Raw genomic sequence first — 55,408 nt, 5'->3', positions numbered from 1 at the left:
CACCATTTCCTCGGGTGCGTTCCTGGCCGATGACACCATGGTTGCTTCCTATGAGCTCGGTGGCGGCTGGATGCACATTGCCCCGGTTCGCGTGGGCAAGAAGGCCTTCCTGGGCAACTCCGGCATCCTGCATGCCGGGCGCCGGGTGCCCAAGCGCTCGCTGATCGCGGTGCTGTCGGCCACGCCGAAGAAGATGAAGGCCGGCACCTCGTGGATCGGCTCGCCCCCGCACAAGCTGCGCCGCACCAGCGTGGAAGGCGAATCGGATCTGACCTACCGCCCAACCCTGAAGCTCAAGGCGATGCGGGCGGGGTGGGAGCTGACCCGTGGCCTCGCGGTGTTCACCACTGTCGGAATTGCCGGCGGCGTGCTTTGGGCGCTGTCCGCCTTGACCACCTACTTCAACCCGCTGGTCGCGATCCTGCTTTCCGGCGCGGTGCTGGTCCTGGCCGGAGCAGTCGCCGCCTTGGTGGCGGTCGCCGCCAAGTGGCTGGTGGTTGGCGTGATTCGCCCGGGCGAGCACGCATTGTGGAGTTCCTTCATATGGCGCACCGAAATGGTGGATTCCTTCACCGAGCTGGTCTGCGCCCAATGGTTCGCCCGTTTGGCTTCGGGCACCCCGGCCTTGGTCTGGTTCCTGCGCGCGCAGGGGGCAAAGATCGGCCATGGCGTGTGGTGCGAGAGCTACTGGTTCCCGGAAGCGGACCTGGTGACATTGGAAGACCACGCCACGGTGAACCGCGGCAGTGTCCTGCAAACCCACCTGTTCCACGACCGGATCATGTCCATCGACGCGGTGTCCCTGGGCGCCGGGGCAACGCTCGGCCCGCACAGCGTCATCCTGCCCGCCGCGCGGATCTCCGAAGGCACCACCACCGGGCCAGCCAGCCTGGTGCTGCGCGGCGAGGTGCTTCCGGCAAATACCTACTGGCGCGGTAATCCGGCGGTACGCTGGAACATCGAACCCGAGACCAAAGCCGAGCAACCGGCTGACCAACAAGCCTGAGGATTCCCCGCCGATGCCCCACCGCATACTCGATGAGTACACCAAGCACCATGGGTCCCCGACGTACACGGTGGAGCACTATGACCTGTCGTTGGTCATCAAGCTCGCCAGCAACCTGCTTGATGGCCGGGCCATGCTGCGCATCCGCGCCTTGGAGGATATCAATGAGGTCGCGTTGAACCTCAGCGGATTGAAGATCGTCAAGGCCACCTGCCAGGGGCGCAAGGTGCCGGTGGCCAAGAAGCACCACCGGATGGTCGTTTCCCTGCCAGCAATGGTGAAAGCCGGCGAGCGGGTGGAGCTGAACCTGCGCTATGCCGGCAGCCCGCAGGCAGAAAACGGGCTGTGGGGCGAGCTTGGCTGGGAAGAGCTCACCGATGGCATCCTGGTCTCCGGCCAGCCAGTAGGCGCCTCGACTTGGTACCCGTGCAACGACCACCCCAGCCACAAGTCCAGCTACCGCTTCGAGATCTCGGCGGATGCCGGCTACCGCGTCGTGGCCAATGGCCAGCTGGTGGACCATCGCCGTTCGGCCAGCCGCGAGACGTGGGTCTACGAGCAGCGTGAGCCGATGGCCAGCTACCTCGCCACCGTGCAGATCGGCCGTTATAGCCAGATTCCTTTCGATGAAGGCGGCCACCTGGTGGCCTACTCGGTTCCGGGAACCGAGGTGCCGGTGCGCGGCGCGTTCGCGAAGCAGACGGCGATGGCTGAGCTGTTCGAGCGGAAATTCGGCCCGTACCCGTTCGAGAGCTACAAGATCGTCGTGGTCGATGACGAACTGGAGATCCCGCTCGAAGCCCAGGGCCTGAGCATCTTCGGCAAGAACCACTTGTCGCTGCAGTGGGAAGCCCAGCGCCTGATCGCCCACGAGTTCGCGCACCAGTGGTTCGGCAACTCCCTGACTCCGGGGCGCTGGAAGGATATCTGGCTCAACGAGGGTTTCGCTTGCTTCAGCGAATGGGTGTACTCCGAAAAAGCCCAGGTGATGGCGTTGGACGAGCGTGCCCGCCACGCGTGGGCCATGCTCGAAGGCTTGCCGCAGGACATCATGGTCGGGGACCCCGGGCCCCACGACATGTTCGATGACCGGGTGTACAAGCGCGGAGCGCTGGCCCTGTATGCTCTGATGCGGCGGCTGGGCGAAACGGACTTCTACACGATGCTTCGCCAATGGACCGCCACGCATCAGCATTCGACGGTGAGCACGCAGGAATTCGCTGACCTATTGGGCCACTACGCACCGGCGGAAGAGATCCAGGACATCCTGGACGCATGGCTGTTTTCCGAGGCGCTTCCGCCCTTCCCTGCCTGATCGGCGCACGGTGCCATGATGTTCCGGCCATGTCCGCAGGGCTGTTGTCCTTCATCACAAACAACCCTCTGGCTTGGTCTTGTTCAGCATTTGTTCACAAGCTGTTCACCGGATGGCTCTACGGTCATTGCATGACTGTAGAGATCCCCCTGCTCGATGAAGCCTTCCAGGGCTATTCCGTCCTCGATAACGACGATGACGATCCGGTGCTCGTCCGCGCCGATGGAAGCATCGTCGATACCTGGCGGGAGAACTACCCGTATTTCCAGAAACTGGATCGCGCCACCTACGAGGCTGAAAAGCGGGCACTGCAGATCGAGCTGCTGAAACTGCAGAAATGGGCGAAAGCCCATGGCCGCCGGATCATGATCGTTTTCGAAGGCCGCGATGCTGCCGGCAAAGGCGGCACGATCAAGCGTTTCACCGAACACCTGAACCCGCGTGGCGCCCGCGTGGTGGCCTTGGAAAAGCCGAGCGAGCGCGAGTCCACCCAGTGGTACTACCAGCGCTATGTGCAGCATTTCCCCTCGGCGGGCGAGATCGTGCTCTTCGACCGCTCCTGGTACAACCGTGCCGGCGTCGAACGCGTGATGGGATTTTGCACCGAAACCCAGGTGGACCACTTCCTGGAGCAGACTCCCGCCTTCGAGAAGATGGTCGTCGACGAGGGCATCGACCTGGTGAAGTTCTGGTTCTCGGTGTCCGCCAGCGAGCAGCTGACCCGATTCACCATCCGCCGCATCGATCCGGTGCGCCAGTGGAAGCTCTCGCCCATGGATCTCGAGTCCCTGGATAAGTGGGAAAAGTACACCCAAGCCAAAAAGGAAATGTTCCTCAAGACCGATACGGAGCATGCACCGTGGACCGTGGTGAAGTCCAACGACAAGAAGCGCGCCCGGTTGCAGGCGATGCGCCACGTGCTGAACCTTTTCGAGTACAAGGGCAAGGACCACCACCTGGTAGGCTCCCCCGATCCGAAAATCGTGGGCCGCGCGGCCAAGGTGATTACCCACGGCGAAGAATTCTAGATCCGTTCCCGGTGCACCGCTGCTAGGGAACGATGACGCAGGTCCCCAGCAGCCCTTGGCCGCGCGGTCCTTCGGCGATCCAGCGACCGCTCATCGATGCGAGAGCATGCTGCGCGGCAACCGGTCCCGTAGCCCGGATTCCGGCGTGGAAACGGTGGGACTGCGCATCGACGCGAATCTCGCATTCCAGGAAATCCAGCCACTGCCTGGTCAGTGGGAACCACGCCTTGAAGATGCTTTCCTTGGCGCTGAAAATCAGCCGGTCCCAGGCGATGCCCGGATGGTGCGCCGATAGCTCGGCGGCCATCACCTGCTCTTCGGGAAGCAAGATGATGTCGAGGATTTCTGCCGGCAGCGGAGCATGCAGTTCGGCGTCGATGCCAAGGCCGCGAATATCGCTGGTGGAGGCTACTGCCGCTGCACGGAAGCCAGCGCAATGGGTCATGCTCCCCACCACGCCAGCTGGCCAGATCGGTGCCCGTTTTTGATCTGGAACCAAGGCAACGCCCGCATAGCCCAGTTGTGCCAGCGCTCGGCGAGCGCAGACACGGACAGTACGGAATTCCTGCTGCCGCTCAGGCACCGCCTCGGCGATGTACCGTTCTTCTTCCCCGTAGGATCGGCCGTCTTCCAGCTCGGTACGCGACTGGACCACATGTACCGAAGACGGCAGCAGCTCTGCGAAGATATCGTTGCCTTCCATCAGAAGCGCGAAGATCCGCCAGCGCCGGAGAAGCTTCCGCCACCAGAGTATCCGCCGGAGACTCCGCCCGACGAGCTCGCTGCTTCACGCGACTCAGCCACTGCGCTGACGCCCGCGGAATATCCGTGGTGGTAGCCACCCACGCGCCAATACATCGATGCGGGATTCAAAACGTCCAGGATGGTGCCGGAACGGCCGTCATATGCCCCGGATTCGTAGCGGGATTTCTTCAATGCCGATTGCATGTCGGCCTTCTCTTCGGCACTTTCCGCATACACTTCGATTTGAGCTTGGGCGAAGACATCCAGCTTTTCGGTCAATTCGGCACGCAACTCCGATAATCCATCGAGCGCTTGATCCACCGTGATCGATTCTTTCTTCAGCTGCACTGACAATTCGCCGAGCTGCGTGGTTGCCATTTCCCGGTAGGAAGCCAAGGCGGCCGCGCTGCCCATCAGTTCCGGCTCTACGTCGTTGAGCAACTCCCTGATCTCGTCGAGGTCCTCTTCTAGCGGCTCGGTCTGTGCATGCCACGCCTCTTCCCAGGATGCTGAACGGGTATAAAGCGCCGCCGCGGCAATGATGGCGTCATCGGTCAGGTCCAGGGACTGCGCTGTTTCGCGGAATTCCTTGGCGAAGCGAACGCCTTCGGAGCCGGACCGCTCCTTCTTGCCCGAGTCTTCCAGTGCCTGCTGCGCTGCAAAACAAGCACGGTATTTGGCCATGAACTTGGTGAAGCGCTGCTCCAGCTCGGCTGCATGCCCTGAAGCCGACGGCAGCGTACGAGCCGCCAATTCGGTTTCTTCCAGATCCATCGTGACGTTGGTCAGGTGCAAGGTCCCCTGATGCAGTTCTTCCGCGAAAGTTTTCCGACGCGTTGACCGAGTGTGCAGTGCGACGCCGCCGATAATGGCAGCCACGAGGCCTACGACGCCCGTGGATATCCACAAGGCCGGGTGCTGGTACCAGGGCCGATTCATGATCACGGCCGCCTGATCGGCTACCGCAATGACGCCGTCGGTCCACCGGGATAGATTGAAGTCGTCGTAGCCGGCTTCGTGGATGCTCTCCATGGAGCTCTCTGAGACCTTGCGGTCTTCGCCGAAGTACGTGCCGATCTGTCCATCTCCTTCTCCTTCGATGGACAAGGTGATGATGAACAGGCCGTCGGCCCAGTAGTCGCCATAGTCTTCGGGCTTCCCTGATATCCATTCCGGATGGGATGACTTGGCGTATTCCAGCGTCTTGGTGTTGATGTCATCGGAGTATTCTCCGTTGCGGGCGTAGATTGCCACGTCCGTGGGCTCGTTGAAATCGAGCTCGTCCAGTGCATCACGCAGCCGCTGCTCATTGAGCTTGCCGGTGGAATCCTCGATGGTGACCGATTCCAGGTTCTGCCCGGCAACGACCTGCACACCGGTGGCAGCTTGCGCGGCAGGCAGGGCGCCAGCCAGCCCCAAGGAAAGTGCCGCTGCGGTACCGGCTATTCGAATGCTCCGGGTTCGTGGGCCCACGATGCGTCTCCTTCTTTCGAGTTTCAGGTTATCTCCGGCTGATGGCCTTTCTCCTATCCTAGCGAGCCGGGGTGTGGCATCGATCATCCTTAAGACGGCTTTCGGCGCATTGGGGCCGCAACGCGCTTGTTCCAACCGGGATTCGCCGAAAAGTGATGGATTCCTCAAGCAGGTGCATTGCATGCCTATTCATGCCTAATCAACGGATGGGAATCCTCCGGGCATGGGAGGAAAAAATGATCGATTGGTTTGAACTGGACAGCACCGCACCAAATTCGGGGCTAAAATTGCAGAATGACTAGCATTGACGATTCCGGGGCATCCGTCCTTTCAGAACCAGAGCGCGAGATCCTCACTTGGGACACCTTCGGTGAAGCTTCCCGCGAACTGGCACAGACCATTGTCGACGACGGCTTCGAGCCGGACATCGTTCTGGCAGTAGCACGAGGCGGCCTGCTGCTGGCCGGCTCGATTTCCTACGCTCTGGGCGTCAAGGCCTGCGGTGCGCTGAACGTGGAGTTCTACACCGGCATCGGCACCGTCCTGCCGGAGCCAGTGGTTCTTCCTCCAATGCTGGACGATGGCCACCTGCGCGACAAGAAGATCCTGATCGTTGACGATGTCTCCGACTCCGGCCGCACCCTTGAAAAGGTTGTCGATCTGGTGTCCGCCTGGGGCGCCGAGGTCAAGACCGTCTGCCTGTACACCAAGCCACGCACCATCATGGTCCCGGATTACGAATGGCGCCGCACCGACAAGTGGATTACCTTCCCATGGTCGGATCTGCCACCAGTTACCGCTGGCGCAGCCAAGTAAAGTATTTGAATTTCAGCAGGGAACGGCGAGCTTTCGCCGTTCCCTGCTTTTGTTTTGAAGCTACTGCCGCGGGCGCAAGTCCAGGCTGAATCCGGGGCATTGCGGAAAGTCCCCGGTGAAGTCGGCTTCCATCCCGAAGGACTCGTAGAAGAACTACGGCCAATGAAACAAGTTTGCGCGCGCTTCGTTCCCGCATAGGCTGAACCCATGGGTCCTTCACTGCTGCTAACGCCAATGACCGAGGCGGATGCAGATTTCGTTGCGCGCCTGGCTGCAGACGAACGCGTCATGGCCCATGTCGGCGACGGAAGCACCTGGAGCCCGGAGCACACCGCGCAACGCGTGGAACATGCCCTGAGCAGTCCGGAGATCTCCTGGTTTATCGCGCGCCGCCAGAATTCTCCGGTTGGACTTTTCACCGCTACCGAACGCAGGCATGCCACCGAAATCGGCTATTGGATCGCCCCGGAATGCTGGGGCCAAGGCTTGGCGAAGGCAATAGTCAGCGAGGGGCTCGCGCAATTGCAGGAAACCGGTCGAAGCGCATTTATCGCTCGTGCCGATGCCTCGAATATCGCCTCGCTGAAAGTGCTTGCCCGTTACGGGTTCATCGCGCAGGCGAAGGAAGGCCCTGGGCTCATAACGCTGACACGGGTTCTTCCCACTGTACCGGTGCCGCCAGCCAGCTAGGGCGTGTAGGTTTCCGATGGGCGGAACCTATCGGGTGCTTCTTCCTCGACCGTAGCGCTCGGGGTCGCCGGTTCTTCGAGGTGGGTTCCGGCGCCACGCTGGATAAACAGCACCGCTGCCCAGCCTGCCGCGATGAGGACGGCAACGGCCAGGATCCCGAGGAAGAACACCAGCAGCACAGCACCGCATGAACGCAATCCCTTCACTTCAAGCCTCTTCCCTCATCTAGTCGCATTGTCGGGATATCCAGATCAAGTGTAGTCCTCAACCTGTCCAACCCGGGCATGGCGACAAAGCAAAATGCCCTGCCGCTTCCCGATCATCAGGAGAGCAGCAGGGCATCTGGCAGGCCAAAAGCCTAGCGCTGGGAAGCGCCGAACTTCTCGATAGCCGCAGCCACCGCGGCGGCACGAGCCTCGGACGCCTCGTCGGCGGTCAGGGTGCGGTCGGCGGCACGGAACCTCAGGCCGAAGGCCAACGACTTCTTGCCGTCTTCGATGCCCTGGCCCTGGTACACGTCGAACAGCGCGATGTCTTCGAGCAGTTCACCGGCGCCTTCGCGAAGGGCGGCAAGCACATCTCCAGCCACGACGTCCTGGTCGACAACCAAGGCCACGTCCTGGGTAGCCAGCGGCTGGGCGGACAGGTGCTGCTGGGCAACAACCACTGCAGGTGCAGCAGCCATCAGTGCGGCAGCATTCAGTTCCATGGCCACGGTACGTGCTGGCAGGTCCTGGTCCTTGAGCAGCTGCGGGTGCAGTTCACCGGCGTAGCCAACGACCTGCCCGGAAACCTTCAGTACTGCAACACGGCCCGGGTGGAAGGCCTGGTGGCTGCCCTGGGCAACCTCAAGCTCAACGCCGAGGACATCTGCCGCGCAGTGCGCCGCATCCAGCGCGTCGGCCCAGTCCCAGGCACGCGGTGCGAAGCCGGCCGCAGCCGATGCTTCGCGGCCGGTGAGAACCGCGGCCAGGTGCCATGGCTGGTCAGGGACGCCGTTGAACAGTTCGGCCAGGACCTCATCGCTCGGCTTTTCACCTAGCGGAGGCAGAACCGAGGAGCCCAGCTGCGTACCTGGCAGGAAGACGAGGCCGCCTTCATACAGCGCCAGGTCGCGGAAGCCACGGCCGATGTTGCGGCGAGCGGTTTCCAGCAGGCCCGGCAGCAGCGAGGTGCGCAGGAAGCGGAATTCCTTGGAAATCGGGTTGGCCAGCGAAATGGCCTTGACCTCGGTACCGGCTTGCGCAGCACCAAAGGTGCTGTTCTGCGCTTCGGAAACGAACGGGTAGTTCAAGACCTCGGTCAGCCCTGCATCTGCCAAGCCCTGAAGCAGGCGGCGGCGCTGGGACTGGGCGCGGGTCAGGCCACGGCCCGGAGGGGCCACTGGCAAGGTCGCCGGGATCTTGTCATAGCCGACTACGCGGGCTACTTCCTCGACCAGGTCTTCCTTGATGTCCAAATCCGGGCGCCAGCTTGGTGCGGTGACCAGGAAGCCCTCGGCGTTCTGCTCAACGCTCGCGCCGATGCCTTCCAGCGCGGTGATGGTCTGCTCATCGGTGTAGTCCACGCCGATCAGGGCTCCAGCGAAACCTGCCAGCAGCTGGATCTGGGTGTCGGAAGGAATCTGGCCCGCGTCGGTGGCCTTGGCGGTTTCGGTGCCGCCGGCCAGCTGCACCAGCAGGTCCACGGCACGCTGGGCCGCGATCTGCATGATGCGTGGGTCCACGCCGCGCTCGAAGCGCTTGGAGGCTTCGGAAGGCAGCTTGTGGCGACGGCGCGAACGGCCGATGGACACGGTGTCGAAGTGCGCGGCTTCGATCAGCACGCGGCTGGTCGAATCCGAGACCTCGGTGGCCGCGCCGCCCATGACGCCGGCAATGCCAATGGCGCCGGACTCATCGGTGATCAGCAGGTCCTCGACCGACAGCTCGCGTTCCTTGGCATCCAAGGTCACCAGCTTTTCGCCGGCGTTGGCGCGGCGCACGGTAATCGCACCGGCCAGCTTGTCAGCATCGTAGAAGTGCAGTGGAGCGCCGAGTTCCAGCATGACGTAGTTGGAGATATCGACTACCAGCGAGATCGAGCGCATGCCGGCCAGCTGCAGGCGCGAAGCCATCCAGCGCGGGGTCGGGAGGCTCGGGTTGATGCCGGTGACCTCGCGGGTCACGAAGCGGGTGCAGCCCGGTACGCCGTAGATCGGCGCTTCGTCGCGGAGAACTACTTCATGGCCGGCTTCGGTGGTTTCCGAAACGGTCACGATCGATGCGGGATCGGTGAAGGAGGTGCCGGTGGCCAGCGCGTATTCGCGCGCTACGCCGCGGATCGAGAAGCAGTAGCCGCGGTCCGGGGTCACGTTGATCTCCGCCGCCTGGTCATCCAGGCCGAAGAGCTCGAAGACGTCGGTGCCCAGTTCCGGGTCCAGGCCCAGCTTGGACAGGACCATGATGCCGTCGTGGTCTTCGCCGATGCCCAGCTCGCGGGAGGAAGCGATCATGCCCGCCGAGGTGTGGCCGTAGGTCTTGCGCGGCGAGATCTTGAAGTCCCCTGGCAGCACGGCGCCGGGCAGGGTGACAACGACCTTGTCGCCTTCCACGAAGTTGTGCGCACCGCACACGATCCCCTGCACGCCCGAGGGGTCGATGCCCTTGCCGGTCAGGGTCTGCTCGGCGCCTTCTGGAACCACGCGAACCTGGCACCAGTTGATGGTCTTGCCATTGGAGGCAACTTCCTTTTCCAGGGAAATCACCTGGCCGACCACGATGGGGCCCGAGAGCTCATCGCTTGGACGGTGGACATCTTCTTCTTCGAGGCCGACCTTGACCAGGTCTGCCATGACGTCTTCAGCCGATGCGTCGGCTGGTACCTGCGCGTACTCGCGCAGCCAAGATAGTGGAATACGCATTGCTTAGATCTCCATCCCGAAGTGCTGGCTGAAACGGATGTCGCCCTCGATCATGTCGTGCATGTCTGGGACATCGTTGCGGAACATGAGCGTGCGCTCGATGCCCATGCCGAAGGCGAAGCCGGAGTACTCTTCGGGATCAATGCCAGCTGCGCGCAGCACGTTCGGGTTGATCATGCCGCAGCCGCCCCACTCGATCCAGCGCGGTCCGCCCTTGGCACCTGGGTGCCAGATGTCCAGCTCTGCCGATGGCTCGGTGAACGGGAAGTAGGCAGGGCGCAGGCGGATCTGCGCTTCGGCGCCGAACATCTGCCGGGCGAAGTGCTCCAGGGTGCCGCGCAGGTCGGCCATGGTCAGGCCCTTGTCCACGGCCAGGCCTTCGAACTGGTGGAAAACCGGGGTGTGGGTGGCATCGAGCTCATCGGTGCGGAAGGTGCGCCCAGGGCACAGCACGTAGACCGGCACATCGCGCTCGAGCATCGAGCGGACCTGCACCGGGGAGGTGTGGGTACGCAGCACCAGGTGCGCGTCGGCAGGCTCCACGAAGAAGGTGTCCTGCATTTCGCGGGCAGGATGGTCCGGCTTGAAGTTCAGCGCGTCGAAGTTGAACCATTCGGATTCGACTTCCGGGCCCTCGGCGATTTCCCAGCCCATGCCGACGAAGATGTCGGATACACGGTCCTGCAGGACCGAGAGCGGGTGGCGGGCGCCAACGCTGCGGCGGCGGGCGGCCGCGGTGACATCCACGGTTTCTTCGACCAGGATGCGGGCGGCTTCGGCTTCTTCGAGCACGGTGGTGCGGGCAGCCAGGGCCTTGTTGACCCGTCCGCGGGCACCGCCGACGAGCTTGCCGGCAACGGCCTTCTGGGTCTTGTCCAGCTTGCCGATCTGGCGGTTGGCCAGGGACAGCGCGGACTTCTCGCCGGTGTGGGCCAGACGCGCTTCCTTCAGCTCGTTCAGGTCGCCAGCGGCCTGGATGGCTGCCAGGGCGGCGTCGACCGCGCCCTGGATGCCGGCTTCATCGGTTGGGTGCGGAACATTGGACTCCCCGACAGGAGCTTGTTCAGTTGTCTGATCAGACATGGGATCGATCGATCCTTACTCTTATCTTGTACTTACGCGTAGAACACTTTGCTTCCATTCTATGGCTAAGGGCCCGTGATCGTTTCACCGATGACGGGCCCTTGGCGTGAAGCTTCTTACCTTGAAGCAGGATTGCTGCTCATTAATGCGATTCCTTGGCACCCTTTGGCGCGAAAGCGGCAACGAAGACGAAGGTCAAAACCAGCAGCGCCCCGCCGAATACTGCGGAGTAGAACATGGTGTGGTCAACCTTGGCGGTAGCCTGGTAGGCGGCGGCGCCCTTGATCATGTCGAAGGTGACGGTGTGGTGCTCGACGGTACCCGGGGTGTGCGAGGTGACTGCGCCGGGGAAGGTGACGTGCAGGTTCGCTTCGGTGAAGGAAGAATCCACGGTGGCTTTGTCGCCCGGCATCGAGAAGGAGTATTCCTTCCCGTCATCGCCCAGGTTGATTTCGAAGCCGAAGACGCGGAATGCGTCAGCCAGCTGGACGTAGGTCATCGGGCTGGTGGTTTCAAAGCGCAGGCCGACGTTTTCGCCATCATCGATGTTGCTGTAGCTCCACTGGTCCCCCAGCTGCTGTTCCATCATTTCGATGTCGATCTGGCTCTCGAGGACTTCTTCAAAGCTGACGCCATTGAGCGTCGACTTGTGCAGGGTCAACTGCATGGCCCCGGCGACCTTGTCTTTGCCCAAGACGTTGACTTCTGCGTTCATGTTGACGCAACCAGAAAGTGCTAGGACGGCGGCGAAGGCCAGAGCGATAACGCTCATAAATCGCTTCACGAAAAGTGCTCCTCAAAATATCGGCTATAGGCACAGTGCCAGAAGTTGGCGCGGTAATAAGCTTACGGGTGTTTAGTGCTGCGCCCCGGCACGTGCCTGGGCCAGGCATGCCGCCACGATCGGCGCATCGGCTGGAATCCACGGGACGACGGCGGACAGCGAGTCATCGAGTTCCAGCCAGGCCAGCTGGTCATGCCCGTCCAGGGTCGCTGGCTCGCCCGCGGTGATCTGGGCGAACCACATGCGCATGGCGGCCTTCTCGTTCAGCTGCCACCCTTGGGGATGCGGGCCTGGGATGGGCGCGCCAAGACGCATCTGCACCCCGAGTTCCTCGCGCAGCTCGCGGTGCACGGCCTGGACTTCGCTCTCGCCGGGTTCGACTTTTCCACCGGGGAATTCCCAGAGCCCGGCAAGGGCTTGAGGGCGGTTGCGGCGCGCGGCAAGCAGCCTGGTGGGCCGGGCCAGGTCATCGACGATGGCCACGGCAACAATTTGCTTGAGTTCAGCTGCCATGGGAGTCCAGTGCGCTCCGATTCGCTGAGCGCTGGGCGCGGGCCGAAGCGTACAGGCAGACGGTGGATGCGGTACCCACGTTCAGGGATTCGGCAACACCGTAGAGCGGCACGGCCACGCGGTAGTCGGCGGCGTCCTTCTCGTGCTCCTCCAGCCCCTGGCCTTCATTGCCGAACAGCCACAGGGTTGGCGCTTCCAGCACCGGCTGTGCTTCTGGCGCTTCGGTGCCTGGCTGGCTTGCACGCAGCACGGCGGCATCCTGCAGGGTGTCCAGGTTGTGGGCAGCATAGCCGTCGGCGGCCAGGATCTGGCTTCCGGTGGTCTTCGCGGCGGCGACCAGGTGGTCGAATTCGATGTTGTTCAGCACCGGTACGTGGAACAGCGAGCCGGCGGTGGAGCGCACGGCCTTCGGGTTGTAGATATCCACGCTGCCCTTGGTCAGGATCACCGCATCGGCTCCGGCGGCATCGGCGGCACGCAGGATGGTGCCGGCATTGCCCGGGTCCTGGATGCGGCAGAGCACGGCGATCAGCTTCGGCTTGGTGTCCAGCACCTCGCTCAGCTGCGGCTGGGACATGGCGACCACGGCAAGAATGCCCTGCGGGGTCTGGGTGTCAGCCATGGCGTGCAGCACTTCGCCGGTGACGATGCGGGTTGGAACCTTGGCGCTATCGAGCAGCTGCACGAATTCTTCGTGGCTCTCCAGAAAGCCGCCGACAACATAGACGCCCTGGACCAGGTTGTCGTCCTCCAGATGGGCCTTGAGTGCTTCGCGTACCGCCTGCGGGCCCTCAACGAGGTATTCGCCGGTGGCTTCGCGCCCCTTGCTCTTGGCCAGACGCGCGATGGCCTTGACTCGTTCGGCGCGTGGATTGGACATCACTTCTGGTGGAAAACTGCTCATGTCTCGAGAATACCGGTAGAAACACGCAAAGGGCGGGTCCGCGCTGTGCGCGGGACCCACCCTTCGGTGTGATCTGTCCTACCTGAGCCTCAGCTCAAAGGGAGAAGAGATTTACTTCATCTGCTGACGGGATTCGCCGCCAGCTGGTTCGAAGCCTGCAGCCTTGGCAGCTTCGATGGAGTTGAACCAGAACTCGGCTTCGGTCTGGTCGTACCAGGTCGAGCCTGGAACGTGGTACTTGTTCGAGCCGGCGTTGCCCTTGATGATGAAGCCCTCAGGTGCGTCTTCGCCTTCAACGGCCTTGACTACGCCTTCGCCCTCGACGGACTTGGCAGCAGCCTTTGGAGCCTTGGCAGCCTTAGGTGCAGCAACCTCAGCAGCGGCAGCCTTTGGGGCGTTGACGTCAGCTGGAAGTGCATCCTTGGCAAGCTTTACCAGGGTAGCGAAAGCGTTCGAGTCCGAAACAGCCAGCTCTGCGAGCATACGACGGTCAACCTCGATCTGAGCAGCCTTCAGGCCCTGGATCAGACGGTTGTAGGTCATGCCGTTGGCGCGGGATGCAGCGTTGATGCGCTGGATCCACAGGCGGCGGAAGTCGCCCTTGCGCTTACGGCGGTCGTTGAAGCTGTAAACGAACGAGTGGAGCAGCTGCTCCTTGGCCTTACGGTACAGGCGCGAACGCTGACCGCGGTAACCCTTTGCGCGTTCCAGAACGACGCGACGCTTCTTGTGGGCGTTTACTGCCCGCTTCACACGTGCCACGTGTGTACTCCTTCAAGTCAGTTCCCCAGTGCCCGCGATTTTGCGGGATGGGTGAAATCTATGGGTGGTGGGGTATTGCTTCCCCGTATTGCGAAAGGGAGAGCTTAGAGGCCCAGCATCCGCTTGATGGTCTTTACATCGGCCTTAGCGACGATCTGGTCAGAAGCCAGGCGACGGGTAACGCGCGAGGACTTGTGCTCCAGGTAGTGGCGACGGTTGGCCTGCTGGCGAGCGAGCTTACCGCTACCGGTGAGCTTGAAGCGCTTCTTGGCGCCACTGTGAGTCTTGAACTTCGGCATAGCTGCCGTTCTCCTTACGTGCTCCACCCGGTAAAGCACCGGGTGGGGATCATCCGAAGCGGGCCCCGATAAAGGTGACCGCTGTTGTTCTCTTGTAGTTGGACCTTCCCGGAAGAAGATCCTTCACCGTGAACGGTGACGGGCTCGAAAGCCCAACAGGCTTGGCTAGGCGTCGCCTTCAGCTGCCTGACGTGCCTGCTCCAACTTGGCGCGGGCTTCATCATCCATGGAAGCTGCGACATTCTGGCCCTCGGTCTCAGCCGGCGCGTCGGTGCGGATCTTGCGCTTGGCCGCGCTGCGGCCACCCGACTTCTGCTGCTGTTCGCGGCGAGCCTCTGCCTTGTTCTTCAGCGGACCAACAACCATGACCATGTTTCGGCCATCGATGCGCGGGCTGGATTCAATGATTCCAACTTCGGCGACGTCTGCTGCAAACTTTTCAAGCAAGCGAATGCCCATCTCTGGACGCTGCTGCTCACGACCACGGAACTGGATCATGGCCTTGACCTTGTCGCCGGCGCCCAGGAAGCGCAGTGCGTGGCCGACCTTGGTCTCGTAGTCGTGGGTGTCGATCTTCAGGCGGAAGCGGACTTCCTTCAAGACCGTGTTGGTCTGGTTCTTACGAGCTTCGCGAGCCTTGACAGCGGCTTCGTACTTGTACTTGCCGAAATCCATCAATTTGCACACTGGAGGCTTGGCGCTGGGTGCCACCTCGACCAAGTCCAGATCGGACTCGAGAGCAAGACGAAGCGCGTCCTCGATACGGACGATGCCTACCTGCTCGCCATTAGGGCCGACGAGACGTACCTCTGGCACGCGAATGCGCTCATTAATGCGTGGATCGCTGATGTGTCACTCCTGAAATTCGTAATCCATGACCGCAAACAAAGAAGGCCCCCGTCTGCGATTGCAGGCGAAGGCCAAAAAGAACGACAAAGCCGAACACGGGATTGCTCCTGCGTAAGCGCTTGGGGAATGCATTGCTGCAATCCTGCCGAAATACCCGGAAGCCTGGAAACGGCGACAGCGGGTGGGAGTTGGCCTCCACTTGCATGGCTCAATACTAGTACGAATCCCTCATCCAGTGCTAGCTGGAGAACTGCGAGAAGTACCGGCATCGAGTCGGTCTGTGACAAGCTTAGCAGTATGACTAACGAAGACACCAACTCGCACCAGCACGCTGTCGACCAGCAGGTGCGCGATATCGCAGAAGTTGCAGCCGTTGAAATCATCACCACGGCCGCCGTCCACCTGATGAGTGCAGCAGCAGTCAAGTGCGGACTTGCAGAGGGCGAAGATGCCAATGAGCTGAAGGATCTCGATGAGGCCCGCAAGCTGATCACCGCACTGGCAGGCCTAGTCACCGCCGGTGCGCCCGAGATCGGCTCGCAGCACGCAGCGCCTTTGCGTGACGGCCTGCGCAGCCTGCAGCTGGCCTTCCGCGAAGCTTCAATCATCCCGGATGCACCAGGCAAGGGCCCGGGCGAGAAGTTCACCGGACCGGTCAACTAGGTAATATTGGCTGAATTTTAAGAGATTAACATCATGGACTCGTTTCCCCAGGGAAACGGGTCCATTTGTTGTTTGGATCACCAAGCTAGGTTGGAATCATGCAGATGCTCGAACAACCAGTGATCGACGCCGGTGCTTTCCGGCTCCGCCCCTTCCAGCCCAGCGACATTCCTGCCGTGAGGCAGGCCTCCACGGACCCCTACATTACGCAAATCACCACGGTCCCGGCGCAAGGAACTGAAGCCGGCTATGCGGCATTCATCGAGCGCCAGCACCGCCGGGTGGCCGAGGGCAGCGGGTATTCATTTGCCATAGCCGAAACGGCCACGGATCGTGCCGTTGGGCAAATCGGCTTGTGGCTGCGCAATGCCGACCACGGCAGGGCCAGCATCGGGTACTGGATCGCACCGGAGCACCGCAGGCGCGGCATTGCCAAGCACGCGTTGGCAGCGCTCGGCGCCTGGGCATTGGAGCATCCGGGAATCGACCGGATCGAGCTCTACGTGGAGCCGTGGAACGAGGGGTCGTGGCGGGCCGCTGAAGCGTGCGGCTTCCAGCGTGAAGGCTTGCTGCGCAGCTGGGAACAGGTGGGCACCGCACGCAGGGACATGTACATGTACTCGCGGCTCAGGGCAGCTCCAAGAGCCTAGGCGATCGTTTCCAGGCGACGGCGGCGGGCGCGGCGAACGCGGCGGCGGATCTGCTGCGCAATCAAGGCAATCACCACGACCACTGCAGCCATGGCGCCGATGCCAAGGAAGGCCGGGGCGGGTCCGAGGTTGTCGACGAATATGCCGGTGATCGGCGATCCCAACGCGGTGCCAGCGGTCATCGCGGAGCCATACCAGCCCATGGCTTCGCCGCGACGCTTTTCGGCCACCAAGTCGGTGAGCCACTCAGAGGCCGCCGACAGCGTCGGCGCGCACAGGAAGCCGGGGAGTGCGGAGAACAGCGCCAATGACCAGGTATCCCACGCGAAGTACATGGGGATCGTCAGCACGGCCATGCTCAGCAGCAGCACCAGTGGAGAAATAACCCGCTTCATCGACCCGTAGATCAGGCCGCCGACCAGCGAAGCTCCGCACCAGAAGAAGAACACCAGACCCAGCTGGTGGCTCTGCGCCGACGCGTCCAATTCGGCCACGATGGCCACTTCTGTGCCGGTGAGCAGCATGCCTGCTCCGGCCGCGGCAATGAATACTGCCAGGACCGAAGCGCTGACCCAGTTGAAACGGTTCTTGAAGTTGCGGCCACGCTGCTTGATGCGGGCGCGGGCAGACTTCATGCCGGCTGCGATCAGCTCGCCCTCGACTTCGGGTACACCCATCGGCGCGGCCGCAATGAAGCTGGCCTCCGCCCCCAAGCGTTCCTCGTGCACGTTGGCCCGCGAGGCGATCGCCTTGGGATCATCGCTGCGCGTTGGCGGATTCAGGATCATCAGCGCCAACCCGGCAACCGTCGAGGTCACGCCGATGACGCTCAATCCAATGACGCTGCTGATCTGGGTGGCGACAATGCCGGCGCTTGCAGGTCCGACGATGAACACCAGTTCGGTGGCGGTGGCATCCAAGGCGAAGGCGGTACGGCGTTGTTCGCCGGTGGTCATGATGCCCAGCGCGGTACGCACCACTGAGAAGACCGGTAGCGCGAAGAGTCCGCCGATGAAGGCCAGCGGGTACACCCAGACCAGTGGAACATGCGGCACCGTGCACCAGACGAGTGTTTCGACGATCACCGATGGGATCATCGCGCGGCGCAATCCCCAGACATCTACGCGGGCACCGCGCCACGGGGCGCCAATGGCGATGCCCAAGGTCATGACGGCCGTGACCAGACCGGCCGAAACCCAGGATTGGCCGAGGTTGTTCACCAGATGCAGGAGCAGCAGCATGCTCAATGCGGAGTGCGGAAGTCGGGCAATCATGCCAATCAGCAACAAAAGTGAGATCTGCGGTTGACGCAAAATCTGCCAATAGCTTTTCATGCCCGGAAAGTTCCTTGTCTGGTCGAAAAGAGCCCGCCGGTTTAGTTCGGCGCGCTGTGCAAACTGAGTTCGAGGGAATCCACTGCTTCAGCGAATTCGGTGTTTTGGGACAAACGTCCGTGGATTGCGCGAGTCGTCTCGCGAGCGTCGTTCTCGCTCGTTCCGGGAGCAAAAACAAACTGCAAGTTCAGTTCCGGTCCGGGACCTCCGCCAAGGACCACTTGCCCGTCCTTGCTGCGTGAGCCGACTCCCCTGCCCGGGGCAACCTTGACGGTCTGCAACTGGCCAAAGCCTTCGGTTGCATCCTGCACCAGGTTGGCGATCTGCTGGTTCTGATAACTCGGAATCCAGTCGATCTGCTTGGCCAGGTTCCAGACCCCCGGTCGTCGAAGCACGAAGGTGAATTCGCTTCCGGGATCGAGTACCAGCAGCTGGCATTCCTCGCTGACTGCCGAGAGGGCCGCCCGCGGGGCGTAAACCGCCACTGGTCGAGCTTCCTTGTGCCAAGCCTGCAATCGTTCGACGGTCGTGAAGATCGGCAGGGCCATGCGGCCATCTGGAGCCTTGATTTTCACCAGCGCCATATCGGCTTCCTTGTCGGATGCGAAGCCGTGTTCCGTCATGGCTTCTTCGCCGAGCTGGGCTACCACCGCAACGAAAACGCGTGCCTCGGACAAGGATTTATGCACCTCGCCCTCCCCTGCGCTGCCATCGCGCAAGGCCGCCAGTGCGGCAACGACGTTGGCGTCGGCCTTGCCGTCGTCCTTGTCGAAATTATGCAGGGGGTTGCCTTCACCGCTCAGGTCCCGGCCTTCCCAGTCCTGACCGGCAGAGTCGGTGCTAGAGCCTGCCTGCGCCAGTGCAGCGACAATATGTCCCGGCAGGTGGCGTTTGGGTGCAGATTCAGGTTGCTCGGTACTCATAGCTCCATGCTATCGGTGGTTTCGGGGTTGTTGGAGGGAAGTTTCAAAACTGCAGTCATGAGCTTGGACACCCCTATCCGATGATTTCAGATTTCTTTCCCAGCACCTGCGCGCAGTCGCGGGCCCGAGGAGGGAAAGACCGGGATCCGCTTTCACGAATAAAAAAAGACGATTCAAAAGCGCGAGCTTCTGAATCGTCTTTCCCTGCTGCAGCATGGGGCCTAGCGGCGACCTGCTACATCGAGCGCTTCTTGCAAGGTGAATTGGCCCGAGTACAGCGCCTTGCCCATGATGGCTCCTTCGATGCCTTCTGGAACCAGCTCGCGCAAGACCCGGAGGTCTTCGAGCGAGGAGATGCCGCCCGAGGCGACAATCGGCTTGCTGGTCTTGGCAGCGATTTCGCGCAATAATTCAACGTTCGGTCCGCGCAGGGTGCCGTCCTTGGTCACGTCGGTGACGACGTAACGGGCGCATCCGGCATCTTCGAGGCGGGCCAGAACATCCCACAGGTCGCCTCCGTCCTTGGTCCAGCCGTGGCCGGACAAGGTGGTTCCGCGCACGTCCATGCCCACGGCGATCTTGTCACCGTGGCGGACAATGGCCTGCTTGGTCCATTCCGGGTTCTCCAGCGCGGCGGTTCCGAGGTTGACGCGGGTAGCACCGAATTCCAGGGCCCGGTCAAGTGAAGCGTCATCGCGGATACCGCCGGAGAGCTCGACCTTGATATCCAGTTCCTTGGCAATGCGCTGGACAATCTCAACATTGCTGCCACGGTCAAAGGCTGCGTCCAGGTCGACCAGGTGCAGCCATTCAGCGCCGGCATTCTGCCAGGAGAGCGCAGCTTCCAGCGGGTCGCCGTATCCGGTCTCGGAACCGGCTTCGCCCTGGACCAGGCGCACTGCCTGTCCGCCAGCGATATCTACTGCAGGCAAAAGTTCGAGGATTGGTTGCTCGCTCATGACGTCCTTAGTGAAGAAGTAATGTGATTAGTAGGTCAAGGACCAGGCTGCGATCAGGCTCAGGCCTGCAAGTACCCACAGCGCGATGATCCATGAGATATGGGCCTTCTGGCTCTTCATCGAAATGGCTCCGCCAATCAGGAAGGCCCCGACAACGCCCAGAATAAGGGTCCACATGCCTAGAGCGTCCCCAACCAATTGCGAAGCAGCTGCGCGCCAGCGTCCCCGGACTTCTCCGGGTGGAACTGCACTGCCGATAGCGGGCCGTTCTCGACGGCGGCCACGAAGGGCGTTCCGTGCGTCGACCAGGTCACCTGTGGCGGGGTCATCGCTGGCTGCGTTACGTCGAATTCCCACTTCTGAACAGCGTAGGAGTGCACGAAGTAGAATCGTTCACCCTCGATGCCGGCGAACAGCTTGGATCCCTCCGGCGGGCGTACCGTGTTCCAGCCCATGTGCGGGATGACATCTGACTGCAGGCGTTCAACCTTGCCCGGCCATTCGCCAATGCCTTCGGTTTTCACACCGTGTTCCACGCCTTCTTCAAAGAAGACCTGGTGTCCCACGCAGATACCCAAAACCGGCAGGCCCCCGGCAATGCGGCGACCGATCCAGCGCAGGGAACCGGTTTTGGCCAGCTGCTCCATGACCGAGGCGTAGGCGCCAACACCGGGGACTACCAGGCCGTCGGCGGCCACGATCTTCTTCGGATCTGCGGTCAGTTCCACTTCGGCGCCGGCGGCTTCCAAAGCGCGCACAGCGGAGCGGACGTTGCCGGAACCATAATCCAGGACAACTACTGTTTTCTTTTCCACTTACAGTGCACCCTTCGTGGATGGGATCTTGTCGCCCATGCGCTCATCGCGCTCTACCGCTTCGCGCAATGCGCGCGCGAAGGACTTGAACTGCGCTTCAACGATGTGGTGCGGGTCGCGACCCGAGAGCACCTCGATGTGAGCACAGATCTGTGCGTGGAAAGTGATGGCTTCGAAGACGTGACGGGTCATCGAACCGGTGAAGTGACCACCGATCAGGTGGTATTCCTGGCCCGCAGGCTCGCCGGAGTGCACGAGGTATGGCCGGCCCGACACATCGACTACCGAACGGGACAGGGCTTCGTCCAGTGGAGCGTAGGAGGTGCCGAAGCGGCGGATGCCGGCCTTGTTGCCCAGTGCCACGCGCAGTACTTCGCCAATGGTGATCGCGGTGTCCTCGACGGTGTGGTGAACGTCGATGTGGGTATCGCCGGTGGCACGCACGGTGAGATCGATGAGCGAATGCTTGGATAGCGCAGTCAGCATGTGGTCGTAGAACGGCACCGAGGTGCTGATCTCAGAGACACCGGTGCCATCGAGGTCCAGTTCAACGAATACGGACGATTCGCTGGTCACGCGTTCCATGCGGGCGCGACGTGCGCCAATCAATTCGGCAGACATGTCTTCCTTCGCTTGTCTTTGATTACTTCTGCGAGCCGAGCAGTTCGGCAAGTCGTTCCAAGAAGGCTGTGGTTTCCGATTCGGTTCCTGCCGTAACACGCAAGGTTCCCGGGATTCCATTGTCGCGGATGATGATGCCGGCTTCCAACAGGCCTTCCCAAATCTTGTGGGGGTCTTCGACGCCACCGAAGAAGACGAAGTTGGAGTCGGAGACCGATGGCTTGAGGCCAAGTTCCTTCAGGCGCGCGACGATGCGGTCCCGCTGGGACTTGATGTCCTCGACCTGGGCCAACAGCAACTCGATGTTCTTCAAGGCCGCGATGGCGGTTGCCTGGGTCACTGCCGACAGGTGGTACGGCAGTCGCACCAAGCGGATGGCATCGGTGACTTCTGGCGCAGCGGCCAGGTAGCCTACGCGCGCACCGGCCAGGCCGAAAGCCTTGGACATGGTGCGCGAGACAATCAGCCGCTGGCGGCCTTCGAGCAGGCTCAGCCCCGAGGTGGTGCTGGCCAAGGAGAACTCGGCGTACGCCTCATCCACGATCACCATGCCGTTATGCTCGCTCATGGCTTCATATACCGCGGTGATGACGTCCAGGCCAAGGGCCGTGCCGGTGGGGTTATTCGGAGAGCAGAGGAAAACGATGTTCGGCTTGTGCTCGCGAACCTGTGCGGCTGCGGAATCGGCGGACAACGTGAAATCTGCGGCGCGTTCACCGGCGATATATTTCGTGTCAGTACCACTGGCAAGCAGCGGGTACATGGAGTAGGTTGGGCCGAAGCTCATCACGGCACGGCCGGGGCCGCCAAAGGCTTGCAGGATTTGCTGCAGGATTTCATTGGAACCGTTAGCGGCCCAGATATTGTCCTTGGTGAGCGAGTGGCCGAGGTAATCGGCTAGGAGTTCGCGAAGCTCGGTGAACTCGCGGTCCGGATACCGGTTCAACATTGCCGCCGCCTTGGCCACCTCTTGTGCAATGGCATCGACGACTGTCGGTGGCAACGGATGGGTGTTCTCGTTGACGTTCAGCTGGATGGGCACGTCAATTTGTGGTGCGCCATAAGGGGATAGCCCGCGGAGATTCTCACGCAAGGGCAGCTGACTCAAAAGTTCACTGCGGTCATTCACGCATCAAGTCTACGTGCGCAGCGCGCCTGCCGGTGAATCCGCTACGGCCACAGGTAACAAACTCTAAGCAGGCTGGGGAAGCTAGCCGGCAAGGACCGGAATCGACAAGGTTTCGCCAACCTGGATTTCGCTGCCGGTCAGGGCATTGAGTTCGGCGATGTGGCCCACTGCCGAGGTCACGTCGTAACCGGTGGCGTAATCCCGGGCCAGGCTCCACAGCGTATCCCCTGGAATAACGGTGACATCAACGGTTCCGACTCCAACAGGAGTATCGGCTGCGGCATGCGCGTCAGAGGCAAACATGGAGATGAAGAAAGCTGCGGCGATGGTGAGTGCGAAAATGGGCATACCCACAAGCACGGCCCATCCGCGACGGTTGATGCGGATCTTCAGTGGTGCCTGGGTCTGATTTGAGTCAAGTGCGACGGTTGCCATGACTTTGTCTCCTCAAGAAATTCAAGTGATGCGAATTTGTATTCGAAAGCGTAGATTCGAAAACTTGTTCGAACCTCGTATATCTGTTCTAACAGAGGTTTGCGGAACTTGTCCAGAAGTTTTCGAACAAATCTTTGAAAGAAGCTCGCTTATCTACTAAGATTTCGAAGTAGACGAGCAATGAAAACATCTCACCATCTAGCGCCGACAGTTTGGACTTACGAACTTTCGAATGATTGCTAGGGAAGGCAAAATCTCATGTCAGCTTCACAACGCACTCCCCGATCGAATGCACGTTCGCTGACGATTCGCCAAAAGAAGATCCTGGAGACGATCCAGCGGTCAATCGGCAAGAACGGTTATCCACCATCGATGCGTGAGATTGGTGACGCAGTAGGGCTCAAGAGCCTTTCGAGCGTCACCCACCAGCTGAGCCAGCTGGAAAAGCTCGGCTATATCCGTCGAGATCCACGCCGTCCGCGCGCAATGGAAATCCTGCTGCCTCTGCAGCTGGCCGAAGACGCCGAGAAGGCCGAAGTTTCGAAGCCGGTCGAGCCAGATGCCAGCGAAGACGCCAAGATCATTGAATTGAGCACTTCCGCTGACACCACCATGGTTCCCCTGGTTGGCCGTATCGCTGCCGGCGGTCCGATCCTTGCCGAACAGTCCGTCGAAGATGTTTTCTCGTTGCCTCGTCAGCTCGTAGGCCACGGCGAACTGTTCATGCTCAAGGTTTCCGGCGATTCAATGGTTGACGCTGCGATTTGCGATGGCGACTGGGTAGTTGTCCGCCGCCAGCAGACGGCGGACAACGGCGACATCGTAGCTGCCCTGCTCGATGAAGAAGCCACGGTAAAGACTTTCCGGCAGCGTGACGGGCATACCTGGCTGCTTCCGCAGAACTCGCGCTACGAACCAATTTTGGGTGATGCCGCAACGATCATGGGACGCGTCGTCTCGGTGATGCGCTCGCTCTAGAATACGTACGGTCATTGCGCTGGTGCTTGGCACCAGCGCAATTCTCGTTTAACCCGCTATTGGCCGGCGTTCAACTCGAATTGAGCGGCCGCCGAGAAGATCATCCAGCGTTGGATTGCCGCCGAAAGCCGGCGTGGTTCCTGGTCAGCCAGATGGCGCGCCGTTGCCATGACCAGCCTCCTGGCCTGCTCCCGGCTCCGGGCTTCCAAGCGGACATCATTACCGGCGAGGGCCAGATATCGGCAGAGTATCCCCGCGAACAGGTTGCCGTCTCCCCCGCTGTTGAACGAGAGGACCCCGGCAGCAGTTGACAGCGATTTCGTGGTGGCATCGATCAGTACTTTAGCGTGAGCCAGATCAGCAGGCTCGCCAAGCTCAAGCAATGCCCCGAGCACCAGGCCCTGGTTATAGGTGTAGACCGATGGTTCCACGGCGTGTCCCTGCGTGGTCAACCGAAGTCCGTCCAGATACAGTCCTCGCTCCACGCTGAACAGATTCTTTTCCAGCCACTGGAGAAGCTCTCGCGCGGTCTCTTTCTCCCCGGTACGGGCAAAGAACAGTGCCGCCGGCGCGTTGGCTGGCGTGTTCTTGAAATCCCGCTTTCTGGACCAGTACAGGCCGCCGTCCAGCACCCCATCCATGCCGGCATGGAGCTGCCGTCCCAGCGTCCGAACTGCCGCCTCGGCAGGACGGCTCCTGTGTCCCGTCGCCAGCTGCGTGAACTCTGACAGGCGGCCGCTGGCCAGGGCAAGCCAAGCCATGTCGTCGAAGAAGTAGTTGGGCAAGATCCCGAAGTTTCGAATTCGAATGCCGCGCAATAGGCCGTTGGCCCGGGCAAGCGCTTCGCGCGCCCGGTGTTCGTTGCCTTCGTCCCAGTACGATCGGCCCTCATCGATGATGGCATCCAGATAGTGCGCCTGCCACCAATAGTTCCACTCCGCAAGCGGGTGCGCGAAACCATTGAGATTGCTGAGCATGCTTCCGTCGCGCAACCGATGCGCTTTGCTGTAGCTCTGTCCAATCCACGTTCCGGGCAACCCCATGAGGCGATGCCCGAACCGCTGGTGGGTGTCGATCGCGGCTTGGTGCGCCAATTCCTGCATGGACTCCATGGTGCCTTCCGATTCGAGCTTCATCAGTTCTTGTCACAGACCTTAGTGCGTCTGGAAGCATCATGCTGGTACCGGTTAAAGAACTTGAGCTGTCCCGAAGGACAGCTCAAGTTCATATTCTGGCCGCGGCTATTTCCCGCCCGGGTTCAATCGCTTGAGAACACCAGTGATGACCTTCTTATCGACAGTCGGCCACATCGGCGGCAGGGTAGCTTTCAAGAAGCTGCCGTACCGCGCCGTGGCCATGCGCGAATCAAGGATCGCCACAACGCCCTTATCCCCGACCGAACGAATCAAGCGCCCAGCACCCTGGGCCAGGCGAATCGCCGCATGGGTGGCGGCAACCTGCATGAAGCCATTTCCGCCATGCTTGGCCACGTCCTCGGAACGGGCCTTGGAGATAGGATCATCCGGGCGCGGGAAAGGAATCTTGTCGATGATGACCAGCCGGCAAGAATCGCCTGGCACGTCCACGCCCTGCCACAAGGTCATAGTTCCAAACAGGCAGGTGTCGCGTTCGCTGCTGAACTGTTCGACCAGCGACTTCATGCTGGCTTCACCCTGGCACAAGATTTCCACGTCCAGGCGCTCGCGCAAGATGCTTGCCGCTTCCTCGGCGGAACGCTTGGAAGTGAACAGCGCCAAGGCGCCGCCACCGGAGGCCTTGATGAGATCTTCGATCTCATCCAGCGTCTCCGCCGCCAGTTGGCGTCCTGGCTTGGGCAGGTGCTTGGCCACGTAGAGGATGCCCTGCTTGGGGTAATCGAAAGGGCTGCCAACATCTACGCCGGTCCATGATGGAGCGCCGGCGCCCATCAGGCCCAAGGAGCCTGCTACCGAGTCGAACTGCGAGCCAATGGCCAAGGTGGCGCTGGTCAATACGACCGTGCGCCCGTCGAAGAGGCCCTCGCGCAACTTGCCGGCCACCGACAACGGTGCCACGTTCAAGGTTGCAGGCTGGCTCTCATCGGCCTCGACGTAGCCCCGGCCTTCGACAAACTCCCGCGGACGGGTGGTGTACAGGACCTCGCGGCGTTCTTCGGATTCGAGCATGCGAATCGCATCATCCATCACTGCCTGCAGCTGGGAGCGGGCAGTCTGGCGGCCGCCATCGGCCGGTGCATTGGCTTCGGGCTTGGACAGCGCCAGAGCCAGCCGGGCCTGCTCCACGATGTCGTTCAGGGCAATGCCCATGTCTTCGCGCAGACCATGTTCCAGCAAGCCTGTCGGCAACCCGGTCAACGACTTTTCCAGGCGGTTTGCGGCCTTGACCATCTCATCCGCATTGATACCGCAATGGCGCTTGGCACCGCCAGCGGCGGTAAGCACCATGCGCGAGGAGAGCGCGCCCGAAACCGAGCTGGTCACGCGATCTTGCAGTTCGTGGGCCTCATCGATGATCGCGACTTCGAAGTCCGGGAGAACCGAAAGCCCCTCGAAGGCCGAAACCGCCAGCAACGCATGGTTCGTAATGACCACGTCGGACTCGGCGGCACGTGCACGCGCCATTTCCGAGAAGCATTCGTCCGCCATCGGGCACTTCTGCGAGCCGAGGCACTCCATGGCCGAAACCGAGACCTGCTTCCAAGCCTTGTCACTAACCCCGGGCACCAGTTCATCGCGGTCACCCGTGTCGGTCTCTTCGGCCCATTCACGCAGTTTCATTACTTCGCTAGCCAGCGGCGAGTAAGTGGTGCCGGCAGGTATTGCCGGCTCGTCCATGGAAAAAAGAGTGCCTTCGTCATCCGGGTATCCGCCGCCGAGCTTGTACTGGCACAGGTAGTTCGAGCGCCCCTTGAGCAGCGCGACATCCATCGGGCGCGAGAGCTTGCCCTTGAGCGAGTCGAGTAATCGCGGTACGTCACGGCCGACAATCTGCGATTGCAGCGCCAATGTCGCGGTGGAGACGATCACTGGCTTGGCGCTGGTTTGCGCGTGGGCCAGTGCCGGAATCAGGTAGCCCATGGACTTGCCCGTTCCGGTACCGGCCTGCACCAGCAAATGCTTTTCGTCTTCCAACGCGCTGACCACGTGCTTGACCATTTCCTGCTGGCCGGTGCGCATGGCGCCGCCCATGGAAGTGACCGCGGCCTCCAGGAGCCCCAGGGCCTGCTCTTGCTTATCCATGAAGGTTGAAGGTCTCCAACTCTGCAGCAAAGGAATCGCGCACCTTGACGATCAGCCGGGTGCCCTCCTCCAGGTGTTCGCTTTCCAGGATCTCGGATTCGCTCTGGTGCAGCTTGGCGATCAAATCCCCCCGGTTGTAGGGAATGAGTACCTCAAGCTGGACTCCGGGGCGTGGAATCGAGGAACTGATCTTTTCCAGCAGCTCCTGGATGCCTTCACCGGTATGCGCAGAGACAACCACAGTGTTGGATTCCTTGTTGCGGATGCGTTCGATAACGAACGGATCAGCCACATCAGCCTTATTCACCACGATGATCTCTGGGATGTTCAACGCGTCGACTTCGCCGAGCACGGTGCGCACGGCCTGGATCTGCCCTTCGGGATCCGGATGGGACCCGTCAACGACGTGCAGGATGAGATCCGAATCGGCGATTTCCTCCAAAGTGGAACGGAAGGCTTCCACCAGCTGGGTCGGAAGGTTGGAAACGAATCCCACGGTATCGGCCAGGGTGTAGGTCAGCCCGTCTTCGGTCGCCGACTGGCGAACGGTCGGGTCCAGGGTAGCGAACAGCGCGTTCTCCACCAGCACACCGGCGTTGGTCAGTCGGTTAAGCAGCGATGACTTGCCAGCGTTGGTGTAGCCGGCAATGGCTACGGCCGGAACCTCATTGCGCTTGCGGTTGGCACGCTTGGCTTCGCGCGCAGGCTTCATGGCCTTGATCTCGCGGCGCAGCTTCGCCATGCGGTCGCGAATGCGGCGGCGGTCCATTTCAATCTTGGTTTCACCCGGTCCACGCGAACCGATACCGCCACCGGCGGCACCCACGCGGCCACCGGCCTGGCGGGACATCGATTCTCCCCAACCGCGAAGGCGCGGCAGCAGGTATTCGAGCTGGGCCAGTTCAACCTGCGCCTTGCCCTCTCGCGACTGGGCATGCTGCGCAAAGATATCCAGGATCAGGCTGGTGCGGTCGATCACCTTGACCTTGACGATATCCTCCAAGGCGCGACGCTGCGAAGGAGCCAGCTCTGCATCGACAACCACGGTATCGGCGCCAGTGGAAGCAACAATTCCGCGCAGCTCTTCAGCCTTGCCCGAGCCGAGGAAAGTCGATGGGTCCGGCTTGCTGCGGCGCTGCACCAGCCCGTCCAGGACCTCCGAGCCGGCGGTCTCTGCCAAAGCGGCGAGCTCACGCAGGGAATTCTCGGCGTCGGTGACGGTGCCGTCGCTCCAGATGCCAGCCAGCACGACGCGTTCCAGGCGCAGCTGGCGGTACTCGACTTCGGTGACGTCTTCCAGTTCCGTGGACAGGCCTGCGACGCGGCGCAGCGCACGGCGGTCGTCCAAATCTTCCTGGTCCCCGTCGAAATGGGTGAGGCCGGAGGAAAAACGGTTCAGTGCAGAGGCTTGCCCGGCGAAGATGGAACTCTCTTCTTCGCCGAAGTGCTGGACCTGCGGGCTCTGCGCATCGTCGGCTGCGAGGATTCGATCGATGGCGGCCTGGATCTGGGCATCATCCATAGATGCCGAATCGTGCTCGTGTGACTCGGAGTTAGTCATGGTCTCCTTAGAAGTACTTCGCTTTCCAGAATAGTGCGGGTGGGCCCCACTTTGCGACGTGGCGCGTTCAGTTTCGGTTGGTTCATCAAACATTCGTGGTCCTTTGCAAGGAGTAAAGGTCTATGAGCAGACAGGTGAATGCATGGTTACCGGTGAGCAAAGGCGAATGCGGGGTTCCAAAAAGAAGAACTGCCAAGAAGGGGAAATGACTTTGCTGTCTGCTGATTCATGCAGGTGGGCGCGCAAGAAGTGCACGGCCAGCTCGTGGAATCGCGGGTAACCAAGAGGATTACGTATTAGACGAAAATGAAAGTCATAGGGAAAACTCTATCAGTGATATCGTGTCGTGCCTATATCGCTTTGCTCACGTTGGAGACCCTGTTCTTTGGGGTAACCGTACTGGGCGATAAACTTTGCCTATGACCTCGGATCACTACTTCACCGCCAGCCCGGCCTCGGCAGACGAACGTCGCACCATCGAAGTCGAGCTCAATGGCTCGCTGCGCAAAGCGCAGACGGCCTCCGGCATTTTCTCCCCTGCCGGGCTGGATAAGGGCACAGCGGTATTGCTGCAGTACGTGCCGGCCCCTCGCGGACGCATCCTGGATATCGGGTGCGGCTGGGGGCCCATCACCTTGGCCGCTGCCGAGCAGTCCCCGCAGTCCGAGGTCTACGGCGTCGACGTCAATGAGCGTTCCATCGATCTGGCCCGCTTGAACGCCACGGCGTTGGGCTTGTCCAACGTTGTTGTCGGCACTCCTGAATCCGTGGATCCGAACCTGGAATTCGACACCATCTGGTCCAACCCGCCCATTCGCATCGGCAAGGATGCCCTGCATGAGCTGCTGATGCTGTGGTTGCCGCGTTTGGCGCCGGGCGGCGAGGCCTGGATGGTGGTGCAGAAGAACCTTGGCAGTGACTCGTTGCAGAAGTGGCTGGTTGAGCAGCTTCCCTCGGAGTGGAAGATCACCCGCGAAGCGACCGCCAAGGCCTTCCGCGTGCTGAAGGTAGCGCGCCCGGCCTAGAGGACCGAAGGCAAACCGCAGATCCGCTAGCCGAGCCAATCTGCGGTTCTGCGAACATCCGGATCAGTTCTACTGCGCACCGAGGATCCCGCGCGCCACCAGATCCGCGGGGCCGCTGAGGATCGTATCTTCTCCGCCGCTTGCATTGCCGCGGAATTCAACGCCGACCACGCCGCCTGGCACCGCAACAGCCCACTGGTTGATCAGCGCGGTGCTGCGCGCCCAGTAGCGTACGGCAGCTGCAGCCGCGCAGGCACCGGTACCGCAAGAGAGGGTCTCGCCTACCCCGCGTTCATGGACGCGCATCTGGACCTGGGCAACTCCGTCTTCTTCAATCAGCGGTTCGGATGGAACCACGAATTCCACGTTGGTGCCGTGGGCAGGAACGGGAGATACCTCTGGTGCCTGGAACAGGTCCAATTCTTCGAGCATTCGGGCATCGGGCAACGCCACAACGGTGTGCGGATTGCCCATGGTGATGCTCAAGGCCGGCAGGGCCTGTTCCCAGCCACGCGGCTTGACCATGGAGTCCACGGATTTTTCGGCCGCGTCCTGCTCGAAGATCAGGCCCCAAGGACCCAGGTTCACTGCGTAGCCATCGACCAGGCGGGTAATTTCCTTGACCCCTGCACGGCTGCCGATTTGGAAGCTTTGCCCCACCTGGAGGCTCACCAGCCCCTCGGCAATCAGGTAGTGCGCGAAGGCACGCACGCCATTGCCGCACATTTCGGCGATGGAACCGTCGTTGTTCCGGTAATCCATGAACCAGTAGGCCTTGGGGTTCTCCAGGAACTGCTCTTCGTATCCCGGAACCTTGGAGGTTGGCACGGCACGGATGAGCCCGTCGCCGCCAATGCCGAAGCGGCGATGGCATAGGGCCGCTACCTGTTCGGGGGTGATGTCGAGCTTTGCTTCAGGGTCTGCAACCAGTACGAAGTCGTTGCCGGTAGCGTGGCCCTTGGCAAAATGTTGTCCAGCCAGCTGTCCTAGTTCGGTGCGGTACATCAATGCTCCTAGAGTTTTCCTGCGTATGTTGGCTAGCCAATGATCTTCAGCGTTTTTTCCAGCAGTCCCGGTTCGATCGGGTTCAGCCAGTTGACCCGCTGGTCTGCATTGAACCAGGTGATCTGCCGTCGCGCGAACTTGCGCGTGGCGATGATCGTCTGGTCGATGGCTTCGGCTCGGGTGATCAGCGCATCCAAGTAGTCAATGTACTGCTGGTACCCGATGGCACGCGAAGCGGTCTTGCCTTCGCGTAATCCTTGTTCAAGAAGTCCTGCGACTTCTTCGGCTAATCCCATGGCATCCATCTTGTGCACGCGGGCCTCCAGGGCTTCGTGCAATGCATGCCGGTCATAGTTCAAACCGATCTGGATTGCCGGTGCGGCATACTCGCGTTGCGGCATGAAGGAGCTGAAGGCCCGCCCGGAAATCTCGTAGACTTCAAGGGCCCGGATCGCGCGGCGCAAATCCAGGTTGCGCCCAGCTGACACCGGGTCCACCTCGGCCAATCGGCGGCGCAGGGGTCCGTCGCCTTCGGCCTCGACCTCAGCCTCCAGCCGTTTCCTGACCCCGGGATCCGTCGGCGGGAAATCGATGACGTCAAGTGCTGCGCGTACATACAGTCCAGAGCCGCCGACCATCACCGGAATCTTGCCGCGGGCCTGGATTCGGGCGAAGTGGTCGCGGGCTTGGGCTTGGAAGGCCGCGACGGACGCTTCCTCGGTGATGGCCATGGTGTCGAGCAAATGATGCTCGATGCCGCCACGTTCATCCACCGGCAGCTTCGCGGTGCCGATATCCATGCCGCGGTAGAACTGCAGGGCATCTGAATTGACGATTTCCCCGCCCAGTTCCCGGGCCAGGGCAATAGCCAAATCTGACTTGCCGGTGCCGGTGGGGCCGACGATGGCGATGACCGGCAGGTTCGAATTGGTCATGTACTTAGCTACGCACTTTCAAGGTTGGCATGCCCAAGCTCGTGCGGCCGATGGAACCGTTCGCAGCTGGGGAAGGTACCCCGCAGCTTTCGGCTTGGGCACGGTCCCAGGCATCCCCGGCACGCGAACGGCGCAGGGAGTACTGGTCAGCGGTGGGATCGGAAATCAGGTGGAATGATGCCACTTCGGTAATAGGCAGGGTGACCAGATCGCCTGGGCGCGGGGCTTGGGCTCCGTCAGGCACAGAGAAGTGCACCAGGCGCTGGTCCTGCGAGCGTCCGGACAGGCGCCGGGTTTCCCCGGACTTGCGTCCGGACTGCTCGGTGGCCATCACTTCTACGGTACGGCCCAGCTGCTTCGCATTCTCTTCCTTGGCAATGCGGTCCTGGAGCGCGGTCAGTCGCTCGTAGCGTTCCTGGACCACGGCCTTGGGCAGCTGGTCTTCAAGTTCGGCTGCCGGTGTTCCCGGCCGCTTGGAATACTGGAAGGTGAATGCCGAGGAGAATCGCGACGCTTCAACCACGTCGAGGGTGGCTTGGAAGTCCTCTTCGGTTTCGCCCGGGAAGCCAACGATGATGTCGGTGGTGATTGCCGCATGCGGGATGCGTTCGCGAACCTTTTCCAGGATGCCCAGGAATTTCTTGGACCGGTAGGAGCGGCGCATTTCCTTGAGCACCCTGTCCGAGCCGGACTGCAGCGGCATATGCAGCTGCGGCATCACGTTCGGGGTCTCGGCCATGGCATCGATGACGTCATCGGTGAAGGCCGCTGGGTGCGGGCTGGTGAAGCGCACGCGTTCGAGTCCTTCTATTTCGCCGCAAGCGCGCAGCAACTTGCCGAAGGCCAAGCGGTCTCCGAATTCCACGCCGTAGGAATTCACGTTCTGGCCCAGCAGGGTCACTTCGATGGCCCCATCATCGACCAGGGCCTGGATTTCGGCGAGGATCTCGCCCGGGCGGCGATCGCGCTCCTTGCCGCGCAAGGATGGGACGATGCAGAAGGTGCAGGTATTGTTGCAGCCCACGGAAATGGAGACCCAGCCTGCGTACACGGATTCGCGTCGAGTCGGCAAGGTGGATGGGAAGACATCCAGTGATTCCAGGATCTCCAGTTGCGCCTCCTGGTTGTGGCGCGAGCGGGCCAGCAGCGTAGGCAACGAACCGATATTGTGCGTGCCGAACACCACGTCTACCCATGGGGCTTTCTTGACGATGGTGTCCCGGTCCTTCTGGGCAAGGCACCCGCCGACGGCAATTTGCATATTGGGGCGTTCGGCCTTCAGGTTCTTCAGCAGGCCCAGATGCCCGTAGAGCTTGTTGTCTGCGTTTTCACGCACTGCGCAGGTATTGAAGACGACGACGTCGGCTGCTTCTTCGGCCAGCTCTTCGGATTTGCGGCTTAGGCCCGCATCTTCCAGGAGACCGGAGAGCCGCTCGGAATCGTGCACGTTCATTTGGCAGCCGAAGGTACGTACTTCATAGGTACGGGGTAGTTCTCCACTGTCGATGTTGCTCAAGGTATGTTGCTCAGTCACTCTTCAAGATTACCGAAGATTGGGTACTGCTGAAATACAGGTGACCTTGGGACGCGCTCCGGCGTGCTGTTCGCAGCGCGTGCCCGCTAATCGCCGGATTCACCGCTTCCCTCGGAAGGGTTAGGATTGAATTAGACTATCAACTAGCCAATTCGGCCTATGAGAGAGATTTCCGTGGAAAACCATTCACCCCGCCCACAACCGGAACCCGAGAAATCCCGCCCATTGCGCTTGTCACGCGGCATGAAGGTCTTCCATATCTGGATGGCCGGAATATCCGCACTTTTCCTTTTCGCCATCCCGATCGCCATCGGCCTCCTCCCGCCGATGGACCACGAGACCGATGACCTGCTGTTCAATATCGGTGTTGGCTCGGTGCTTGCCGGGATCGCCGCCTTGATCCTGTGGGCATACCAGGGCATTGACGATTGGCTTGGACGCCGCAGCAAAGCACCTGCCCAGGATCCGAAGCGCAATCAGTAGCGGCTACCGAAGCGCTCTTCCCATTCTTCGCGCGCGACCTTGAAGGCCAAGCCGCCGTTGTAGCCTTTACGCCCCAGCATCCCTACTAGTCGGCGTAATGCCCTATCCCGATCTGCGCCCATGGATTCCGGGCGCAGTTTCGCGCGAACCAGTTCACGGGCCCGCTGCTCCTCGGCCTCATCATCAATCTGCTCAAGCGCTTCAGCGGCCAGTTCATCGTCTACGCCCTTGGTGCGCAGCTCGCGCTTGATCGCCCCACGGGCCAAACCGCGCGAGCGCGCGCGGGCAACTACCCACGACTTCGCAAAGCGTTCATCATCAACGAGATTGATCTCGGCATACCGGTCGATGACTTCATCAGCGATATCCTCAGGGCATTGGTTGTCAAGAAGCTTGTCCTTGAGCTGTTTCGCGGTCTTGTCGCTGGCTGTGAGCTGGCGCAGCAAAATGCCACGCGCCTTTTCCCGCCACTGGTCATCGCTGAGCTCTTCGGGCTCCCCGGCTTCGCGCGCCGCTTTTCTCGCTTCGCGTGCTTCGCGGCGTTCCTGCTTCGAGGGTTTGGCCGGTGCGGGCGCGGCAACAATCTGTTCCATCGCCGCACGCAGCTCTTCAACACTGCCCGGTTTCCTGGATTCCTCCGGGAAGCTGGCAATGGTGCGGGAGGTGCTGCCCGCTGGCATGGCTGGGGTTGCGGCGCGCCGGGCGGCGCGTTCCCGCCTAGCTGATTCCTCAGCCGCTTGTGCTTCCACTTCTTCCGGGCTGGGTTTTGCCCAGTCCGGCATGTCCTCGGGATCCCCCTGGAACTCTTTGGAAACGGACGTAGCGTCCGACCCGGAATTCTTTCCGGGTCGGACGCTACGTCGCTGGAAGCCTGGGGCCACTACTTATCGCCCTCGACGACTCGCAGTTCGGTCTCGTCTTCTTCAACTTCTTCCTGTGGCAGAACGCCGAGCTTCTGCAAGATCTGGCGCTCGAGTTCGTCGGCCAGATCCGGGTTGTCGCGCAGGAAGCGGCGGGCGTTTTCCTTGCCCTGGCCCAGCTGGTCCCCGTCGTAGGTGAACCAGGCACCGGACTTCTTGACCAGGTTGTGCTCGACACCCATATCGATGAGCGAACCTTCGCGGGAGATGCCGTGGCCGTACAGGATGTCGAATTCAGCCTGCTTGAAAGGAGGAGCCATCTTGTTCTTGACGACCTTGCAGCGGGTGCGGTTGCCGACCGCATTGGTGCCCTCTTTCAGGGTCTCGATGCGGCGGATGTCGATGCGGACCGAAGCGTAGAACTTCAGCGCCTTGCCGCCAGTGGTGGTTTCCGGGCTGCCGAAGAAGACGCCAATCTTTTCACGCAGCTGGTTGATGAAGATTGCGGTAGTCTTCGAGGCCGAGAGGCGGCCGGTGATCTTGCGCAGAGCCTGGGACATCAAGCGGGCCTGCAGGCCGACATGGCTGTCACCCATTTCGCCTTCGATTTCGGCACGTGGAACCAGCGCTGCCACGGAGTCGATGACGATGATATCCAGCGCGCCGGAGCCCACGAGCATATCCATGATTTCCAGGGCCTGCTCGCCGGTATCCGGCTGGGAGACCAGCAGTGCGTCGGTGTCGACGCCCAGCTTCTTGGCGTATTCCGGATCAAGCGCGTGCTCAGCATCGATGAAAGCCGCAACGCCGCCGGCCTTCTGCGCGCTGGCGACTGCATGCAGGGCAACCGTGGTTTTACCCGAGGACTCAGGGCCGTAGATTTCAACCACGCGGCCGCGTGGCAGGCCGCCAATGCCAAGGGCGACATCCAAGGCAACCGAACCGGTAGGAATTACTTCAATGGGTGCACGGGTTTCATCGCCCAGGCGCATGACCGAGCCCTTGCCGTAGGCCTTGTCGATTTGGCCCAGGACAGCCTCTAGCGCCTTTTCCCGATCATTTTTTGCTGCCATGGTTCACCTTTGCTCTTGCAAGCCTGCTACGTACTTGCTCATGAATTTTGTCCTGCAATAGACAGTATGCTTGCCCACCGACACTTTGGACTCCGATAGCCCTCAAGTGTGGACAGTCTCAGTGCTTAAGTTTTTGGTGCAGTTTCCTGCGTTGCTTCTAGGATAACCCTATCCGAACAGGTGTTCGAAATTCAACACGGCATGTTCGAAGATCCAGTGCCGGGACTTTCGAACGGAGTCGCTACGATTCCTTCGGCTCGATATCCACGCCAAGCCAGCGTTCGGCCGGAATGTCTTGCGCCTTGCACAGGGCTTCCCAAATCTGCTTGGGCTTGATGCCCTTGTCCAGCGCCTGCGCGGCGGTGAGGCTGCCAAGTTCGGTAAGGGCCATGGAATCGGCCAGCACGTGGGAGTACCGCGCGCCGAACTCGTTTTCCATGTTGCGCCAGAAATCGCTGATTTTCACCTAATTATTCTCCCACGCATAGGCAAGGAGCCCACGCATTTCGCGCAGGCTCCTTGCACGGCTGCCGGCAGTCTCGATTACTGAGTAGCGGTAGCCCTAAAAAATTTGGTTCTAGACCGAGGCCAATGGCTTGTTGCCGCTCTTGGCCGCAAACTCGTTGGCCATATCCGTAGGGACGGTATCCGGGATAGCAATGCCCTCCGCCAGGGCAACGCGCTCGGATACTTCACGGAGCATCAGGGACAATGGGATTTCCAGCGCCACGCAGATCGAGGAGAGCAGCTCCGAAGAGGCTTCCTTCTGGCCACGCTCAACCTCGGACAGGTAGCCAAGGGAAACACGTGCGCTATGCGAAACCTCGCGAAGGGTACGCCCCTGGCGCTGACGGACGTCGCGCAGAACATCGCCGATTTCATGACGGAGTACTACCATTTTGTGCTCCTCCTTCTCGGGCTGGACCATATGGGCTTCTCCCATATCGCGCCAACGGACGACACCATTGACAGTTACGGGTTGCTTGACCATGAATTTAGCCTCTGCTCCTAGGTCCATCTCGAAGATCTAATCAAATACGGGGGCCATCCTTGCGGCCCTGCAATTCGTACAACGACAGGTCATACGATTTTGTTCCCGTACATTCACCCTAATCACTTAAATGCGACCTACGCCACATATGCCGTGATTTTTGCGTAACATCTCGGGAAGAAGAGTATTTCGCGTCTTACTGTGAAGAAGCTTTATCCAAGATGGCAGCGAACTGGTGAAGTGCCGCCAGGGTGCTCTGCTCGCGGATCTGTGCCCGGTCTCCCACGAAGTGGTGGACTTCGGATCCCGAGTCAGCGCCCATGGCCCACCCAATATACACGGTTCCCACCGCCTTGCCATCGTGCGGGTCCGGTCCAGCGACCCCGGTTGCAGAAATCGCCGCGTCTGCACCGCAGGCACGCTGCGCCCCTACGGCCATCTGCCGGGCAACCTCGGGATCCACCGATCCGTTGGAGGCAAGCAGCATCTCGTCGACGCCCAGCAGCGATGACTTCACCGCCGAGGAATAGCTGACAACTCCCCCGCGCAGCACCGCCGAGGCGCCGGGCACCTCGGCCAGGCGCGCGGCAATCATGCCAGCGGTCAGCGATTCGGCCGTAGCCAGCTGCACATCGCCTTCAATGGCCTTGGCGATCACCTCGGGTGCCTGGGGCTTCATGGTGCCGGCCCTACTTCTGCTTCTTGGCCGCGGCTGCCAGCTGGCCGGCCTTGACCAGGTATTCCAGACCGGTGACCACGGTGACGGCCAGGGTCAGCAGCATCAGGTACCACGCCACGGTGCCCAGCCAGTCAATGGTGTGGGTGTAGGGCAGCAGGTACAGGCCGATCACGATGGCCTGCAACACGGTCTTGATCTTGCCGCCCATATTCGCGGCAATCACGCCGTAGCGGATGACCACCACGCGCAGCAAGGTGATGCCCCATTCGCGCGCCAGGATCACGATGGTGACCCACCAAGGCAGCTCGGCCAGGATCGAGAAGCAAACCAGCGCCGAACCGGTGAGCAGCTTGTCGGCGATCGGGTCCGCGATCTTGCCGAAGTTGGTGACCAGCCCGCGGCTGCGCGCCAGGTCCCCGTCGAGCTTGTCGGTGTACATGGCCACCACGAAAAGTCCCAGCGCGACCCAGCGCCACAGGCCTTGCTCGTGGTTATCGGCCATCAGGGCCCAGACGAAGAAAGGCACCATGATGATGCGGATGGTAGTGAGCACGTTGGCGATATTCAGCGTTGGTACCGGTGGCTGGGCACTGCGGCCAGCTTGCTCGCTCATGGGTTTCAGTTTCTTCCTGTCAGGTCCCAGGCGTCTTCGCCAGGTTCGTCGGAGCCATCGAAGTAGTCGACGGCTTGCGGGCGATCTTCCAGATCCTTGGCAACCAGGTCCTCGGCATAGTCGGTGACCGGCTCGGCGTGGTTCACGTTGGCTTCGGCCACCAGCGCGGCCTCGGTGGGCGACGGGGTGCTGGTCGCCGGGTCATCGCCGCGCATCGCAGCCAGGACCATGGGCAGGTCATCGGGCTGGATCAGCACATCGCGGGCCTTGGAGCCCTCGGAAGGGCCGACAACGCCCCGCGATTCCATCAGGTCCATCAGGCGTCCGGCCTTGGCGAAGCCCACGCGCAGCTTGCGCTGCAGCATCGAGGTGGAGCCGAACTGGCTGGTGACCACGAGCTCGGTAGCCTGCAGCAGCAGATCCAGATCGTCTCCGATGTCCTCATCGATCTGCTTCTTCTTCTCGGCAGCCGGGATCACGTCTTCCCGGTACTCGGGCTTCAGCTGGCTCTTGACGTGCTCGACCACGCGGTGGATTTCGGATTCGGTCACCCAGGCGCCCTGCACGCGCATCGGCTTGGAGGTGCCCATCGGCAGGAACAGGGCGTCGCCCTGGCCCAGCAGCTTCTCGGCCCCGGGCTGGTCCAGGACCACACGGGAGTCGGTGACCGATGAGGTCGCGAAGGCCATGCGCGAGGGCACGTTGGCCTTGATCAAGCCGGTGACCACATCCACCGAGGGGCGCTGGGTGGCCAGCACCAGGTGGATGCCGGCGGCACGCGCCAGCTGGGTGATGCGCACGATGGACTCTTCGACATCGCGCGGGGCGACCATCATCAAGTCGGCGAGCTCATCGACGATCACCAGCAGGTACGGGTAGGGCTTGAGCACGCGCTTGGAACCCTCCGGAGGGTGCACCTTGCCGGCCTTGACGGCCTTGTTGAAGTCGTCGATGTGCTTGAAACCGAAGTTGGCCAGATCGTCGTAGCGGGTGTCCATTTCGCGGACCACCCAGCCCAGTGCCTCGGCGGCCTTCTTCGGGTTGGTGATGATCGGGGTGATCAGGTGCGGCACGCCTTCGTAGGCGGTCAGCTCCACGCGCTTGGGGTCGACCATGACCATGCGCACCTCGTCCGGGGTGGAGCGCATCAGGATCGAGGTGATCATCGAGTTCACGAACGAGGACTTGCCCGCGCCGGTGGCGCCTGCCACCAGCAGGTGCGGCATCTTGGCCAGGTTGGCCACGACGAAGCCGCCTTCCACGTCCTTGCCCACGCCCATCACCATCGGGTGCTCGGTCTTGCGGGCATTGGAGCTGCGCAGCACATCGCCCAGCGCCACGACTTCCTTGTCGGTGTTCGGGATCTCGATGCCGATGGCGGACTTGCCCGGAATCGGCGAGAGGATGCGCACATCCGAGGAAGCCACCGCATAGGAGATGTTCTTGGACAGCGCGGTGACCTTCTCCACCTTGGTGCCCGGGGCCAGCTCGATCTCGTAGCGGGTCACCGTGGGCCCGCGGGAGAACCCGGTGACCTTCGCGTCGACCTTGAATTGCTGCAGGGTGTTGGTCAGCGCGTCGACCACCACCTGGTTGGCCTCGGATGCTTCCTTGGCCGGCGGGCCGGCAGGAAGGTAGTGCTCCTCGGGCAGGGTGTAGGTGACATCCCCGGACAGCTGCAGCTGCTCGCTGCGCGCGGGGATCGGGGCCTGCGGGGATGCGGCGAGCCCGGCGGCGCGCGAGGAGACCTGGCCCATCGCGGAGGTGGTGGCCTCGGGTTCGGCCTTCAGCCCGATATTGGCCATGATCTCGGCCATCTCGGATTCGGCCTTGGTCGGGCGCTTGACTCCAGGCGGAGGACCGGAGGGCTTCGGGATGGCCACCGTGGCGGTGTCTTCCTGGGCCGGGGCGGCGGCGGACTCGAAGTCCGGGCGGGCGATGGCCTGGGTGGCGGCCTCGTCGGCGTCGAAGATCTTGCCGGAGTTGCGGTTGACGGCAGGCATCGCGCCGGTGGACTGCTCGGCAGGATCATCCTGGCCGATGACCGCCTTGTCGTAGGCGACATCGCCGGGGCGTTCAGCGTGCTCGCCGCCGTCCACGTCGTAGACCTCGGTGACCTTGCGGGCGGCCGCGGCCCGGCGTTCGAAGAAGCCGGGCTTCTTCTTCCTGGCAGCGGGGGCCGGAGCCTCGTCCTGCGGGTAGAGGTAGGACTGGTCATGGTCCTCGCCGGCTGGATCAAGTTCCACTGCGGCCGTGGGGCGGGCGGCACGGGGTGCGTCCGGGTCCTGGCCGAGCAGGCGGTTGTAGCCCGAACGCACGCGCGAAGGGATCTGCGTAAATGGCGTGGCGGTGACGATCAGGATGGACATGACCACCAGGAAGATGAACACGGCCATGGCGCCCGGGACCGAGATCAGCAGGCCCAGCGGGGTGCCCAGGATGGAACCGGCCATGCCGCCGGCATTCCAGAGGGCCTGGAAATCGTCGGAGACCGCTGGCGAGCCGTTGGCCAGCGAGGCGATGGAGGAGCCGGAGAGCGTCATGATCAGCAGGCCGATGCCGATGCGGTTGTTCGCGGTGACCGCCTCCGGGTAGCGGAAGAGCCGGAAGGCGCCGATGAACAAGATCACCGGCAGCAGCACGGCCATGAAGCCCAGGGTGCCGCCGGCGACCGCGTGCACGCCGGTGCCGAACCAGCCCGCATCGCGCAGGCCCCACCATTCGATGATCGCGACGATCATCGAGATCAGCGCGAGGAACAGTCCGGTGCCGTCGCGGCGCAGCTCGTAGTCAGGCTTGACGGTTCCGCCGATGCGGCGGAATGCGCCGCCGAAGATCCGGGCAATGCCCATCCACACGCTGCGTATTGCGCGCAGCGGCAGGGCGAGTTCCGCATCCGGGTTCTCGGGCGTTTTCTTGGAGGACGAGGAGCCAGGCGCCTTGGGTTTGCGCGCCGCGGTCTTCTTCGTCCCCTGAGACTGGGTACGTGGGGCCATACTCCAAGGGTATCGCCCCCGGCTGGATGCACCCCGAATTTACACGTCTGCACGGGATGCGCCAGCAGCTAGATAATCGTCACGTGGCGCCCGGGAACTATTGCGAGTACTCGATCACCAGGGTGTAGCGGCCATTGCCTTCCAGGCAGGCGTGGCTGCCGACTTCGTACCCGGACGCCTTGAAGGCATCCACCGTGGCGGTTTCCATCATGGCGCAGGTAGCGGCGCTGGAGACCTCTTGGGTGTAGGTCGTGCCGCTGGCGTGGGCCCCCGGGATTCCGGCCAGCCCCACCGCCCCGGCCAGCATTCCTGCCGCCGCGCCTGCGGCGAGATGGCTCTTGAACTTCATTTCCACTCCTGGTCTGCTTTCGTCCCCGGCGCTTGGGCCAAGCGCCCGCTTCCAAAAGTGCCACAGCACGCCCTGCACTGCCAGCAGCTTCCAGCCAGTAGCCAGCCAGCGCCTGGCCGCGGAGCCCGGATGGCCTCAGCCGCGGGCCGCGCAGCGGTTGAGCCCAGCCAGGATAGCGAAGCCCGAGGCAAAGCACACTGCCAGGAACCCCAGGGCCGTGCCTAGGAACGGGGCCGGATCGATTTCGCCCAGGCCCAGCGCGGCTATGGCCAACGCCGGAAGCAGTGCCGCGAGGACCGCGCCGATTCCGGCAGCGGCCGATTGCCTGGCTGCCGAGGCCTGCTGGTTCCCCATGGCCTGGATTTCAATGGCCGCATACGCACCGCTGCAGCAGATCAGGCCCACCACCACTCCTGCGAGCGCGCCGTAGGCCAAGGGCAGGCCGAGATCACCCAGGCCGCTGCCATAGCCGTCCCCGCGGATCGGCCAGAACATCCAGAGCACCGCCAGCGCACCGAGCACCATGCCCACCCCTGCAGCGATCGCGAACATGCTTCGGGTCATCGAGGCCACGGTCCTTGAAGTTTTCCCATTCATGGCTACAGCCTAGGACGACTAGGCAATATTTGCTACTGCCAGCGGGTTCAGCTGCCAGTTGGCCGCGGTTCACTGCCGGGAGGCCAGGCCGCCGCTAGGAGAAGTCCAGGCCGAGCAGTGCGTTCTCGGTGACCTCCGGCAAGGCCGGGTGGATCCAGTACTGCTGCGTGGCGACCTCGCGCACATCCAGCCCGAAGGCCATCACCGTAATCATCTGCTGGATCAGCGTTGACGCCTGCGGGCCCATGTAGTGCGCGCCCAGCAGCTTGCCGGTTTCCCGGTCAGCAATGAGCTTGGCGATACCGGTGCTGTCTTCCATGGCCCAGCCGTAGGCCACATCCCCGTACTTCTGCACCTTGGCGGTAATGTCGTGGCCTGCCTCGCGGGCTTCGTCCTCGGTCATGCCGACGTAGGCGATCTGCGGGTGGGTGAAGACCGCCGCCGGCACGTGCTCATGGGGCATCTGCTTCATGTTCTGCGGGTTCAGCAAGTTATGGCGTACCGCGCGCATTTCCGCGTTGGCCACATGCTTGAGCAGGAATGGCGAGGAAATATCGCCCAGCGCCCAGATGCCCTCGGCGGATGTCGAGCGGCCGTACTCATCCACGCTGACCCGTCCATCCTCGGAGTCGATGCCGGCACGGTCCAGATCCAGCTGGTCGCCGTTGGGGATGCGCCCCGTGGCCACAAGCAGCACCTCTGCACTGGCGGTGGAGCCGTCATCCAGGGTCAGCCTCACCCCGTCGGGCTCTTGCACGGCGCTGACCATGCTCCTGCCAGGGCGCACGTCATAGCGTTCTGCGGCCATCTGGTTGAATGGCCCGCGCAGATCGGCATCCAGCTGGCGCATGAGCTCGGAACGGGCCAGGATGGTGACCTTGGTGCCCAGTGCTTCGAAGACGTGGGCGAACTCCATGGCAATGTAGCCGCCACCGATGATCACGATGGACTTGGGCTGGCGGGCCAAGCGCATGATGTCCTCGTTGGTGCGGAAGGCCACGCCGGAATCGATGATTTCCTGCGGAATGAACGGGCGCGACCCGGCGGCCAGGACAATCTGGTCCGCGCTGATGGTCCTGGCTTCTGTTCCCTGCCCGGTACGCAGCGTGCGCTCGCCGACAAACCGCGCGTGCTGGTCGTAGACATCGATATTCGGCGTCTGCGCGCCACGGCGGTAGTCCTCGCCGCCCTGGGCAATGGGATCGATGCGCTTGCCGAAGACCCGGCTGACGATGCCTGGCCAGTCCACCGAATTGACCTGCGCATCGATTCCCAGCCGTGCCGCTTGCCTGGTTTCCAGGGCCACGTCTGCGGCGTAGACATACATCTTGGTCGGGATGCAGCCGACGTTCAGGCAGGTACCGCCGAAAGCGCCCTTCTCGATGATGGCAATGGATTTGCCATCGAATTCCGGACCGGGGATGGAGTTGCCCGAACCGGTGCCAAGGATGATCAGATCGTAGTGCTTGTCAGCCTCGAATACGGCGGAATTCGTCATGGCAGGGATACCTTTCACGGTCAATGCTGGGCCCGGCAGGCAGGCGCTTGGCCAATGCTTGCCTACCGGGCAGGCTATCATCCGGGCACTGGAGTGCCACTATGTTGCACCTTGGGCTCATCGGCCAGGCTGAAGACCAGTTGCACGATGCCGTTCACCAGCACCTGCTCCGCGTGGATCCCGTAGACCTGCAGCAGAAGCCCAGGGTCCAGCACCTCCTGGGGCGTGCCCGCAGCGATGACCCCGCCATTGGCCAGCATGACCAGCTTGCTGCAGTAGCGGGCGGCCAGGTTCAATTCGTGCAGCACCACCACCGTGGTGGTTCCCAGTTCCCCGACCATGCGCAGCAGCTCATGCTGGTAGCGGATATCCAGGTGGTTGGTGGGTTCATCCAGTAGCAAGTGCTCGGCCTGCTGGGCCAATGTCCGGGCAACCAGCACGCGCTGCTTTTCGCCGCCGGACAGGGTCGAGTAGCGGCGGTCGGCCAAGTGCCGGGCGCCGACCCGGGACAATGCCGAGGCAACTGCCTGGTGGTCCTCGCGGGCAAAGGCGGCCAGCGCCTTGCGGTGCGGAGCCCTGCCCAGGAGCACCATTTCGGCGACACTGACCGGCAGCTCGGTGGGCGTTTCCTGGGCCACGACGGCAATCCTGCGAGCAAGGTCGTTGCCGCGCAGCTCGGTGACGGGGCGCTCGTCCACGAGCACCAGTCCTGCCGTGGGCCGCAGCGCCGCATAGAGCGTGCGCAGCAGGGTGGATTTGCCGCTGCCGTTGGGGCCGATCAGCCCCACCACTTCCCCTGGGCCTGCCTGCAGCCCCGCCGATTCAATGACCAGCTTTCCGCCATAGCCCACGGAAATATCTGTAGCAGTAATCATGGTTCTTGCCTTCTTCCAGGTCCTTGGTTCCTATTGGGCCGCATTGAGCTTGCGAACCAGCGCGAACAGCAGCGGGGCGCCGAGCAATGCGGTGACGATTCCCAGCGGCAATTCCTGCGGTGCCATGGCCGTCCGGGCCAGCACATCGGCCCAGACCAGGAAGATCGCGCCGAGCAGGGCGGCTACCGGAATCAGGGTGCGGTGCGTGGAGCCGACGCACAGCCGGGCTACGTGCGGAATCACCAGCCCGACGAATCCGATGCCGCCGGAGGACGCAACCAGCGCGCCCACGCACACCGCGGTCACCACCATGACGGCCGCACGCAGCTTGGCCGGAGATATTCCCAGCGCTTGCGCGGTGCCATCGCCGATGGCCAGCGCGTCCAGCGGCCGCGACCAATAGGCCAGCAGCGTGGCGGTCCCGAGCACCACGATCCAGGTGATCATTGCCGATTGCCCGGTCGCCTGCGCCAGTGAACCCAGCGTCCAGAAAAGCACCGAACGGCCCGCATTGGGATCATCCGAAGCGAAGATCAGCAGCGAGGTGAGCGCGTGCAGCACATAGCCCACGGACACCCCGGCCAGCACCAGCCGGGTGGACGTCATCTCCGAACCGACCCGCGCCAGCAGGTAGACGAAGATCCCGGCGGCCAGCGCCCCGGCAAAGGCGCTGGTGGCCAGCGAGGCCGTGCCGATGCCGGCCGTGGCGCCGAAGAGGATCGCGGCCGCCGAGAGCGTGGAGGCCCCGGAGGTCACGCCCAGCAGGTAGGGCTCGGCCAGGATGTTGCGGGTCAGCGCCTGCAGCGCCACCCCGGCCAGGGCCAGCCCGGCCCCGACGGCGGCACCCAGCAGCACCCGCGGCACGCGCAGCAGCAGGACGATGGACTGGTCCGAGGCGCTGAATGCACCAGGTGCGGGCATCCCGGAAAGGTGCGCCTTGAGGATCTGCAGCACGGTGCCCGGCTCGATGGACACCGGGCCGAGCCCTACGGCCACCGGCAAGGTGGCCAGCAGTACGGCCAGCAGCCCGGCGATCCACAGCCAGGTGTGCCGGGCCCGCCGGTCATGGTCCAGGTCATCGCCGGCGCAGGCCAGCGGTTCCCGGGGTTTTCGCACGATAGGTTCCAACGGGGTCATGGCTGCCTTTCGGGGGTTTCGCCAATGGAATCGGTGCGCAGGCCCAGTGCGGCACCCAGCGCAATCAGGGTCAATGCGCCAAGCACGGCAGCGGCGGCCAGGTATCCGGCGGCGGCCAGCGCCGCTCCGGAGGCTGCTGTGCCCAGGAACAGGCCCAGGGACATGCCGGCCGCGTTCAGGCTCAGCGCGGTGCCGCGCACCTGCGTGCAACGGCTCACCAGCAGGCTCATCACGGCGGCCGCGACCACCGCGTGGCTAGCCGAAAGCAGCGCCGTGCCGGCCACCGCCAGCGGCAGCACCGGTGAGAGGTAGACGCCGAACAGCGCCACCAGCGAAATGCCCAGGCTGAAAACCATCACCGCACGGGTGCGCCGCTGCGAATCCCCGGCGTTGAGCATCCGCCCGGCCAGCAGGTGCCCCAGGAAGAAGGCCCCGCCGCTGACCGACCAGATGAACGCGAACCAGCTGGCGGTCAGCGCGAACTTCTCCGCGTACAGCGGGGCCAGGAAGGCCAGGTGCCCCATGAAGGCGCCGGCGCGGCCGAAGGAGACCAGCAGCAGCGCCCGGGCTCCGGGCACGCCGGCCAGGGTGCGGAAGGCAGCCAGGTAGCCCAGCCGGGCTGGAGCCGGAGCCGGGTCTGCCGAGCAGTGCCCGGCGCCGCGGCGGCCGTAGCGCAGCACCGCCGGGATCAGGGCGATGCTGATGGCGGCGATGGCGACCAGGTTTCCCTGCCAGCCCCAGAACATCGCCGGCAGCACCAGCAGCGGCGCGCCGATCGTGGAGGCCAGGGTCTGGGCCGTCATCACCAAGGTGGCTGCCCGGCCCGCGGCCGGGGTGGTGCCGAAGCGGTCCGCGGCCGCGGTTGACAGCGCCGGGTAGAGCAGCGCGTTGGACACCCCGGTGGCCAGGCAGAAAACTGCCAGAGCCGCCAGGCCCGAGAAGGTCCCCGCGATGGCGGCGGCGCCCATCAGCCCCAGCGCCGCGGCGGCCACGGTGCCCGGGGCGATGCGCCCGATCAGCGGGGCCAGCGCAACCCCGGCGAGCACCGCGCCGACGCCGGCCAGCCCGCGCAGGGTGCCGGTTTCGGCATAGCCGGCCCCGGCCCAGTCGGCGATGGGCACCAGGAAGGTGCTCAGCACCGTGAAGGGCAGCAGGCCCAGCGCCGAGGCCAGCAGCGCCGGCCAGATCTCGGCGATGATGCGCCGTTCGCTGGGCAGCTGCTGCGCTGTTTCGACTTCTGGCTGGCTCATGCCGCACTCCCGATTCCGGCGCTGATCATGGCCAGGTCCTCGGCGAAATCCTGCACCGCGAAGGCCGGCGAGCAGCCCTGGCCTTCCCGGGCCGAGGCCGCTTGCACCAGGGCGTCTTCGTAGGCGGCGAGCAGCGCGTCGATCATCGGGCAGGGCACGGCCAGTTCCCGGGCCAGGCCGGCGATGATCCTGGTGCGGTAGTAGTCTTCCTTGGGCATCCGCGGCACATCCCACTGGCCCTGGTCATTGCGGAAGACCGGGCGGAAGGCGATGGCCGAGAAGTCGAAGTAGCGGCCCTGCGCGTCGGGCTGCGAGAAGGGGTCGATGAGCAGCGAGGCGTAGCGCACGTAGAGCAGGTACTCCTGCTCGATGGCCGGCAGCTGCTCGAAGCTGGCTGCTTTCCCCGGGTCGATGCTCTGGGGGTGCACCGGATACCCGTCATCGAGCATGAAGGCCAGCAGGTTGACCGGCTGGCCGCCCAGTGCGGCGGTGATGGCCGACAGTTCCCGCCAGGCCTCGGCCATGGAGTGGATCAGCGCCGGGGTGACCGGGCCTTCGGGATAGAGCTTGTAGACGTACTGGACGGGCGGGGCGGGAGCGAAGACCGCGCGCAGCGCCTGCTCGTTGAAGAACAGGGCCGGATGCACGTACAGCGACATGTTCCGCGCCTCGGCTTCAACCGGCGATCCCGCCAGCTGCACTTCGGTGCCGGCCGCGGCATGCACCGCACGCAGCCGCTGCAGCGCGGGCGTGGCCCCGCCGGTGGAGCCGGCGTAGATGCGGGCCTTGGCGCCGGCGGTCAGCACCAGCGCTCCGCCGGTCCCCTCCACCTGCCGGGTGTCCCCCAGATAGCTGGAGAAGCTGATGATTTCCGGGTTGGTGCCGCTGCGGCGGGCGAATTCGCGCACCAGTGCCGCCGAGCCCAGCGTGGGCGAGAGCAGCACGATCCGCGCCAGCGATGCGAGCACCACCGGCGGCAGTTCGCGCAGCACCGGCAGGTAGGCGTCGGCGGTGGCCGCCAGCACCAGGGTGTCCCAGCCGCCGCGCACCTGCTGGTAGCCGCGGTAGCGGTGCTCGATGCGCACCTGCCCGGCCAGTGCGGCATGGGAGGGGTTTTGCACCTGGACGCGGGCGGTGCCGGCGTTGGCCTCCAGCGCGTCGAAGAAGGCGGCGCAGCGCTGCGAGGCGCGCCCGGCAATGCCCAGTTCCCCGGGCAGCGCCCCGAGCAGCACGGCGCTTTGCACCGCAACCGGTCCGGTTCCGGCAATGAGGATATTTCCCAGATCATCCATGGGTTAATTGCTTTCCGTTCTCGTGCGCGCCTTGGTGTACAGCGCGATGTCGAAGACCTGCCCGGGCTGGCGGATCGTTCCGTCCAGCTGCCACCGCCGGGGGTCCACTGGTTGCATCGGGTAGTTGAACAGCGACTTCAGCCCGTCGCCGAAGCGCATCGCGACCACCACGTCCTGCCGGGTGCGCGCGTGCAGCTGGTGCAGCAGCTCGTATTTCACGGCCACCGTGGAGCTGAAGACGATGTGCGTGGCCTGCGGCAGGAAGTCCAGCTGGTGGATTTGATCGCCCTGCAGGCCGATATCCAGGCCCTGCCCCAGCTGCGCCACGACCCGGCGGCCCAGCTCCAGCGCTTCGGGATCGATGTCGATCCCCACGGCGCTGGCCCCGGTGCGCGAGGCCAGGTTCAGCAGGGTCATCGGGAAGGAACCCGAACCGACCAGCAGCACCTTGGAGCTGGAGTCCGGGGCGACGGCGCCGAATTCCCCGGCGATGCACGATTCGATGTTGGCGAAGTAGCCCTCGGCTCCGCTGCGGCCTTCGAGCAGGCGCAGCGCCCGGTACTTCTCGATGACCGCGACGCAGCGCGCCGATTCGGTGCGCAGCGCCGCCACCAGCGCCGTGCCCTGGTCGGTGGCGGCCATCTGGGCATAGCCCGGTTCATTGGCCGGGTCGGTGACCAGCTGCGCATAGCCGGCCAGCAGCTCTTCGAGCGCCGCCGCGTGCCGCGTCGATCCGTCATAGTCTCGGGCGGCTTCGGCGAACAGTCCGAGGTAGCCGTGCAGCACGCCGGCCAGGCCGGCGGCGGCGGCCTGGGTGGCCAGTGGTGTTTCAGTCATGGATATATGCAGTCCCTTCGGCCACGATGCTTACTTCGGTGCTGATCTGCAGCGCGGTGGCCTTGGCGCGGCTGCCATCGGCGTGCACCTGCACGGTGCCTCCGGGCTGTTTCACGCTGGCATTGACCGGAGCCCCGGTTTTCGCTGCCAGGTAGGCGCCCAGCGCGGCGCTTCCCGAGCCGCAGCTGCCCTCCCAGATGAGGCTGCCCAGCGCCGGGACGCTGACCAGCGGGGCCAGCTGCCCGCGGTCCGGATCGTAGAGCATGATGCCCACGACGGACACCGCTTCGCTGGCGCCCAGGTCCAGGGCCAGTCGCTGCGCATGCCCGCGCAGCTTCGGATCCGAGCCGTCGCATTCGGCGACCAGGTGCACCGCATCGGCGTAGCGCACCAGCCCGGCGCCGGCGACGCCCGGGAACGGGTACGGGTCGATGCGCAGCGGCCAGGGCATTTTCAGCTGGCAGCGGTAGGCGGCACCGGCCGGCTCGACCCGGCAGCCCAGCAGTTGCGCGGCGCCGGAGGCTTCGATCAGCAGCTCAAGCGGGCCGCTGCGGGCGCGGCGCGCGGCCTGCAGCGCGGCCAGCGACATCGCGGCATTGGCGCAGAATTCGCCACCGGCCATGTGCAGCCGGGCCTGGGCCCGGGGCGAGCTGGGAGGCAGGATGAACCCGACTTGCTCGGCGTGCACATGCTCGGCGCGCAGCAGCCGGTCAGCGATGCTGCGGTAGTGCGCCGCGGGGTGCCGGCTGGTCACCAGCACGGTGGTATTCGATGCCGGACTGAGCTTGACGAATTCCACGGGGGTGGCGCCCCGGACCAGGCCGCGGTTGGGGCCGCGTCCGTGCCCCGGGCGGGCCACGCGGCGCGATGAGGCCGCTTGCCGGCGCAGCGCGGCTGGCTGGCTCATCAACGGGCCAGCCGGTCGGCGATCAGCTCGACCCCGTCCACTGCCAGCGGACCGGGCGAGGAATAGTAGTAGTTCAGCGGCACGATGGCGCTGTCCTGCTCGATGGCGGGCAATCCGGCCAATTCGGGGCGGTCGCGCAGCGCCTCGATGACCTGCTGGTCGGTTTCCAAGTTCGAGGAGCCTGTCGGCAGGTACATGGCGAAGACCTTGTCGGCGCCGCTGTTCACGAGTTCTTCGGTGGAGGGCTCGAAGTAGCGCTTGGGCACGTCGTTGAAGACGTTCTGAAGGCCAAGCAGTTCCATCTGCTCGGCAACCAGCGATTCATGGCCGTAGGATCCCAAGGTGCCTGCGGTGGGCACGTACAGCGGCATCCCGCGCTGCTGGCTTTCCTGCTTGACGCTGCGCGCGGCTTGCTCGACGCGTGCTCGCATCTGCTGCACGGAGTCCTCGGCCGCCTGCTCGGTGCCGAAGAGCTGGCCGTAGGACTGGACGTCCTTGTAGATCTGGTCGAAGCCGCTCAGCCCGCCGGTGGATCGATCCTCGAATCCGGCGCAATATCCGCTGACGGTCAGCATCTTCACTCCGGCGCTTTCCAGGCGTTCAGCCAACGAGTCGAGATCGATTCCAGCAGCGATATCGGTGCCGATCACCACGTCTGCTCCCGAGTCCAGGATCATTTCGTAGGAGACATCATGCGAGTCCTCGGTAATCCGCTCCGCGTTGCGCACTGCCGCCATGGTTTCTTCGTCGAAAGGCACCTGCCAGCTGCCTGCGTAGTGCGTGAGCTTGTCTCCCGCTCCAGCGGCGGCCAGCAGGGCCGGGGCTTCGGACCCGACTGCAAGAACGCTGTCCGGCGCCTTGTCGAAGACGACCTGCCTTCCGCAACTGTCCAGGGAAATGCTCTTGGCGCCGGTGCCCTGCGGTGCACCGCTGGCAGATCCGGCTGGCGCGCCGCATCCGGTGGCCAGGGCCAGGATGGCAACCGGCACGGCCAACTTCCAGGGATTGAGTTTTTTCATCTATCAGTGCTCCATTCATGGCGGGCAGGCCTCGGCCGCCGAGATCCGGCGAGCTCCTCTGCCAACAGAGCTAAACACTAATGAGAATCATTATCAATTGTCAAAACGAGCAAGCCACGGAATACCCCTCAGCCAAGCCGCTGCCGTTTCCGGACAAGGAAAAGCAGCCGCACTGCCCGTCATTGCGTGGGCGGTGCGGCTGCGGTGAAGCTATGTTCTTATGCTGGCTTGCCGGGCTACAGCCCCTCGGAAGTCAGCCATGCCGAAGCGATGTCGGCGGCAGACTTCTTGTCCACGGTGCTCTGCACGTTGAGGTCCACCAGAACCTGCGCTGTCAGTTTTTCGCTGACCGGATTCAGGACTTCTGCCAATTCCCCGGATTGATCAGCGGCCACCAATGGCACCACATTCGATGCCAGGAATAGCGACTTCGGGTCTTCAAGGACTACCAAGTCCTCCGTCTGGATCCGCGGATCCGCGGTAAAGACGTTGGCGACATTCACCGTGCCGGCGGCCAGGTCTTCAACGGTCGTGTCGCCAGTTGCCGAGAATTCGGCCTTGACGCCATATGCGCTCTCCAAGCCCTTGGGTCCATAGGGGCGTTGCGCCAATTCAGGCGGGCCGCCCACGGTCAAGGGTTCGGAAATGCCGGCCAGATCCTCGATGCTCGCAAGCTTATTGGCTTCAGCGAATTCCTTGGTCACCGTGTAGGAGTCCTGATCCGAAGCTGGCGCGGCTTCGAGCACGGCCAGCGAATCCGGCAAGGATTCCTTCAGCTCGCTGTACACCTCATCGGCGGAGCGTGCTTCGGTGTCTTCCTTGTAGAACTGCAGCAGGTTGCCGGTGTATTCAGGGAAGACATCAATGCTGCCGTCTTCCAGCTGGGGCATGTAGGCATCGCGCTGCCCGATGCTGAATTTCCGTTCCACTTCCATGCCGGCTCCCTCAAGCGCCTGGGCATAGATCTCAGCAACGATTTCATTGGAATAGTAGGCCTGCGAACCGACAACGATCGCTTCCCCACCCTCCCGGGTGGCATCGCTTTCGGTGGCCAACGGATCCGCACCGGAGCATCCAGCGAGTGCGAGGCTTCCGGCCAGCACGAGAGCACTCGTGGACAATATCTTCTTGGTTCTCATGACATTTCCCTTTCGCGGGTGATTGAGTCATCGGTATCTTGGTAAGTTTTCTTCTTCTTCGAGGGCACGCCCAGCCCGTGGGGCACAGCCGCTTTCTGCGCGATGGCAAATGCCAAATCCAGCACCAAGGCCAGCGCGGCAACCATCAAGGCGCCGCCCAGGACCATGTCGAAGCGCCGCAGGTTCAGACCGGTGATGATGGGCAGTCCCAGGCCGCCGAGATTTACGTAGGCGGCAACAGTAACGGTGGCGACTACTTGAAGAACGGCGGAGCGGATCCCGCCTACGAGCAGCGCAAGTCCCAGTGGGATCTCGACTTTGACGAGGATCTGCCATTCGGTCATCCCCATGGCCCGGGCAGCATCGATGGTTTTGCGGTCAATTGCTTCGAAGCCGGTATAGGCTCCGGCCAGCAGTGATGGAATTGCCAGCACGACGAAGGTCAGCATGGCCGCTTCTGGCTTGTGCAGAACTCCCAGAAGCAGCACCAGCAGAATCAGCAGGCCGAAGGATGGCACCGCACGCGCAACGCCGGCCAGCCCGACGGCCAATTCCCTTCCTCGCCCGGTGTGGCCAATGGCCCATCCCGCAGGGATGGCAATCGCGCTAGCAATTAGCACAGCAAGCACGGTGAACAGCAAGTGCTGCCCCAGCAGGCTAGCCAGTCCCCCATCGCCCTGCCACTGCTCGGGAGCGAAGATCCACGCCAGCGCATCGGAAATCAGATTCATGAGGACACCTTCTGCGTGGACGCCTGCGCTGCAGTTCGTTTTTGCCTGGTGTTCGTTGCAGCCCAAGGCATCAGCCAACGGCCGGCCAAGAGCAACAACAGGTCAACGAGCAGCGCGATCACTGCCACCGCGATGATCCCCGCCAGGACTTCTTCAATGATGCGACGCTGCAGACCGTTGGTGAATAGGTAGCCCAAGTTGGTTACCCCAACCAGGATGCCGACCGTTGCCAGCGAGATGGTGCTGACCGCGGTCACGCGCAGCCCAGCCAGAACTACGGGACCGGCCAAGGGAAGGTCGACTGCGAAGAAACGGCGTGCCGATCCGTAGCCCATGGCAGTTGCGGCCGACCTGGTTGCCGGGTCCACCGAGTTCAGCCCATCGACCACGCTGCGCACCATGATCGCTATCGCGTAGATCGCCAAGGCGAGAATGAGATTGGCTTCGCTGATCGCGCTCATCCCGGTGAGTACGGGCAGGATCATCAGCAGAGCCAGCGAAGGGATCGTGTAGAGCAATCCGGTGATGCTCACGACCGGTCCGCGCACCAGTTTGTAGCGCCAGGCCACCCAACCCAGCGGAATCGACAGGATGAATCCGAGAATGATTGCTATCAGGGACTGGCGCAGGTGCTCCAGCGATAGCGAACCAATGAGTCCGAGATTTTCCAGGACCCAGTTCACTGGACAGACCCATCCTCGACCAGCTTGCCTTGGGTCCGGCCTTGCGCATCAACCAGGACGGTTCCGTGCTCCGTCTGCTTCAAGCTCAGCGCCCGTGCCCCACGCTGCGCGCCAATGAAGGAGGCGACAAAATCATTGGCTGGATTTTCAATGATCTCGCTGGGGCTGCCGACCTGGAGCTTCTGTGCGCCCGCCGCCAGAATTACCACCTGGTCCCCCAGGAGGAAGGCTTCATCAATATCGTGGGTGACAAAGACTATGGTCTTATCGAGTTCTCTTTGGAGACGAAGCAATTCTTCTTGCAGCTCGGCGCGAACGATAGGGTCCACTGCGCCGAAGGGCTCGTCCATGAGCAGGATGTTCGGATCGGCGGCCAGCCCGCGTGCCACGCCAACGCGTTGCTGCTGGCCTCCAGAGAGCTGATGCGGATACCTGTCGGCCATGGAGCCGGCCAGCCCAACCGTGCCCATCAGTTCCAAGGCACGCGCTCGTGATGCCTTGCTCGTTTCACCCATGAGCCGCGGCACGGTCGCAATGTTCTGTGCGACAGTGAAATGAGGCAGCAGGCCGGAGTTCTGCATCACGTAGCCGATGCTGCGGCGCAGGCCCACCGCCGGCTTGCTGGCGATGTCCTCGCCGTCGATACGGAGCGTACCGCTGCTCGGATCAACCATGTGGTTGATCATCCGCAGCAATGTTGTCTTGCCGCAGCCTGAGGAACCTACGAAGACTGTGGTGCGGTGTGCCGGAATTTGCAGGCTGAAATCCTTGACGGCAACGGTGCCATCCGGATAGTGCTTGGAAACGTTATCGAACTCAATCATGCACATTCCTCCACAGCGGCTTCGATCCAACCCATTGGGTGATGCCCGGGCATATTTCGTCTCCTTGAGCTGGCGTTGAGCCCAATTCTGCCTTAAAAGTGCTGTGACAGCACCAGATGCCGGGAAATAGCCAGCTTCATGCTGCGTGGTGGTTCCCGGTTTCCTTCGGGAACATCGGTAGAGTCAGTGAAAATCATCTTTACTGCATTTGGAGAAGACCTTGCGCATACGCTCAATAGGCATCGCGACGGCAACCTTAATCGTTGGTGCCCTGGCACTCTCATCACCGGCACTCGCTGGCCAGCAAGGCGTCGCCCCATCCGGTGGTTGGGACGGCTCAGTTTCCATGGAAGCCGGCACCGGTGAGGTGCTGGAGCAGATCGATATGGACCACTGGGATTCCGTCATTGCAGTCGACGCGCAAACAGGGCAAATCCTGCCGCAAAGTCCCGCCCCGGCAATCGAGCTCGATAACTCGCCAAGTCCTGCATACCTTGGCTTCTTTGGCTGACACTTGAGCTTTGACCCAAGCCTTGCGGTTGCTTTCCCATAAAAATATTGCCTCGAACCTGGCGGGTTCTAACGGTCGTCGCAACTCCTGATTGTTCAGGGTGTTGCGACGACCGTTAGAACCCGCCCCTTAATTGGTTCGAGGCAATATTTTTTGGAAGCCTAGGCTTCGAGCACTACAGGAACGATCATTGGGCGGCGACGCAGCTTGCGCGAAACCCACGAGCCGATCACGCGGCGCGTGATCTGCTGCAGCTGGTGCGTGGAGTGGTTCGGGTTGTTGCCCACCGCTTCCATAATCGCAGCTGCGATCTTCGGCTTGATCTCGTTGAAGACCGAGTCCTCTTCGGCTACACCACGTGCGTGGATGTCCGGGCCGGAGATGATCGTACCGTTCTGGCGGTTGATCACGGTGATGACCGAGATGAAGCCTTCTTCACCCAGGGTGACGCGGTCCTTCAGGTCATCATCGGTGATGGTGCCGACCTTGGAACCGTCAACGTAGACGTAGCCGCATTCGACCTGGCCAACGAGCTTTGCAACGCCGTCCTTCATGTCGATGACCGAGCCGTCGTCTGCCAGCAGCACGTTGTCCTCCGGGACACCGGCCTGCGCGGCCAGGCGGCCGTTGGCAATCAGGTGGCGGGTTTCGCCGTGCACCGGAAGCACGTTCTTCGGGCGCAGGATGTTGTAGCAGTAGAGCAATTCGCCAGCCGATGCGTGACCGGAAACGTGGACCTTGGCCATGCCCTTGTGGATGACCTCGGCGCCCAAGCGCATCAGGCCGTTGATCACGCGGAAGACCGAGTTCTCGTTGCCCGGGATCAGGCTGGAGGCCAGGATGACGGTGTCGCCCGGGTTGATCTGGACCTTGTGCTCGCCGTTGGCCATGCGGGACAGTGCAGCCATCGGCTCGCCCTGCGAACCGGTGGACATCAGCACGACCTTGTGGTCTGGCAGCGAATCGATCTGCTTCAGGTCGACCAGGACGCCCTGTGGCACTTCGAGGTAGCCCAAGCGTTCGGCGATGCCCATGTTGCGCACCATCGAGCGGCCGATGAAGGCCACCTTGCGGCCGTGCACCGCTGCGG

At 62.7% G+C, this 55,408-nt stretch carries 58 protein-coding genes (2 of these 58 only partly in view); 11 read left to right on the top strand and 47 right to left on the bottom strand.

Translation table 11 applies throughout. The annotated features are described in order from the left end of the window. The 3 genes from ACIOTL_RS12325 to ppk2 all read left to right on the top strand — a co-directional run. On the top strand, positions 1-1,006 hold the final stretch of the coding sequence (locus ACIOTL_RS12325; RefSeq protein WP_400342874.1) for a Pls/PosA family non-ribosomal peptide synthetase. Its footprint begins 2,930 nt before the window's first position; the window shows 1,006 of its 3,936 coding nt (coding positions 2,931-3,936); the start codon falls outside the window, past its left edge; it ends in the stop codon at positions 1,004-1,006. Positions 1,007-1,019: 13 nt separating this feature from the next. Then, positions 1,020-2,321, top strand: a complete 1,302-nt coding sequence (locus ACIOTL_RS12320; RefSeq protein WP_388023835.1) for a M1 family metallopeptidase — start codon at positions 1,020-1,022, stop codon at positions 2,319-2,321. Positions 2,322-2,452: 131 nt separating this feature from the next. Beyond that, positions 2,453-3,349 carry a polyphosphate kinase 2 gene (ppk2, locus tag ACIOTL_RS12315; RefSeq protein WP_105658137.1) on the top strand — a complete coding sequence of 299 codons (897 nt, stop codon included), beginning with the start codon at positions 2,453-2,455 and terminating at the stop codon, positions 3,347-3,349. 22 nt (positions 3,350-3,371) lie between these two features. Here the strand turns inward: ppk2 and ACIOTL_RS12310 are convergent, their stop codons facing one another. Both ACIOTL_RS12310 and ACIOTL_RS12305 read right to left on the bottom strand, forming a co-directional pair. Next, positions 3,372-4,052 (bottom strand): 4'-phosphopantetheinyl transferase, encoded by a 681-nt coding sequence (locus ACIOTL_RS12310; protein ID WP_105658138.1) that lies wholly within the window; start codon positions 4,050-4,052, stop codon positions 3,372-3,374. Beyond that, the gene (locus tag ACIOTL_RS12305; protein WP_388023838.1) at positions 4,052-5,566 is read right to left on the bottom strand and encodes a DUF5129 domain-containing protein; all 1,515 of its coding nucleotides are present in this window, start codon (positions 5,564-5,566) and stop codon (positions 4,052-4,054) included. The genes ACIOTL_RS12310 and ACIOTL_RS12305 overlap by 1 nt, the downstream gene beginning before the upstream one ends. A 294-nt stretch (positions 5,567-5,860) precedes the next feature. Between ACIOTL_RS12305 and ACIOTL_RS12300 the strand changes: the two genes are divergently transcribed. Next, positions 5,861-6,382: a phosphoribosyltransferase gene (locus ACIOTL_RS12300; RefSeq protein ID WP_105658140.1), complete on the top strand. Its 522-nt coding sequence runs from the start codon at positions 5,861-5,863 to the stop codon at positions 6,380-6,382. A 207-nt stretch (positions 6,383-6,589) separates the two neighbouring features. After that, positions 6,590-7,072 carry a GNAT family N-acetyltransferase gene (locus ACIOTL_RS12295; protein ID WP_388023841.1) on the top strand — a complete coding sequence of 161 codons (483 nt, stop codon included), beginning with the start codon at positions 6,590-6,592 and terminating at the stop codon, positions 7,070-7,072. On the opposite strand, the gene ACIOTL_RS12290 is transcribed toward ACIOTL_RS12295, so the two are convergent. From ACIOTL_RS12290 to infC, 9 genes are all read right to left on the bottom strand, one after another. Further along, positions 7,069-7,278, bottom strand: a complete 210-nt coding sequence (locus ACIOTL_RS12290; RefSeq protein ID WP_388023843.1) for a hypothetical protein — start codon at positions 7,276-7,278, stop codon at positions 7,069-7,071. The two genes, ACIOTL_RS12295 and ACIOTL_RS12290, sit on opposite strands and share 4 nt — an antisense overlap. 152 nt (positions 7,279-7,430) lie before the next feature. After that, a complete protein-coding gene (gene pheT, locus ACIOTL_RS12285; RefSeq protein ID WP_400342870.1) occupies positions 7,431-9,974 on the bottom strand; it encodes a phenylalanine--tRNA ligase subunit beta in 2,544 nt (847 codons plus the stop codon). A gap of 3 nt (positions 9,975-9,977) precedes the next feature. Next, entirely contained in the window at positions 9,978-11,057 is a 1,080-nt protein-coding gene (gene pheS / locus ACIOTL_RS12280; protein ID WP_105661889.1) for a phenylalanine--tRNA ligase subunit alpha, read from the bottom strand. 142 nt (positions 11,058-11,199) lie between these two features. After that, positions 11,200-11,841 (bottom strand): LppM family (lipo)protein, encoded by a 642-nt coding sequence (locus ACIOTL_RS12275; RefSeq protein WP_400342868.1) that lies wholly within the window; start codon positions 11,839-11,841, stop codon positions 11,200-11,202. Between the two features lie 72 nt (positions 11,842-11,913). After that, positions 11,914-12,354 carry a (deoxy)nucleoside triphosphate pyrophosphohydrolase gene (locus tag ACIOTL_RS12270; protein WP_400342866.1) on the bottom strand — a complete coding sequence of 147 codons (441 nt, stop codon included), beginning with the start codon at positions 12,352-12,354 and terminating at the stop codon, positions 11,914-11,916. Then, positions 12,344-13,258 carry an RNA methyltransferase gene (locus ACIOTL_RS12265; protein WP_105658147.1) on the bottom strand — a complete coding sequence of 305 codons (915 nt, stop codon included), beginning with the start codon at positions 13,256-13,258 and terminating at the stop codon, positions 12,344-12,346. Before ACIOTL_RS12265 ends, ACIOTL_RS12270 begins: the two co-directional genes overlap by 11 nt. 111 nt (positions 13,259-13,369) lie before the next feature. After that, complete coding sequence (gene rplT, locus ACIOTL_RS12260) at positions 13,370-14,020, bottom strand: 50S ribosomal protein L20 (protein ID WP_105658148.1); 651 nt, start codon at positions 14,018-14,020, stop codon at positions 13,370-13,372. A 104-nt stretch (positions 14,021-14,124) separates the two neighbouring features. After that, positions 14,125-14,319, bottom strand: a complete 195-nt coding sequence (rpmI, locus tag ACIOTL_RS12255) for a 50S ribosomal protein L35 (RefSeq protein WP_013348480.1) — start codon at positions 14,317-14,319, stop codon at positions 14,125-14,127. Between the two features lie 165 nt (positions 14,320-14,484). Next, on the bottom strand, positions 14,485-15,135 hold the full coding sequence (infC, locus tag ACIOTL_RS12250) for a translation initiation factor IF-3 (protein ID WP_388023856.1): 651 nt from the start codon (positions 15,133-15,135) through the stop codon (positions 14,485-14,487). A gap of 330 nt (positions 15,136-15,465) precedes the next feature. Here infC and ACIOTL_RS12245 point away from each other — a divergent pair, with 330 nt between their 5' ends. Next, complete coding sequence (locus tag ACIOTL_RS12245) at positions 15,466-15,831, top strand: DUF1844 domain-containing protein (RefSeq protein ID WP_013348478.1); 366 nt, start codon at positions 15,466-15,468, stop codon at positions 15,829-15,831. A gap of 104 nt (positions 15,832-15,935) precedes the next feature. After that, positions 15,936-16,481, top strand: a complete 546-nt coding sequence (locus tag ACIOTL_RS12240) for a GNAT family N-acetyltransferase (protein WP_400342864.1) — start codon at positions 15,936-15,938, stop codon at positions 16,479-16,481. On the opposite strand, the gene ACIOTL_RS12235 is transcribed toward ACIOTL_RS12240, so the two are convergent. The 8 genes from ACIOTL_RS12235 to ACIOTL_RS12200 form a co-directional block, all read right to left on the bottom strand. Beyond that, on the bottom strand, positions 16,478-17,815 hold the full coding sequence (locus tag ACIOTL_RS12235; RefSeq protein WP_105658151.1) for an MFS transporter: 1,338 nt from the start codon (positions 17,813-17,815) through the stop codon (positions 16,478-16,480). The two genes, ACIOTL_RS12240 and ACIOTL_RS12235, sit on opposite strands and share 4 nt — an antisense overlap. Positions 17,816-17,856: 41 nt before the next feature. Then, positions 17,857-18,738 (bottom strand): SseB family protein, encoded by an 882-nt coding sequence (locus tag ACIOTL_RS12230; protein WP_105658152.1) that lies wholly within the window; start codon positions 18,736-18,738, stop codon positions 17,857-17,859. Between the two features lie 221 nt (positions 18,739-18,959). Then, positions 18,960-19,697 (bottom strand): bifunctional 1-(5-phosphoribosyl)-5-((5-phosphoribosylamino)methylideneamino)imidazole-4-carboxamide isomerase/phosphoribosylanthranilate isomerase PriA, encoded by a 738-nt coding sequence (priA, locus tag ACIOTL_RS12225; protein ID WP_400342862.1) that lies wholly within the window; start codon positions 19,695-19,697, stop codon positions 18,960-18,962. Between the two features lie 27 nt (positions 19,698-19,724). Further along, positions 19,725-19,874 carry a hypothetical protein gene (locus ACIOTL_RS12220; protein WP_400342860.1) on the bottom strand — a complete coding sequence of 50 codons (150 nt, stop codon included), beginning with the start codon at positions 19,872-19,874 and terminating at the stop codon, positions 19,725-19,727. 2 nt (positions 19,875-19,876) lie between these two features. Next, positions 19,877-20,512 carry an imidazole glycerol phosphate synthase subunit HisH gene (gene hisH / locus ACIOTL_RS12215; RefSeq protein WP_105658154.1) on the bottom strand — a complete coding sequence of 212 codons (636 nt, stop codon included), beginning with the start codon at positions 20,510-20,512 and terminating at the stop codon, positions 19,877-19,879. Further along, positions 20,513-21,133 (bottom strand): imidazoleglycerol-phosphate dehydratase HisB, encoded by a 621-nt coding sequence (gene hisB, locus ACIOTL_RS12210; protein ID WP_013348471.1) that lies wholly within the window; start codon positions 21,131-21,133, stop codon positions 20,513-20,515. A gap of 22 nt (positions 21,134-21,155) precedes the next feature. Further along, the gene (locus ACIOTL_RS12205; protein WP_400342858.1) at positions 21,156-22,262 is read right to left on the bottom strand and encodes a histidinol-phosphate transaminase; all 1,107 of its coding nucleotides are present in this window, start codon (positions 22,260-22,262) and stop codon (positions 21,156-21,158) included. Between the two features lie 81 nt (positions 22,263-22,343). Beyond that, positions 22,344-22,697 (bottom strand): LysM peptidoglycan-binding domain-containing protein, encoded by a 354-nt coding sequence (locus ACIOTL_RS12200; protein ID WP_105658156.1) that lies wholly within the window; start codon positions 22,695-22,697, stop codon positions 22,344-22,346. A gap of 258 nt (positions 22,698-22,955) precedes the next feature. Here ACIOTL_RS12200 and lexA point away from each other — a divergent pair, with 258 nt between their 5' ends. Then, positions 22,956-23,675, top strand: a complete 720-nt coding sequence (gene lexA, locus ACIOTL_RS12195) for a transcriptional repressor LexA (protein WP_105658157.1) — start codon at positions 22,956-22,958, stop codon at positions 23,673-23,675. 56 nt (positions 23,676-23,731) lie between these two features. Here the strand turns inward: lexA and ACIOTL_RS12190 are convergent, their stop codons facing one another. The 3 genes from ACIOTL_RS12190 to hflX form a co-directional block, all read right to left on the bottom strand. Further along, on the bottom strand, positions 23,732-24,811 hold the full coding sequence (locus ACIOTL_RS12190; protein ID WP_400342857.1) for a glycoside hydrolase family 76 protein: 1,080 nt from the start codon (positions 24,809-24,811) through the stop codon (positions 23,732-23,734). A 105-nt stretch (positions 24,812-24,916) separates the two neighbouring features. Continuing rightward, positions 24,917-26,914, bottom strand: coding sequence for an ATP-dependent DNA helicase (locus tag ACIOTL_RS12185; protein WP_105658159.1), 1,998 nt, complete (start codon positions 26,912-26,914; stop codon positions 24,917-24,919). Then, positions 26,907-28,568: a GTPase HflX gene (gene hflX, locus ACIOTL_RS12180; protein WP_388023879.1), complete on the bottom strand. Its 1,662-nt coding sequence runs from the start codon at positions 28,566-28,568 to the stop codon at positions 26,907-26,909. The genes ACIOTL_RS12185 and hflX overlap by 8 nt, the downstream gene beginning before the upstream one ends. Before the next feature lie 326 nt (positions 28,569-28,894). Here hflX and ACIOTL_RS12175 point away from each other — a divergent pair, with 326 nt between their 5' ends. Then, positions 28,895-29,500, top strand: a complete 606-nt coding sequence (locus ACIOTL_RS12175) for a class I SAM-dependent methyltransferase (protein ID WP_400342855.1) — start codon at positions 28,895-28,897, stop codon at positions 29,498-29,500. Between the two features lie 69 nt (positions 29,501-29,569). Here the strand turns inward: ACIOTL_RS12175 and dapF are convergent, their stop codons facing one another. Genes dapF through miaB form a run of 3 tightly spaced genes read right to left on the bottom strand, consistent with a single transcriptional unit; the run spans position 29,570 to position 32,974 of the window. Further along, on the bottom strand, positions 29,570-30,505 hold the full coding sequence (gene dapF, locus ACIOTL_RS12170) for a diaminopimelate epimerase (protein ID WP_133832953.1): 936 nt from the start codon (positions 30,503-30,505) through the stop codon (positions 29,570-29,572). A gap of 32 nt (positions 30,506-30,537) precedes the next feature. Next, entirely contained in the window at positions 30,538-31,440 is a 903-nt protein-coding gene (gene miaA / locus ACIOTL_RS12165; RefSeq protein WP_133832954.1) for a tRNA (adenosine(37)-N6)-dimethylallyltransferase MiaA, read from the bottom strand. A 4-nt stretch (positions 31,441-31,444) separates the two neighbouring features. Next, positions 31,445-32,974 carry a tRNA (N6-isopentenyl adenosine(37)-C2)-methylthiotransferase MiaB gene (gene miaB / locus ACIOTL_RS12160; protein WP_400342853.1) on the bottom strand — a complete coding sequence of 510 codons (1,530 nt, stop codon included), beginning with the start codon at positions 32,972-32,974 and terminating at the stop codon, positions 31,445-31,447. 159 nt (positions 32,975-33,133) lie between these two features. Between miaB and ACIOTL_RS12155 the strand changes: the two genes are divergently transcribed. After that, positions 33,134-33,457 carry a hypothetical protein gene (locus ACIOTL_RS12155; RefSeq protein WP_146112308.1) on the top strand — a complete coding sequence of 108 codons (324 nt, stop codon included), beginning with the start codon at positions 33,134-33,136 and terminating at the stop codon, positions 33,455-33,457. Here the strand turns inward: ACIOTL_RS12155 and ACIOTL_RS12150 are convergent. The 21 genes from ACIOTL_RS12150 to ACIOTL_RS12050 all read right to left on the bottom strand — a co-directional run bounded on the left by ACIOTL_RS12150 (position 33,451) and on the right by ACIOTL_RS12050 (position 53,807). Further along, positions 33,451-34,239: a regulatory protein RecX gene (locus tag ACIOTL_RS12150; RefSeq protein ID WP_105658166.1), complete on the bottom strand. Its 789-nt coding sequence runs from the start codon at positions 34,237-34,239 to the stop codon at positions 33,451-33,453. The two genes, ACIOTL_RS12155 and ACIOTL_RS12150, sit on opposite strands and share 7 nt — an antisense overlap. A 98-nt stretch (positions 34,240-34,337) precedes the next feature. Continuing rightward, the gene (recA, locus tag ACIOTL_RS12145; RefSeq protein WP_105658167.1) at positions 34,338-35,390 is read right to left on the bottom strand and encodes a recombinase RecA; all 1,053 of its coding nucleotides are present in this window, start codon (positions 35,388-35,390) and stop codon (positions 34,338-34,340) included. A 241-nt stretch (positions 35,391-35,631) separates the two neighbouring features. Continuing rightward, positions 35,632-35,856 (bottom strand): DUF3046 domain-containing protein, encoded by a 225-nt coding sequence (locus tag ACIOTL_RS12140; RefSeq protein ID WP_105658168.1) that lies wholly within the window; start codon positions 35,854-35,856, stop codon positions 35,632-35,634. 111 nt (positions 35,857-35,967) lie between these two features. Continuing rightward, positions 35,968-36,381, bottom strand: coding sequence for a helix-turn-helix domain-containing protein (locus ACIOTL_RS12135; RefSeq protein WP_105658240.1), 414 nt, complete (start codon positions 36,379-36,381; stop codon positions 35,968-35,970). 196 nt (positions 36,382-36,577) lie between these two features. Beyond that, complete coding sequence (locus tag ACIOTL_RS12130) at positions 36,578-37,060, bottom strand: CinA family protein (RefSeq protein ID WP_105661877.1); 483 nt, start codon at positions 37,058-37,060, stop codon at positions 36,578-36,580. A 10-nt stretch (positions 37,061-37,070) separates the two neighbouring features. Further along, entirely contained in the window at positions 37,071-37,673 is a 603-nt protein-coding gene (pgsA, locus tag ACIOTL_RS12125) for a CDP-diacylglycerol--glycerol-3-phosphate 3-phosphatidyltransferase (RefSeq protein ID WP_133832958.1), read from the bottom strand. 5 nt (positions 37,674-37,678) lie between these two features. Continuing rightward, positions 37,679-40,669: a DNA translocase FtsK 4TM domain-containing protein gene (locus tag ACIOTL_RS12120; RefSeq protein WP_400342851.1), complete on the bottom strand. Its 2,991-nt coding sequence runs from the start codon at positions 40,667-40,669 to the stop codon at positions 37,679-37,681. Between the two features lie 97 nt (positions 40,670-40,766). Beyond that, positions 40,767-41,018 carry a hypothetical protein gene (locus tag ACIOTL_RS12115; protein ID WP_332498703.1) on the bottom strand — a complete coding sequence of 84 codons (252 nt, stop codon included), beginning with the start codon at positions 41,016-41,018 and terminating at the stop codon, positions 40,767-40,769. A 135-nt stretch (positions 41,019-41,153) separates the two neighbouring features. Further along, positions 41,154-41,615, bottom strand: a complete 462-nt coding sequence (locus ACIOTL_RS12110; protein WP_400342849.1) for a hypothetical protein — start codon at positions 41,613-41,615, stop codon at positions 41,154-41,156. Positions 41,616-41,709: 94 nt separating this feature from the next. Continuing rightward, positions 41,710-43,113, bottom strand: coding sequence for a mycothione reductase (mtr, locus tag ACIOTL_RS12105; protein ID WP_400342847.1), 1,404 nt, complete (start codon positions 43,111-43,113; stop codon positions 41,710-41,712). 77 nt (positions 43,114-43,190) lie between these two features. After that, positions 43,191-43,988 carry an ABC transporter ATP-binding protein gene (locus tag ACIOTL_RS12100; RefSeq protein WP_400342845.1) on the bottom strand — a complete coding sequence of 266 codons (798 nt, stop codon included), beginning with the start codon at positions 43,986-43,988 and terminating at the stop codon, positions 43,191-43,193. 30 nt (positions 43,989-44,018) lie between these two features. Continuing rightward, positions 44,019-45,104, bottom strand: a complete 1,086-nt coding sequence (locus ACIOTL_RS12095) for a FecCD family ABC transporter permease (protein ID WP_400342844.1) — start codon at positions 45,102-45,104, stop codon at positions 44,019-44,021. A 17-nt stretch (positions 45,105-45,121) separates the two neighbouring features. Beyond that, complete coding sequence (locus ACIOTL_RS12090) at positions 45,122-46,375, bottom strand: MFS transporter (protein ID WP_400342842.1); 1,254 nt, start codon at positions 46,373-46,375, stop codon at positions 45,122-45,124. Then, complete coding sequence (locus ACIOTL_RS12085; RefSeq protein WP_400342840.1) at positions 46,372-47,667, bottom strand: opine metallophore biosynthesis dehydrogenase; 1,296 nt, start codon at positions 47,665-47,667, stop codon at positions 46,372-46,374. Before ACIOTL_RS12085 ends, ACIOTL_RS12090 begins: the two co-directional genes overlap by 4 nt. A gap of 3 nt (positions 47,668-47,670) precedes the next feature. Then, entirely contained in the window at positions 47,671-48,504 is an 834-nt protein-coding gene (locus ACIOTL_RS12080; RefSeq protein WP_400342838.1) for a class I SAM-dependent methyltransferase, read from the bottom strand. Next, positions 48,497-49,411 (bottom strand): hypothetical protein, encoded by a 915-nt coding sequence (locus ACIOTL_RS12075; RefSeq protein WP_400342836.1) that lies wholly within the window; start codon positions 49,409-49,411, stop codon positions 48,497-48,499. Before ACIOTL_RS12075 ends, ACIOTL_RS12080 begins: the two co-directional genes overlap by 8 nt. Beyond that, positions 49,411-50,430, bottom strand: a complete 1,020-nt coding sequence (locus ACIOTL_RS12070) for an ABC transporter substrate-binding protein (protein ID WP_332594695.1) — start codon at positions 50,428-50,430, stop codon at positions 49,411-49,413. Before ACIOTL_RS12070 ends, ACIOTL_RS12075 begins: the two co-directional genes overlap by 1 nt. A 236-nt stretch (positions 50,431-50,666) precedes the next feature. Beyond that, positions 50,667-51,569 carry an ABC transporter substrate-binding protein gene (locus tag ACIOTL_RS12065; RefSeq protein WP_400290449.1) on the bottom strand — a complete coding sequence of 301 codons (903 nt, stop codon included), beginning with the start codon at positions 51,567-51,569 and terminating at the stop codon, positions 50,667-50,669. Next, complete coding sequence (locus tag ACIOTL_RS12060; RefSeq protein ID WP_400342834.1) at positions 51,566-52,300, bottom strand: ABC transporter permease; 735 nt, start codon at positions 52,298-52,300, stop codon at positions 51,566-51,568. The genes ACIOTL_RS12065 and ACIOTL_RS12060 overlap by 4 nt, the downstream gene beginning before the upstream one ends. Next, entirely contained in the window at positions 52,297-52,983 is a 687-nt protein-coding gene (locus tag ACIOTL_RS12055; RefSeq protein ID WP_400342833.1) for an ABC transporter permease, read from the bottom strand. Before ACIOTL_RS12055 ends, ACIOTL_RS12060 begins: the two co-directional genes overlap by 4 nt. After that, the gene (locus ACIOTL_RS12050; RefSeq protein ID WP_400342831.1) at positions 52,980-53,807 is read right to left on the bottom strand and encodes an ABC transporter ATP-binding protein; all 828 of its coding nucleotides are present in this window, start codon (positions 53,805-53,807) and stop codon (positions 52,980-52,982) included. The genes ACIOTL_RS12055 and ACIOTL_RS12050 overlap by 4 nt, the downstream gene beginning before the upstream one ends. 220 nt (positions 53,808-54,027) lie before the next feature. Between ACIOTL_RS12050 and ACIOTL_RS12045 the strand changes: the two genes are divergently transcribed. Further along, a complete protein-coding gene (locus tag ACIOTL_RS12045; RefSeq protein WP_400342830.1) occupies positions 54,028-54,318 on the top strand; it encodes a hypothetical protein in 291 nt (96 codons plus the stop codon). A 161-nt stretch (positions 54,319-54,479) separates the two neighbouring features. Here the strand turns inward: ACIOTL_RS12045 and ACIOTL_RS12040 are convergent, their stop codons facing one another. Continuing rightward, positions 54,480-55,408, bottom strand: the 3' portion of a protein-coding gene (locus ACIOTL_RS12040; RefSeq protein WP_105658187.1) for a ribonuclease J. The gene runs 778 nt beyond the window's last position; 929 of the gene's 1,707 nt are visible here — the last part of the coding sequence; the start codon falls outside the window, past its right edge; its stop codon occupies positions 54,480-54,482.

Source organism: Glutamicibacter sp. NPDC087673, from assembly GCF_044743255.1.
GTDB lineage: Bacteria > Actinomycetota > Actinomycetes > Actinomycetales > Micrococcaceae > Glutamicibacter.
Note: the sequence above shows the minus strand (reverse complement) of the source record. Positions and strands in the feature narration are given on the sequence as shown.

Bases quoted from the DNA above. Each gene is read 5' to 3' on its own strand.
- ACIOTL_RS12320 (WP_388023835.1), top strand. From the start codon at position 1,020: ATGCCCCACCGCATACTCGATGAGTACACCAAGCACCATGGGTCCCCG.
- ppk2 (WP_105658137.1), top strand. From the start codon at position 2,453: ATGACTGTAGAGATCCCCCTGCTCGATGAAGCCTTCCAGGGCTATTCC.
- ACIOTL_RS12310 (WP_105658138.1), bottom strand. From the start codon at position 4,052: ATGGAAGGCAACGATATCTTCGCAGAGCTGCTGCCGTCTTCGGTACAT.
- ACIOTL_RS12300 (WP_105658140.1), top strand. From the start codon at position 5,861: ATGACTAGCATTGACGATTCCGGGGCATCCGTCCTTTCAGAACCAGAG.
- ACIOTL_RS12295 (WP_388023841.1), top strand. From the start codon at position 6,590: ATGGGTCCTTCACTGCTGCTAACGCCAATGACCGAGGCGGATGCAGAT.
- pheT (WP_400342870.1), bottom strand. From the start codon at position 9,974: ATGCGTATTCCACTATCTTGGCTGCGCGAGTACGCGCAGGTACCAGCC.
- pheS (WP_105661889.1), bottom strand. From the start codon at position 11,057: ATGTCTGATCAGACAACTGAACAAGCTCCTGTCGGGGAGTCCAATGTT.
- ACIOTL_RS12270 (WP_400342866.1), bottom strand. From the start codon at position 12,354: ATGGCAGCTGAACTCAAGCAAATTGTTGCCGTGGCCATCGTCGATGAC.
- ACIOTL_RS12265 (WP_105658147.1), bottom strand. From the start codon at position 13,258: ATGAGCAGTTTTCCACCAGAAGTGATGTCCAATCCACGCGCCGAACGA.
- rpmI (WP_013348480.1), bottom strand. From the start codon at position 14,319: ATGCCGAAGTTCAAGACTCACAGTGGCGCCAAGAAGCGCTTCAAGCTC.
- ACIOTL_RS12245 (WP_013348478.1), top strand. From the start codon at position 15,466: ATGACTAACGAAGACACCAACTCGCACCAGCACGCTGTCGACCAGCAG.
- ACIOTL_RS12240 (WP_400342864.1), top strand. From the start codon at position 15,936: ATGCTCGAACAACCAGTGATCGACGCCGGTGCTTTCCGGCTCCGCCCC.
- ACIOTL_RS12235 (WP_105658151.1), bottom strand. From the start codon at position 17,815: ATGAAAAGCTATTGGCAGATTTTGCGTCAACCGCAGATCTCACTTTTG.
- ACIOTL_RS12230 (WP_105658152.1), bottom strand. From the start codon at position 18,738: ATGAGTACCGAGCAACCTGAATCTGCACCCAAACGCCACCTGCCGGGA.
- priA (WP_400342862.1), bottom strand. From the start codon at position 19,697: ATGAGCGAGCAACCAATCCTCGAACTTTTGCCTGCAGTAGATATCGCT.
- ACIOTL_RS12220 (WP_400342860.1), bottom strand. From the start codon at position 19,874: ATGTGGACCCTTATTCTGGGCGTTGTCGGGGCCTTCCTGATTGGCGGA.
- hisB (WP_013348471.1), bottom strand. From the start codon at position 21,133: ATGTCTGCCGAATTGATTGGCGCACGTCGCGCCCGCATGGAACGCGTG.
- ACIOTL_RS12200 (WP_105658156.1), bottom strand. From the start codon at position 22,697: ATGGCAACCGTCGCACTTGACTCAAATCAGACCCAGGCACCACTGAAG.
- lexA (WP_105658157.1), top strand. From the start codon at position 22,956: ATGTCAGCTTCACAACGCACTCCCCGATCGAATGCACGTTCGCTGACG.
- ACIOTL_RS12190 (WP_400342857.1), bottom strand. From the start codon at position 24,811: ATGAAGCTCGAATCGGAAGGCACCATGGAGTCCATGCAGGAATTGGCG.
- ACIOTL_RS12185 (WP_105658159.1), bottom strand. From the start codon at position 26,914: ATGGATAAGCAAGAGCAGGCCCTGGGGCTCCTGGAGGCCGCGGTCACT.
- hflX (WP_388023879.1), bottom strand. From the start codon at position 28,568: ATGTTTGATGAACCAACCGAAACTGAACGCGCCACGTCGCAAAGTGGG.
- ACIOTL_RS12175 (WP_400342855.1), top strand. From the start codon at position 28,895: ATGACCTCGGATCACTACTTCACCGCCAGCCCGGCCTCGGCAGACGAA.
- dapF (WP_133832953.1), bottom strand. From the start codon at position 30,505: ATGTACCGCACCGAACTAGGACAGCTGGCTGGACAACATTTTGCCAAG.
- miaA (WP_133832954.1), bottom strand. From the start codon at position 31,440: ATGACCAATTCGAACCTGCCGGTCATCGCCATCGTCGGCCCCACCGGC.
- ACIOTL_RS12155 (WP_146112308.1), top strand. From the start codon at position 33,134: ATGAGAGAGATTTCCGTGGAAAACCATTCACCCCGCCCACAACCGGAA.
- ACIOTL_RS12150 (WP_105658166.1), bottom strand. From the start codon at position 34,239: ATGCCGGACTGGGCAAAACCCAGCCCGGAAGAAGTGGAAGCACAAGCG.
- recA (WP_105658167.1), bottom strand. From the start codon at position 35,390: ATGGCAGCAAAAAATGATCGGGAAAAGGCGCTAGAGGCTGTCCTGGGC.
- ACIOTL_RS12135 (WP_105658240.1), bottom strand. From the start codon at position 36,381: ATGGTCAAGCAACCCGTAACTGTCAATGGTGTCGTCCGTTGGCGCGAT.
- ACIOTL_RS12130 (WP_105661877.1), bottom strand. From the start codon at position 37,060: ATGAAGCCCCAGGCACCCGAGGTGATCGCCAAGGCCATTGAAGGCGAT.
- pgsA (WP_133832958.1), bottom strand. From the start codon at position 37,673: ATGAGCGAGCAAGCTGGCCGCAGTGCCCAGCCACCGGTACCAACGCTG.
- ACIOTL_RS12120 (WP_400342851.1), bottom strand. From the start codon at position 40,669: ATGGCCCCACGTACCCAGTCTCAGGGGACGAAGAAGACCGCGGCGCGC.
- ACIOTL_RS12115 (WP_332498703.1), bottom strand. From the start codon at position 41,018: ATGAAGTTCAAGAGCCATCTCGCCGCAGGCGCGGCGGCAGGAATGCTG.
- ACIOTL_RS12110 (WP_400342849.1), bottom strand. From the start codon at position 41,615: ATGAATGGGAAAACTTCAAGGACCGTGGCCTCGATGACCCGAAGCATG.
- mtr (WP_400342847.1), bottom strand. From the start codon at position 43,113: ATGACGAATTCCGCCGTATTCGAGGCTGACAAGCACTACGATCTGATC.
- ACIOTL_RS12100 (WP_400342845.1), bottom strand. From the start codon at position 43,988: ATGATTACTGCTACAGATATTTCCGTGGGCTATGGCGGAAAGCTGGTC.
- ACIOTL_RS12090 (WP_400342842.1), bottom strand. From the start codon at position 46,375: ATGAGCCAGCCAGAAGTCGAAACAGCGCAGCAGCTGCCCAGCGAACGG.
- ACIOTL_RS12085 (WP_400342840.1), bottom strand. From the start codon at position 47,667: ATGGATGATCTGGGAAATATCCTCATTGCCGGAACCGGACCGGTTGCG.
- ACIOTL_RS12080 (WP_400342838.1), bottom strand. From the start codon at position 48,504: ATGACTGAAACACCACTGGCCACCCAGGCCGCCGCCGCCGGCCTGGCC.
- ACIOTL_RS12075 (WP_400342836.1), bottom strand. From the start codon at position 49,411: ATGAGCCAGCCAGCCGCGCTGCGCCGGCAAGCGGCCTCATCGCGCCGC.
- ACIOTL_RS12070 (WP_332594695.1), bottom strand. From the start codon at position 50,430: ATGAAAAAACTCAATCCCTGGAAGTTGGCCGTGCCGGTTGCCATCCTG.
- ACIOTL_RS12065 (WP_400290449.1), bottom strand. From the start codon at position 51,569: ATGAGAACCAAGAAGATATTGTCCACGAGTGCTCTCGTGCTGGCCGGA.
- ACIOTL_RS12060 (WP_400342834.1), bottom strand. From the start codon at position 52,300: ATGAATCTGATTTCCGATGCGCTGGCGTGGATCTTCGCTCCCGAGCAG.
- ACIOTL_RS12050 (WP_400342831.1), bottom strand. From the start codon at position 53,807: ATGATTGAGTTCGATAACGTTTCCAAGCACTATCCGGATGGCACCGTT.